This window comes from Pedobacter hiemivivus (assembly GCF_004331685.1).
GTDB lineage: Bacteria > Bacteroidota > Bacteroidia > Sphingobacteriales > Sphingobacteriaceae > Pedobacter > Pedobacter hiemivivus.
The window spans coordinates 634,386-692,056 of record NZ_SJSM01000001.1 but is presented as its reverse complement, the minus strand read 5'-3'; the positions used below and the strand labels follow the sequence as shown (position 1 = coordinate 692,056).

Sequence of the window (57,671 nt, the reverse complement as noted above, 5' to 3'; positions counted from 1 at the left end):
AACCAATTATAAATCTACAATTTCTAGGTGTACCATCTGCTAGATACCCACTATATTGAGCGTTTACTGCTAGAGCTCCACTCAAAGCTGCTACAGCTATTAGGGCGGAAAAAAATAATTTTTTCATTGTTTAAGATTTGAACTATTTTGATTTAGCACTGTAAGTAATGATAAGCTTAAAAAACTAATAGAAGTTTTATGATAATGTGTTTTGAGCAGTTATAAAATTGCCTTGTGAAATTCTTTGTTTAAATGAAACCCTTTTTTGTGGATAACAGTCCACTTGTAGCCAACAATTGAGATATTTAAGGAAACATTAAATTTTGGGTGCTGATTTTTCAGTGCCCAAAATAATTATGGTTCTACGAGATAAAAATAATCCTCATAAAGTATGTGGCTGATTTGGTTTTTTGGCTCAGTTGGAGAATCATACAAATAAATTACATCACAGCTTAAACCAATTAATGATGTACAATTATGAGGTGTACCATCAGCCAGATAACCATTGGATTGAGCGGTCACTGTTAGGGCTCCACCAAAAGCTGTTGCAGCTACTAGGGCGGAAAAAAATAGTTTTTTCATTTTTAATATTTTGAACTATTTGGGCTCAGTATTATTAATATTGATAAGCTTAAAAAATTAATAGAAGTTTTATAATAGTCTATTTTTAACTGCTATTTAATTGTCATTTAAAATTCTTTATTTAAATGATTTTTTGCGGATAACAGTCCAATTGTGGCTCGCGATTCAGATATTAAAGGGAACATTAAATTTTGGGTGCTGAAAAATCAGCACCCAAAATAATTATGGGGCTACTGGATAAAAATAATCCTCATAAACTGATTGGTTGATTGCGTTTTTTGGATCAGTTGGAGAATCATACAACTGAATTCCATCACAGCTATTGCCAATTGTTAATGTACAATTTCTAGGTGTACCATCAGCTAAGTAACCATTGTATTGTGCTTTTGCAGTAAGAGCTCCGCCTACAGCAACTACAGCTACAAGGGCGGTAAAAAATAATTTTTTCATTTTGTTTATTTTTGTGATTTAATGCCTACTCTAACGGTTACAGGTTTTCAGCGTCCCCTGATTCAATTGGCCAACGAATATTTTATATGGCTTATATAGCCTTCTTTTGCATAATTTTTGCTTGTAATAAAATTCCTGTTACTGCTATTACCACGAATGCAATGTTGAATATCAAATGTTCTGTCCATCCAAGTTTTTCTAATACACCGCCGCAGCTACAGGGAATGGAATCGGTATAGTTTAAAATCGCATAGATATAAACAGTAAACAAACACATCAACCCCAAAGCAGCATACAATCCCAGCATAAGGGTTCTTTTAAAGAGCAGCACAATAGAGATGATAATTTCCAGGGCTGGTATCATCCAGACCAATACTGGTGCGAAGTCTGTGATGATTGGCGATTTACTTATCTGAAGTTGAAATTTATCATACTCTATCAGTTTACTTGTTGCGGCATACAAAAACAGAAGTACATACAAATAGGTTATAATGTCAACAATGGTTCTTTTAGTTTTATCTGAAAACCGAATTCTCGATTGTTTATTCACTGTTGTTTCCATTTTTACAATTTTGGTCATTTATTATTTAATTTCCTTTATTTGTCCTTCCTGCAAGTAGTAAAGAGTTGAATACTCCACCATCTGCGCCGTAATACCCGCAAATTGCGTGTGATCGGGATTTGGTAAGTGGTGTTCGAAATAATCATACTCTGTACTTTCTTGCATACTTAAATAAAACATGAAATAATATCTCGTAGTTGTTATTATTTGGTTTGGTAAAAAAGACCGGGACTAATAGTCCATCAGATTAGCCCACGGCCTTTCTTAGAGTAAAAACTGTATATAATTTGGTTCATTTGTATTATATCCTTTTTTTATTGAACCGCGATTGCTGTAATTTATGTCTTTCCCAAGCCTGGCCCCACTCACCTTTTGCAATCGCCTCATTCCTTATTTTAATCGCTCTTTTCAAAGCTTGTGCTTCCGTATCTGCAAATACTTTTGAAACAAATAATCCATGATAACTTTCGGCTCCCCCGTAAAAGCAAATGTTATGTTCATCATTTCTTATCACTTCTTCATCACACTGGTATTCACACATAAAAATATCTTTCGGCGCATTACTAGTTTGTTCAAGTGTTATATAATATGGACTCTGCTGCTCATCCATCACATTACAGCTTTCTGGCTTCAAGAAATGGATTGTTTTATCAGAGTTCATAGTTTTGAGTATTAGCGTTTTGTTATACCAAATGTATGTAGTGTTTAAGTGATGTTTTGTTACATATGCAACAAACGTGTGTTACAATTGCAACAAACTTTTGTTACAATTGTAACAAAAGCCAACCGATTAGATATCGTCATCCTTATTGTGTTTATATAGCGCATAAGATCGGTTAAAGCTAGATTTTGGCATATTTAGGTATAGTGCTATAGTATCTATGCTTATTTTATTAATTAAAGTGGGATTATGTTGTAGGAATAAGCTAACTCTCTTTTTAAAATTGCTTTTTAGCATATTTTGATAAAACGTGCTGTGTTTTTCAAACGGTATTGTTAAATAAGGAAGAAGGGCGAACACCTCTGGGAATTTATCAAGTAAAACTTTTAAAGAATTATAATTTATAGAGATTAATTCACCATCTTCTAACATTTGGATATCTTCAATTCTGTCTTCACAATTTAAAAAGCTATTTGTATCAAATATGATTTCGTTAGCTTTCCAGAGGCGTGTAGCGAATCTTCTATCTGTCAGTTGATCATGATAAAAACCAAATGCTATTCCGGTGTATAGAAAATACAAATGGCCATGTATATAAGATCCATTTTTTTGTATATACTGGTCCTTAGCTACCTGCTCTAACTTGCTATTTAAGATTATATATTCAATACATTCTTCTGTTAAGTAGATATCTAGATTTTCCAGTTTAGGGACAAGCTCCTCTCTGATAAGCCACTCTAATCTTACTATGGGTTCGTTTTCTATTGCCTTCATGGTTAAATGTTTTTATGTAGCGCTGTACTAAATCTGCATCTTGACATACCCAAGTATAGTGCAATAGCATCTTTGTTTATTCTACTAATTAATGTAGGATTATGTTGTATGAATAGGCTAACTCTTTCTTCTGCGGTTAGTTTTAGAAGGTGTTGATAATATTTGCTGTGTTTTTCACGATCTATTTGTAAGTAGGGGAAAAGGGCAAATAGTTCAGGAAACTTATTGAGCAAAGACTTTAGGTGGTAATAGTTTATAGCGATTAGCTCACCATCTTCTAACATTTGGATGCTTTCTAATCTATCTTCGCTTTTGACAAAACTGTTTGTATCAAATATGATTTCATCCTTTTTCCAAAGGCGTGTAACAAAGGTTTTGTTCGTTTCCTGGTGATAGTAAAAGCTATGTGCAATTCCTCTATACAGATAACTCAGATGGCCATCTTCATAAGATCCAGATGATTGAATAAACTGATTCTTTGTAACCTGTTTTAATCTGCTGTGTGATGTAATGTGTTCAATACATTCTTCAGTTAAGGAACCAGTTAGTGCCTCTAGTCCAGGTACAATTTCCTGTCTGATGATTTCTCTTAATCTTTCCTTGTTCGATACATTGGAGGTCGTCATCATAGCGATTGATTAAAAGGGTAACAATAAAACATTGAGATTTTTGCTGCGTTATTCATTTTATTTCAATTATTGGCGTTTGATTTATTAACTGTATCGAAGTTACACAGGGTTTTTGTTAGTGAATGTCCAAAAAGGGACAAACGTATGTTACAAAAGGAACAAAAAAAGTTATTGCAGATTGCTTTGTTTTTTAGGTAAATTGGATTTTTTTATCAAAAAGTGATAATTTTTTTAATATGTTTGTCAGTAACGCTCATCTCGTGTAAGGTTGAGAATCAGTAAGTTTAACTAGAATTAGCCGATGACCAGTTATAGCAAATTTTCAGAAGAACAACTTGCCACTTTACTTAGAGAAGGGGATCATCTCGCCTTCACAGAAATCTATAACCGTTTCTTCGAGGTTTTATATATGCATGCTTTTCGTAGACTGAATGATGATGATGAAGCAAAAGATTTAGTTCAGGAAATGTTTGTTGGCTTATGGGATAAACGGAAATTGCAAGACCTGAGTAAAAATCTTTCTTCCTATCTGTATACCAGAATCCGTAGTCGTATATTGGATAAATTTAGACGTGAAAAAATATCTGGCAGGTATATGGACTTCTTAGCCAGTTATTCGAAATTGGATCATGCTTCTACTGATCATAAAGTTCGAGAGCGAGATTTAAAACAACTTATTGAAAAAGAAATATACGCATTGCCGGAACCAGTGCGAGCTATCTTTATCTTAAGTCGGAAAGAGCATCTATCTCACAAAGAGATTGCCGAAGTAATGGATATGACGGAACAAGGTGTAAAATCTCAGGTTAAAAGAGCCCTTAAAATTTTGAGAGCAAAACTTGGTTTTTATAGCTATTTACTATGTTTTTTTAATTTATTGTAAATTATTTCATTTTTCTTGCCCCCACGATACTCTTTAAACGGTTTATCCATATAGGCCCTTTCATGAGTGGCATTTAAATAATATGGATAAATATCAGGCGAAGGCATTAGTAGACAAGTATATCGAAGGTGATTGCTCAGAAGAGGAAATGGCCTTAGTGGAAAACTGGTATCTGCAGCTGCCATATCTGGCCGACGCACCGGGGACCGGACAAATTATTGCGGCCAAGAATAATGTTTGGGAGAAACTAATGAGCCGTAGGCAAAATAAGCTAAGGCTTTATTACCGGGTGGCAATGACAGCTGCAGCTGTATTGATTATTGGTTTGGGTGCCGTCTGGTTCTTTAATAAATCATTTTCTCCAGAATTACATTTAGCCTCATTACCTGCTATTGATATTGCTCCCGGCACTAACAAAGCAACCCTAACACTTGCTGATGGTAAAACTATAAGCCTAAGCGGGGAGCAAACGGGTATTAAAATAAAGGAAACAGAACTAAGATATGATGATGGGAGCAGGGTCGCTTCCAATAGCTTAGATCATGTGAAAGTGCAAATGCTGATCGCTGCAACTCCTATTGGTGGTACCTACCGGCTTGTCTTGCCAGATGGTACAGCTGTGTGGTTAAATGCTGCCACCAGCCTTAAATTCCCATCATCTTTTAAGAAACTGACTGAAGGACAAAACCGTAATGTTGAATTGACTGGCGAGGCTTATTTCGAAGTAGCCAAAGATAACTCACATCCTTTTATTGTTAAAACAAGATTGCAGGAAGTTAAAGTATTGGGCACTCATTTTAACATTAACAGTTACCCGGATGATGTTGATATTAAAACTACATTATTGGAAGGATCTGTACGTGTTTCATCATTCGGTAAAAAAGATAATGTATTCCTCAAACCTAACCAGCAATCAATCGTAACAGCAAACAGTATTCAGGTCAAAACGGTAGATCCCGCTGATGTGATCAGCTGGAAAATGGGAGAGTTCGGTTTCGGCGGCGAGCCTTTGAGGAAAATTATGAAAAAAATAGCGCGTTGGTACAATGTAGATATAGTTTATACTGATCAATCACTAGGGGATAAAATATTTAGCGGCACCATATCAAAATATGGAAGTATCACTGAGGTGTTGAGATTGTTGGAAGCAACTGGTGAAGTAAAGTTTAAAATTGACGGAAGAACTGTTACTGTAAGCAATAAATAATATGAGTATAATCGATTATAGTTTGTTACCCGACACTGAGCTTGTGATACGCTTAAAAGAAGGGGATCACGATGCATATTCCGAAATCTACCAAAGATTTTTCGGACTGCTATATGCATTTATATACAAGCGACTAAAAGATAAAGAGGAATCAAAGGATATACTGCAGAAACTTTTTTCTGACCTATGGCTAAAGAGGGAAACTTTGGATTTTCCAGTCTTGTCATCTTATTTGTATCGAGCGGTGCGTATTAAGATGATTGCTTTGATGGTTCACAAAGATGCCGAAGAAAGCTACATTCAATCATTCAATAGTTTTATGGAAGATGATACCATTATTACTGATCATTTAATAAGAGAAAGGGAATTAACCACAATGATAGAAAAGGAAGTTGACCTTCTTCCTGATAGCGTTCGTAAGGTTTTTCTAAGGAGTAAGCAAACCATTAAGCAAATATAATATGAATAATTATAATGATGTACCTGATATGCAGTTGGTTGATTTATTGAAAAACTCTGATGATGCCGCATTCATCGAGATTTTTGATCGGTACTATATCTTATTGTTTTCATTTACCATTAGGCGTTTAAATGACAAAGCAATATCAAAAGACTTGATCCATGATGCATTTGCTAGTATATGGGAAAATCGCACGACGATTAATATTGAGGGTGAGTTGATCACCTTTCTGTTTACCGCAGTGAAGAATCATATTTTAGATCACTATAAGCACAAAAAAATCACACAAGTATACGCAGAAAACTTTCAGCCATATCTTGATCAAGTACAAAATGCCACCAATCATTCGGTTCGGCCTAAGGATATAAAGACGTTAATTGAAGAGGAGATTGCTGTCTTGCCCGAAGAAATGCGAATTGCATTTGAATTGAGGAGAAAGAGTGCTATGATCGTCCTATAAACTTTTGAAAATGAATTGGAATAGGTTGCTAAGGAAACAAACATGATAACCTGTCCTAACTAGCTAAGCAAATATAAAATGAATACTTATGAATTACAAAAAACTAACTGATGTTGAACTTGTTGCTCATTTGAAAAATGGTGATCGTAATGCTTTTACCGCTATTTATGATCGGTACTGGGGAGTATTGTTCTTGCATGCCCGGAAGGTGCTTGGAAATGACGAAGATGCAAGAGAAGTTGTTCAGGAAGTTTTCACTTATTTAGGGAACAATATCAATAAGATACACATAACATCAGATTTATCTGCCTACCTATACTCATCAGCTAGACAGAATATTTTAAATATCATCAAACGAAGCAAGTTAAAGGAAAAATGCCTAGAGTCCCTTATGCGTTTTGAAGTTCAAGATTCTGATTTGAATGATGAAATAAATACGCGCGAATTGACTGTTCATATTGAAGCTAGCGTAGAGCGGCTTCCTGAAAAAATGCGGGAAGTATTTGAATCAGGTCGCAAAGTTAATCTTTCTCATAAGTCGACCTAAGAGATACACAATAGGAGTGAAAACGCCATAAAAAAAATAAAGAATAGCGCGATTAAACTTTTAAGATAGTATTAGAATAGGATGTTAAAAAACAAACATGATAAAACCTGTTCCAGCTAGCGCCTTCCAGAAGAGGTTAAATTTTGATAAAATAGAGGGGTCTCTTTTTTATTTAAAATTACTCAACTCGCTTCTTTTGGAATATGGACTTTTGTGCAAACATAATTGCATTTATTGCGGATTTTTGCGCAAAAGTTCATTGTTTTTTTGATATATTTTTTTATGAATTCCGTAGATGGTCGGGACTTTTTTGGTAATGTTTTTTAAATGCACGGCTAAAATAGCACGGATCATTATAACCCGCCAGATCAGCAATTTCATGAATAGGCTTATTTGTAGTAGTTAAAATATGTAAAGCATACTCCATTCTAACTGAGATAAGGTGCTCACGAAAGGGCTTGCCAAAGGCGACTCTTGCCAATTGTTGAAAAGTACTTTCAGATACAGCGAAATGCCTTGCCAATTCAGGAACGTTATTGAGCACCTTGTTCCTGAAATTCTCTTTTATGAAATCTTTGATGTCCATAGCCTTAATTTCATGCAAAGCATTGGTTGTATAATTATGCTCCATAAGCATATTGTGGTATTGGTCTATTAATTGAGTTAAAACACGCTTTATCGTCATATATAGATCATGTGGATTTACTTTCGCTTGTAAAAGCATTTCCTTTAGCCTATTGTTGACTTGTTTAGTTAGTCGACAATTTGGAAGGGCGAACGCTAAATCTTTTTTAGTCGTGTAATTTGTAATAAGCGTTTTAAATTGATGCAAGTTTTTAGTCTCATGTAAAAACCAGTCGGGACGCAAGTTTAAAAGCAAAAATTTATGTGTACCTGGTGGTAATTTTACATGATAATTTCCTTCGTCATGATAACCAAGATGGCAACTGCCATTCTTTGCTTTAGTAATCAAATTATCTTTTTGATCGTACAAGGCAGAATAGCCCTCAAACATGGCGAACATAAAAATACTCCTATTGGTTTGGGCAAAATTGATGGTGATTTCTTTCTCTAGTACATACTCAAACATTTCTATATGTACCAGGTAGTGGCTATGCGACTGCCTTAAAATTTGTCCTTCCGGTACAGTAATTAAATGGGCGAGTGCATATTGAATGGGCCAGCTACAAAAATGGGGCAAGTGACCTGTGCTGAGAATGTCAGTCACAGCAGTCACCATATTGAACATAAGATGTGATTGCATGGAGAGGCGTTAATGGTTTTGTATGTATGGCTATAAAATCGATTTTATTTTATAAAAATGACGCAGTTCGTTTAAAAAACTGATCTGCGCCGTTGAAGATGAATTCTAATCCAGATTCATCAGATCAGGGTCAATACCAGTGTAGTCACAGAACTCTTTTTTTGTAATAAAATGGTGGCTCTCTTTGTTGAGTGCAATTCTTATTGTACTTAATAGACGTCTGGCGTGCTGAAGGCCTTTTCCAGTCACTTTACAAACATCTTTTGGATATACACATACTCTTTCCATATCATGGCTGATTATACCGTAACAGATCAAGTGGCGCTAGCAAAAAGGCGGGAGCCTTTATGGAACCTTCCTGGCGGGTGGTTAACATTTGGTTGATTGGTCTCAATATATGTATATTTTTCTACTGTAAAGATAAGTTTGTGTGCTAAAGTTTCATTTTAGACTAAATGTATACAAATGTTACAAAATGGGTTAAAAGTGTTGTTTTCGATCAGCCACCATTTTTGCCTGCTCTATATTTATTCCATGAGCACAAAACAATTAAACGAAATGAAATTAATAGCGCTTGCCCGAGGCTTGCATAGGCCTTCGGTAAGGCTTCGGGCACGCGTTTACCTTAAAAGGTCCCATAAAGGGCTGTCAAAGGGCTTTTATTGGACCGTTAGTCCTACGAGGTGCCTACGATGTGCCTATGGTACTCCTTATTCGGTCCTAGCCCTAAACAAGGCTTCCCGAAGGAATTTGCAATTGATCAATAGACATAAAACATATTAAAAATTAAATGTTATGGCAAAATTAAAGTACGGGATTTTCGGCCCGATTTCCGGAAAAATAGGTCCAATAGTAGGGGCCACGTGGATGGGAGTCCCTTATATAAGAAAGGCTCCTGATATTAAAGCTATTCCAGATCCTAGATCCATGAAACAGATTGCCAACGAGCAGAAAATGAAATTTACAAACATCTTGTTGGTGCCTTTTCATCACTACATGAGCATTGGCTTTCAAAACCTGGCCATACGAAAAACTGCGATTAGCGCTGCTTATTCTGTTAATTTTCATCAAGCCATTACAGGTGTCCATCCAGATCTTGGGGTTGATTACAGCAAAATGGTCATGAGTGTAGGGGTTTTACCTGGGCTTATGGATCCCGTAATCACATTAATTGCGCCAGATACAATTGAGTTGACTTGGCAAAAAAATACGAATCCTAAAGCGTCACATGATGATCAGTTGATGTTGGTTTTGTATTGTCCTGAACTTAAAATTGCCGATGGTTTCTCTGGCGGTAAGCAGCGGGCACTTATGCATTGTCGCTTTCAGTTCAACCCTCATTTAAAAGGTAAAATATTAGAGGTTTATTTAGGTGTAACTTCTTTTAATAGGAAAAAAATAGCAAACAGTATTTATTTAGGACGAATTGAACCATGAGAACACATACCACTCACACCTTACGTACGCTTATTGTTAATGACATGGACATAAAAAAGTGTACGCTCAACAAACAACAAATAAATACCTGGGTTGAAACGCTGCCTGAGATTACTGCTGAAATGTATGAAACCATTTGTTTTTTTACTGGGAGCATTTTTTTGGGAAAGATGGTTGGTCGTCAGATCCGCCAGATTCATGGGGAATGCATTACGTTGTTGGATAAAATTGATAAGTATCAAAACCTGCCGCCAGAAATGGATGCATTAAAATCGGCCACTATAAAGTGCCTGGATAATGTAATGGACAAATTAGAATCTGATTGTAGTCGCTATCTTGAAAAAAAGGTGCAAATGCCTGTTATCCATTTAAGGAGGCAACAGGTTCGGATTGAATCCCAAACGTGCTTGATTACGGCCTATTTCAAAAACTTAGGCCTAGGCCTGAAATTGAATAAGCTCGTCTTGGAAAGTATGGCAGATTTGTTAAAGGCTACGCGGTGTTACTACTATCGGGTAGATTATATGAACGCATTTCAGGATGCCCTGATAGAATTGTGTAAAAAATCAGATAAATCCGATTTTGAACGGCATTTGATAGACTTACTGATAGGGATGAATTTCAATAGTGGGACATTTATCAAGTATTATCAACAAGTCATGATGGATGAGCTGGCTGCACGTATTACCGAAGAGGAACAAATGAGCTTCTTAAATCATCTGGAAAGGAGCTTTGCACGCGATTCCTATCGTAAATCAGCTTTGGGTTATGACATTGATCGAAAACGAATCAAGTGCTTGCTATCGGAATTTGTAAACGTGGAGTTGAGAATCAGAACAAAGAAAGCAGCTATGAGCCGACCTGTGAACGTACAACAACCCACCGGTCCACAAGTCAATTCTGCACCTGTAACCCACACTGGTAATTATAAAATTCGCACGCCATTGTCAGTTGATGCTTTGGCCTACTTTATTAAGCTCATGATTGCAGCAAAAGCTATCGAGCCGGGCGTAAAAACAGAATTGTTAAATTTTATCGCAAGTATTTTTCAAACACCTGGAGTAGGTAGTGCCGGTATTTCCGCAACAAGTTTTGGTGCCAAATATAAGCAGGTGGTACAAAGTACAGCGAAAACAGTTCGGGTAGTTTTGGTTCGTATGTTAAAAGTTTTGGATGACGAATTTGAATTTGGATAATTCTTTTATAAAAATTTTTATGGCTTACGTGTGGCGTTGAATAGGTTTTTGCCTGTTTTTAGGGGAGGGTTCCGGAACCCCCGGAGCTGGTAGAGCTTACCATGATTCTTTCTCTTTGTGATGTTGTTTGTGGAAAGAGGCACTGCAGGGCTTTTGGAAACGGATAACGTAATTAACAAAATTTTTAACTTTTAAAATTTAAAAAAAATGGGAATTATCACATGGGGAGTCCTTGGCGGCTTCAGAAACAAAACAGGTGCAGTTATAGGATCACGTTTCCGCAATAGAGACGTAATCAAAGGATTAACCAGGCCTAGTAATAAGCCGGCTACGCTGAAACAGTTATTCCAACGATCTAAGTTTGCTTTGGTTACGGCCTTTTTAAGTTCATTTAGCAATTTTATCGAATTGTTCTATGGTAACAGATCAGCATCAAATTCACCCATGAACGAGGCTGTTAGCTATCACTTAACGGGAGCCGTTACAACAGTAGGAACAGCGGTTGAAATGGATTACACAAAGGTGAGATTTGCTCGTGGAAAACTGCTATTACCTAGTCAGATGAATCTTGCTGCTACCGCGCCGGGTAAAGTGGATTTTGAATGGACTGATCAATTAGCTATCGCAGATCATAAGTATAAAGATGCTTCTGATATGGCTAATTTACTGGTCTACAATCCAACAAAAAAGCAGTTTGTTAGCCTAATGGGTGCTGCTCCCCGCTCTGCTGGGGTCTTTAAATTGCAGTTACCTCCGGAATTTGGTGAGGATTACGTGCATGGTTGGATGAATTTTAGTTCAGTACTGAAAGATGGACTGGTATCCGACAGCCACTATGTCGGGAAGATCATGATCGTCGCCATGAACTAAATTAATGGAGGGCCGGAAACGGCCTTCCAATTTTCTTAACAATACTTAAAAAACAAATGATGAATAGCTTAAAAATAACAAAGGGTGATGTTTCTGAGAGAAACTATACACCTTATCTATTATTTGGTTTACTCTTATTAATCTGGCCTTTTCTGCAACGTTTGGTCATAAATTCTGATGCTACTATCGGATTTATTGATCCAAACATCTGGTTACTGATCTTAATGAGTCTGATTTGCTTTTTGATAGTGACAGGCTTAAGCTGGTGGCTACTGCAAAGTTTTTGGATGAGGCTGGGCTTGCCTTTATTAACTGAGATGGTTTTATCTTTTAAAAAAATGGAATTATGGCAACAATTAGGATTTTATTGGGCTTCATTTGGCTTGCTTTTATTGGCAGCAGTTGGGGTGCTGACCGCAATCGTATAGCTGATGGAGATGCAAGAACTATCATCGAAACAGCTAAAAAGGAAATTGGCGTTCGGGAATATATGGAAAACGGTGGTCCGCGAGTGGATCAATACAATGCGTATGTTGGAGTCAAGAAAGTGGCTTGGTGTGCTTCGTTTGTCTCTTGGTGCTTTGGGGAATCTGGGTATGCTCAACCGCGTACGCCCTGGAGTCCTTCAATTTTCCCAGCTGATCGGATTGCCAAGAATCCGATGGCTGGAATGGTGTTGGGAATATACTTTGAGCATTTAAAACGGATAGGGCATTGCGGGATAGTTTTGGAGGTAAGGAATGATTGGGTTTTCAGCGTCGAAGGGAACACTAATTTAAACGGTAGTAGGGAAGGGGACGGTGTTTATCGCCGAACAAGGCACGTCCGTAGCATACATCGTTTTGCGAATTGGATCACAAAAACTCGCACTTTACCTTAGAAAACTTAGAAATGAAAGGAATATTAATTGTTATGGTAATATGTTTATTTGGTTGCGCTTTATTTAATAAAACAAGTAAAACTGCTACAACAGATAAGCAATCATCGGAAAAGCAGCTGGAATCAAGCCAGTTGCTTTTTAAAACTGCAAATAAAGAAACGCAGATCTTTACTTATTGGAATGATAGCGGATTTTATCAGGTTCAAAATATCAGGGAACAAATTGATTTGGCAAAAACTGATAAATTAAAAATAGAAGAAAAGCAAGAGGCTAAACAGGAAACAATAGTGAAAAAGACAGAGCCGCTAAAGATGTGGGATTATGGTTTGATCTGTATAAGCTTAGTCGCCAGTTATCTGGTTTTTAGAAGATTTTTTTAAAATATTGAGGAGGTTGTATCACCTCCTCAGTATTTAATTTTGTTGGGAGGTAATTATACTGCGTTTTCCACCAAATTTCAGCTAAGTAAGGTTTATCATTAATTATTTCGAGATGTTTGCTGTAATAACCTGATAAAAATATCAAAATTAATCACCTAAAACTGATAGCCAATGAAATAAAGAAACGACAATAACAGATCATACTTCTTAAATGAAGTATTAATTCAGAGTCTCCACTTATAAATTACCACAACTACGGGGAAGAGACAGTAGATTAATGCCTATAACAAATATTGTTGTACTTTCGCAGGTGCACTGTAGCGTTATAGCTTCTATTGTAAACCCGTTCCCAAGGCTGTGGTAAGCCCATAAGTGCGGTATTTAGAGCTCTCGCTATGGTGCACCTTTGGTTCATTAGATAAAAGCCAAATAGCTTTCTATAAATCCCAAGAGACTCATTTTTTGAACCTTAAAAAAATGAGCAAATGTATACACCCGACCAATTTCTACACAAAAGACCATCAGGAACCAAAGCTGAGCTTAACGCGTTCGCAAAAACTAAATTAAAAGATTTTTTTGAGACTTATTCGCTTGATGATAGTCTCGAATATCTCTGGAGAATGATCCAACAAAGTTTTTATACCAAGAGCCGCCGCATATTACCTAATGCAGAACGTGCTAATCTGATTGCTTATTACGAATATCTTCATACCCTGGTTTTGGCAGCTAGTATCGTTAATGATGAATTAAAAGGATCATCTTAATTCATAGAATAATTCCGGTTACTCGCTATAAAACATCCATTAGTAGGCTTGCAGGAACGGATTGATCTTCTTGAACGAACGCACAAAGAAATTGACGCTTTTAACAAAAAGATCCACAATTATTACGAGCTTAAACGGAAGAAAGTAAACCAGTAATAGCTAGGTGCGAGATGCATGAAACATAGTTTACTCCTTCACGCCATTGGCTTCATTTGCAATATCCAATAGCTTTTGAAGTCTCTATCGAACTGGCTCTGCTACTCTTTCGTTGCCACCATGAAGGATTGCAAAGGATTTTTCAAGAAAGCCCGGTACATTTGAAATGAATACCCCTGTATCTATCTGTGCTGTTTCTGGTAATTCAATGCCGTGGAATGCTGCTTCCCAATCTTCTGCTGTCATATCGCTCATGCGGCGAAGGTAGTAATAAAGAGGAGAGTACTTTACTGTAATATCTAAATATTCTGTAATTAACCTAATATCATTTCATTATACTTATTAGCTAATATTTAGGGGGTGTTTTATTAAAAAGAATCCTTACATTGTATGCGAAAGCGTTAGTTGAACAGCCTGAGAAACTGTTCTACAGTCCCCACATAATTAATTTATGTGGGGTTCTTTTTTACATCTGATTCCAAATGCTAAATAGTATTATAGAAATAGAATTTCGAGGAGCATCATGGAATAGGTTATAATTTATACATTAAATGTGGTTTTTTATTCCTAAAGGTTCGGCTGTGTTACTCTAATCCGCTCCTGTCTTAAATTTATTTTCGCTCTCTTTTTTTTATCCAAGCCAAGGAAAAACATATATTATAGAGAAAGAATGGAAAGGTTGTCTCAAAAAACGAAGATTAACCTGGTACCAGTGATCAGCAATAAAATGAACAGATCTTCTTTTCCCTCAGTGTAAAGAAAGTCTTAAAAAACGAAAGTTTACAGTTTTTTCATATTAGCTAAACGAATTCAAGGTTTAAATAATTTATTTTATTAAATAATCACTAATTTCATATAAAAGCTGCAACAGACAAAATTTGAAAGTGCTACTTATATGCGATCAATGACGTACCGATATTAAAATGAAGTCTTTTAAGGAAGTAAATAATTTAGAAATACTGGATTCATCAGAACGATTGAACGAGAGGCTAATATCTGATCCGAGGTTTTCACAGAATAGTTTTACTTATAATCGGCTATATATAAGTTCCATCAATCAGGCAAAAATTTCCTTCACAAACAAGTCAGGGCAAAAATTCTACCCATCCTTCACCGAGATTCTTGTAAACAGTTATATGCATGCTCAAGGTGATATGGACGGTGCAACTTTGGTGAATTATGATGATCCACTTAGCGCATCATTTTTTAATTTAAAACCCTTTCAAACCATATTTTACGGCAAGAGCCGTCAATCACAGGACTTGTGGTCGCTGGTATTAAGCTTCCTTTTACCTGATAGACTCGTTAATTCAATATCGTTAATAGAATTAGAAGATGTTCAAAGGCTAAATTCGGCAGCTGGAATGAACAGCACACCTTTAATACAACTTACGGAATACCGGATCGAAGAGAACCTTCCTAAAACTGAGCTGATTATTAACGAGAACCTTCAGACAGTAAATACTGAATATATGAAATATGCATTTTAAAACAACCTAAGAACCATGGCATTAATATCCGTTAAAGAGAGTAAACAAAGAACTAGTGAAATTACAGGAATGGCTGTTGAATCACTCACACATATTACTGAGGAATACTTAGCCTTACCAGTTTATCATCTTGTTGAACCAAATGATCAAATCGGTAAGCGTTATGGTTATAACATGGCAGTTATTTTTAGTGATGAGCTTAATGATTATGCATATATGGTTCAAAGTAGTACCGAATTTGGTGCTATAAGCCCAGAGGAAGCTTGCGGAGGACGTGTGATTAATCATTTTTCAATGCGCTTATGGGATCACTTTACAACGTCTACTTATTGCAACGTTCGAGGGCAGCCAAATGTTCATCATGTGGTGATTGGATTTGAGCTCAAATCATAATCTCACCCTGTAGAAAAATACCTTACAGTGAAATGCTTTATTAAAACTTTTCACTAATACATCAGCTTAACATCTATTCAACTATTAACTAAATAGGGATTTATATATAGAATAATGACCTATACACTGACACTTTTTTAGTTATATATATAAAACGAAGATTAGCCTGTCGTAAGTAACCGTCCTTAGCTGATCATATCCAGAAAAAGAGGAGAAATTCTCTTTCTCCTCAATACCCCGCCCTGGAACAGAGGTGGGATTTTCAGGCGTCAGGGGATTGAAAGGCTCCTGTCTCAAAAAACGAAGATTTAAATTTATTGCCTAATTTAATATAAACTTAATTTAACGACAATGAAAAAAGAACCAATAGAAATGATTAAGGACCGTTCAAGCTTGGATAAGAATTTTTATTTAAAATTAGAGGTTGAATTTGGGCCTGCGTTTTCTAAAAATAATATCACAAATGAAAAATTCTTAGAATTATTAAACGAAGAAAAAAAAACGCTCAATAATGGCTTTTTAAGCGGATTGATAAACCATATTGTTGATAAACTACAACAAAAGGTGGAGGTGGAACGAGGTGCAGATAATCTTCAAAACCAATCAGAACGGAAGTATTCAGGAATATATTATTCTTGTGATTCTTGCGGTAAAGGAAAACGAAAATATTGTTATTATGATCCTGTTCTTGGGGTTACATTTTGTCAATGCGAAGGATGTTAGTTCTCGAACTTAAAACTTAACATGTTTAAACAAAAAAGAAGGTTAGCTTGGTGCTAGTGATCACTCTCCAGATGATCACTTTTTTACATCTGATCAAATCCTACATACCAGGAAAGATAAAAAGGGAAGAAAAAGTGATGGCTCCAATCTCAAAAGATGGAATGTTTAGTCTGGTGTCGGTGACGGACTGTTGCTGCTCCTTCCCCACTTGTAGAAACTATCTTTCCCCTTATGTAATAACCCGCCCTTAAATAGAGTCGGGATTTTCAGGTGAAGGGCAGTGAACGATTCCTGTCTCAATAAACGAACAATATGACATTATACCATGTTGATAGGGGTGATTTATTAATGGGCATTCAGAAAATTGAATTAACGAAATCAGATCCGTACAACAATCCCTATTGGGAAACACCTCATTTATTTTCTGGTAATGACTTACAGGCACATTTGGAGACTATTTATCCAGACGGGCTTTCATACCATGGATGGAAATATTTAAAGGAGAGACATACAGTTGGCATTACAGGCAATTATTCACACAAAGTTTCCTATTTAACAGAAATGAATTTAGAATATGTTCGTCAAGCCTTTTACCCAAAATTACATTCCCGATATCAATCAATTTTTGCCGTTGAAAGTATAGAAGAAGCAAAAATTTTTCGAGACAAATATGGAAATCCAAAAGCTAAAATTTATGCTATTTCTACTGAGGATTTTGTAAAAGTCGATATGAATTATATTTTCTTAGGTACGCAGAATGTTGCCGGCTCATTCTTTGGCCACGCTTATTGGCAAGGTAAATCTACTAACAACCCATATTTTGAATATATAGTAAAACTTCCTGCAACAATTATACATGAAATTATTTTTTAGTCTTAAAAAACGAACATATAGTGAATACAGGGTATATTATAATAAATATTTTTGCAACCATAGGGTAACACACACCTCGCTATTGATAAAATGACATACTCTTTTGTCCTAAAGGATTTTAATTAAGAAAATACTAGTTGTGAATTCTCTAATTAATACTATTTTTGGGTTATCTCAATCTAATGAATTTAACAAAAGCTCTATGATAACTTCGCCTTTCATTTTTAAAAAGCAAGACAAATTATTTAATATATCAATACTTTCTGGATTGAGAATAATAATTTTCTTTAGTTAGTTTAAAGGAATTGGCTAAAAATCCCCTATTTGGATCTCAAAGGGAATCCGCCGGCAGTGAAACTTGGGAAAAATATCATTACCAATATCATTGGGCATTATTCACTATAATATCTCTTTATATAGAAGATAAAGAATTTGCTGTGTTCATGGAATTGCATGAAGATGTAGTATTATCTGATTCTCTTGACCAAAATGAAGCAAAATTCGATTTTAATCAGGTAAAAACATCTGATGGTGCGTTCACAGAACATGCCTTAGTGATTAAGAAAAAATCTGGGAAAACTGTTTTAGGAAAATTGCTTGGCAATGTGGCAAACAAAACATATGCCGACAAAGTAAAGTCTATAAACTTAGTAGCTACCAATAGCTTTTCACTGGATTTAAAAGATCCTGATGTCAATTTAGAAAAAATCACGCTCAACGACTTAGAAGATGGTTTAAAAAAGAGAATAACAGAGGCTCTAAAAACCGAACTTAGCATAACAGAGGTACCAGAAACAATTAGTTTCGTAATACCTGAACTTCAGGAAAAGGGCTTTCAAAACACCGTAATAGGAAAGATATCACAAATGGTGGCGGAAAAGTATCCGGGAAGCTATTGTGATGCTACACAGATTTACAGACTACTGATAGATGAGCTTGGGAGAAAAGGGATGATTACGACTGATTATATCGAGTGGGAAGATGTCCTCAAGAAAAAATCTTTGACGTCTGCAAGCTTGACTATTGCGGTCAATACTTATACAAATCTAAAGGATGATGACCAAACAAATTCAGCATTCAGTGAAATTTGTGAAGAGCTAGGTTTGAAAACCTTAAGCAAAACAGGACTGAGAAAATCATTTAACCGCTATAAGCTGCAAAAAATTGGCGCCAGGGATACTCGTCAGATAGATATTAGCAGAAATATCATAAGTGCGATCAAGTCAAACATTGGTAGTGCTGGAGATGATTTCAAAACTTTTCTTGATATTGTGGCCTCAAGTGTTGATGTTAAGATAAAGGAGATGCTAAATACTGAACTGGATCTCCATGCTGCCATAATATGCGAATACATTATAAATTCACATGAGTAGAGAAAATTTCAAACTACTAATTAGAAACTTACGACTTGGCAAACATGCAAAGCTTAAAATTCGAACGACTGCTAGTTCTATCCGATTCAAACAAGTCGGCAAATCGGTTTCAATTCTCCCCGAGACTAAATCTGATCACGGCGAAAGACAATAGCGTAGGAAAATCAACTTTGGCAAAACTACTGTTTTGGGCCTTGGGCTGCCCACCGGTGCTTGACACAAAATGGGCAGATCAGGATAGTAAAACAATTATTGACTTTAAGATTGGTGAGCAAAAGTACAGTATAAAACGGTATAAAAATTTAATGGAGCTAAAGGTTGGCAATGAGCTTCCGATTAAGTTCGATAAAATTACTGGCGAATACTCGGAGAAAATGGCAAAATTGCTTAACTTCAAAGTGCTGCTTCCAAACAAGTCTAGCAGAGTGCTCGAGGTACCTTCCCCTGCATATTATTTTCTACCATTTTACATTGATCAGAAGAAAAGTTGGTCTGAAGCTTGGAACAATTTTGAAGGATTTCAACAGTATGCGGATTGGAAGTCCACTGTAATAAAGTATCATGTTGGATTACTTACGCCAGGTTACTTTGAGCTAGAATTGGAAAAATATCAGAAGTCTAACCAGCAAAACCAGATCAATGAAGGAATTAATAAAATAAACATTGCCCTGGAAATAGTCGAAGATTACATCCCTGAGGTTAAACTTTCGACTTTCAATAACCAAAAGTTCGAGGCGATGACTCACGAAATAAGAGTTGATCTTGAAAGTCTAGAAAAAACTCAAGAATCTCTGCTTCATGAGTTTGTGCTAATTCAGGGAGAGAAATCCTATCTACAAAAGCAAAAGGAGATATCAGAAGGAATAATCTCTAATCTTCAGGATGACTATAAATTTGCTGTGGAAAATATTCTTGGCGACGAACTAGAGTGCCCGTTATGCGGAACTTTTCACACAAATACATTGGCTGATCGAGCCTCTATTATGACTGATCTAGCTCAGGCAGAGAAACAACTTTCAAATATCACATCGGATATTCAAACACTGGAACAGCGTATTGCAGCTAGCCAAGAGGACCTATCGACGGCGAGATCGCAGATTCAGAGCATAAATGAAAAATATGTAATTTCTGACGAGGGAGTTGGTGTAACTTATGGGAATATCATAAAAAGAATGGGGGCAGATTCTTTGAGAGAAAACGTCCAGGCTGACAAAGATTTAAGGTTACTGGAAGTGACGACCATTGAAGGTGAGATAAAAGATATCAAAAAAACGCAGGCTGGACTACTGACTCTGGAAGAGAAAAAAGTAATTACGGATGATTTCATTGCAATTTTCAGTAAGTTCATTGATTTGTTGGGCGCCGAGGCTGTTAATCTTTCTAAAATTAAATCGCCGCTTGACTATGCTAAAATAATAAAAGAAGGCGGTGCTGCCGAAGGGTCGAGAGCGATTCTAGCCTATTACTTAACTATTTATTCTCTTGTAAATAGACATGCAAAAGAGGTGAATGCCCCTTTAGTTATTGATACACCGAATCAACACGAACAGTCTAGCGCGAATTATGATAAAATAATCAAAATTCTTACTTCTGAACTCAACCAAAAATCTCAAATCTTTTTATGTGCTATGGATAACCCTCAGTTATCCCCATATGCTGAAAAGGCAAATGTAATAACCCTTGATAAATCTAAACTTCTTTCATTAGATCAGTACGAGGAGGTGAAGAACTTATTTGACAATTGGTATAAGGTAAATTAAAAACAAGGATAATTTAGGACTCCCACAATAACGAGTCCTTGAACATTTTGGAGACAGGAACCGCAAAGCTGAATGGCAGGTTGAATGAGGTTATGCCTGAAGATCTGCGTTCCAAGCGTTGACGGACTAGATTCAGGTAAACTGTCTCAAAAAACGAAGGTCTGCTAGTCACTATTATTTTTTAACCATTAACCTTAAATAGATAGATGCATGATTGTTGAGGCGATGACTTTACAGGAAATCCACAATGAGCTTTTCACAGATCTGCCGACATTGAATGGTAAAATGAACCATTGCAAGAAGGACTTTAGAAGAAAAGTTCTCAAAGCAAGCCGTTTTCCATACACATTTACTTACGAGCTGAATACTCCCATAAAAAAAAATCTTTTTATTGTAACCCTTACAGCCTTAACCAAAGGCAACTCTGATAAACCCTTATTAAGCGTGTACGGGATTTATGATAGACCAGAGGGGAAATATGCCGCTGCACTGTCAGTGGATTTGATAACTACATCCATTTATCCACCGCATTTTTTTAAGCGTTATAGGGAACGTATTGTTAAAGATGATAAGCTTGCAAATAAACAATTGATCCGGTTGTACTTCGCCAAAAGCTGGGGATTTTATAAAGTTGTTGCAAATAAAGGCCACGAAGCTGTATATAATAGTTTTGAAAACAGTACCAATGAAGAGATTAGTTTTATCGCTGCAACTGATGAAGGTTATTGCTTTGGATCTAGCTTTGGCAAGATTAACATCATTAAAACAATTATATCAGAGGAAAACCTTTTTGATGATCAGAAAGAGCTTTTCCATAAACTTCGAGAAGATTACAATAATGCGAACAAAGATAGATATGGTGTGGGCTTCAGATTGATTAACCCAAATTAAGATTATTTTTCAGATCTATCCCGACGGAAGTTATGTAGTCGGTTGGGGGAAATGTAAAATAACTGGCTATAACCGTACATTGCAATAGGAATTTCACCAGGTTTGTTAATCATTGGTCGAACCAAAGTTATTGAAGTTCTCTATAACTGTAAAAAATACTCTAACATTATAAAGCTCAGTATGAGGACTATCAACCACCAATTAATTAATCAACCATTCTTTGTGCCGAAATGGAAAATCAAGCATCTTTTCTTGGGTACGTTTAATCCTGAGGGAGGAGATCCCGTGCGGTACTTTTATGGAAGAAATAAAAATTTCACATGGAAGATCTTAGATGAGGTTTTTCCCAATGAGTTCATGAACTATGGCTTAAAATTGCGTGAAGACTTCTTTGAAAGGCTAATTGCCAATGGCGTAGCATGTATGGACATGATTAGTAGCATTGAGATTGCGGATGAAAAAGTGCATCTCGTAACCGGGAAAGGATACAGCGACTCAGTTATTATTAACAACCAAGTCAAGAGAATATATAATACCGACGCGATCAATACTGTCATCCGAGCGAATCCAAACCTTAAAGTGTATTCAACATGGGGAACGGGTTCTACTCTTGCAACATGGAGACGAGAGCTATCTCTAGTACGAGCTAGAATTATCTCATTAAAATCACCTAGTCCCGTTGCGAGGGTGCCATTAGGTACCGATAAATATTCATATGTACGAAATGATTGGTGGAGTAAAATCCTAGGGGAGTATCATTAAAGGTGTCAAGTTGTGTTATGGTTATTCAAACGGTTGGGGTAGGAGTATTAAGAGTACGCAACGATACCTACATCTCATTGATAAAATGAAAAAGGAAGCCGCTAATAGAATTGTGCTTAATCCTATTGCAGATGTGGATGTGTTGCCGACCGGTTTTCAGTAGATTAAGTTTAAGATTGGATAATTCGATACAATTTTGCGAAAATTGAAAGTAGATATGTTTTGTCTGAGGATGATAGTCGATTCAATGCTAAAAGCACCTAATAGTTAACTCTTGTGGATTATTTGTCCTGTCAGATAGGTATCATAAATTAGATTTCATCATAGGACCACATTGAAACTGCTCAGACGAATGCCATAAACAGTAATTACATGAATCGGCCGAACATATAACTGGCTTCTTCGACTTTATGCACAATAACAGTACCACCGTAGGAAGCAACATGTTCTTTTAATTTCTGGATTCGGCTCTGATTGATCGTTCCTTGGTAGTATGCAATAATCAACTTGTCCGGCCTTATCGCGTCAGCCATGAGTGTCAATTGTTCGAATTGTTTTGCCTTAAAATCCGAACCCGATGCCTTGGCTTCTCCAATGATCAACATGCCGTCTGCGATCATGGCTATATCTATATCTGTAGCCATCCAATGATCTCCTGACCGGACAAGGATGTCCATGCTCGGTGCCCATGCAAAACTTTCGTATGCACCCTGGCGCAATGAAAAATAACCAAGTGTAAGTAAAACAATATAATTCCCGTTAAACTGTTTAGCTCTTTTTACCGGATCGCTGGAAAGGTTGTTATAGATCACATCATTAAACCGGTAATAAAGATGGCTTTGGACGGCCGGTACAACGGATTGGAGACAGCCTTTACAACTCATTTTGTGGTTTAAGTCTGAAAGTGGGTACCACTCATTCGATCCACAGTGATGACATTTGACTTTCATGCCAATAAATAAAGCGTCCATGTTTACAAAAGTCTGCAGATCGAAATCAATACTTTCCATGAAATCTTTCTCCACTGATTTTTCTATAAACATCAATAGTTTATCGTCGTTTAATTCTACATCTGATCGTTCTAGCAATTGCCGGACACTCTGAACATTCTCTAGGTAGATAAGCCTGCGCTCTGTTTTTAAATCAAGGTAACTGAAAGTTCCGTCATTGTTATGGATGTTGCTGGCTCCCATCTTTACTGTGAATTCCTCATTGGTTTCAGCCGCTTCAGTATTGACGGTCCTATTAAAGAAGAACGTCTTCCTATTTTTACCGGTAGATATTCCTAGGATTAGGTCAACCCAAAATCGCTCTAGCAATAAGCTTTGGCAATCGCCGATACTTCCATCAAATAGTTTGATGAATGATGCTAATTTAAGACCTGCATCACTGGGGCGCAATCGCCTGACCGGTGCTTCGATTATTTCTCCGTAAGCTTCTCGTTGACCAATCCTGACATTAATGATATTTATTGCCGTAGGTACTTCAACATCTACTCCACTAATTTCTGGATTTAAGAAAAACGAGGTATGGTGAAGCTTATTCACCCTTGAATCTGCAACACCGAGTATAAAAAAAGGTGGAGTACCTTTAGGGAATTTGATGTAATTGATCTTATTTTCCAACTCTTGAAAAAATTCTACATCATAAACATAGTGCCCGGTTTGAATGGTTCGGTTAATTGTGAAAGCCGGTGCGGGCGTATTTAAAAACTCTTTCTTGCCCAAAAGGACGTTTTTCTTTTTTTTGACAAGTCTCCGGTATGGATAGAATTCGCCGTTGGAAATGCGAGGGCAGCTTAGCATAGAATGAGTAAGAAAAATAAGACTAGGATAAGTTGCATTTAGCTTTGACAGACATTCTTGAAAATGAACGTGACTTAGCGTAAAAGATTGTAAATAAATGGCTTTTCCATAAGTTAAAGAATGTAGAAGGTGGCCAAAATTCGGATCAGTGATCAGTAGTTCCAGTTGTTTTTTGCTGGCAATAAGCTGGAGGATCTCTGCTGAGGGCTTTTGCGACAAAGCACGATTCCAAAAATAAACGAGGTCGTCAGTAGCATTCTGTTCATCATAAATGATGAGTTCGAGACAGCTGAGCTCCCAGTCATTCGTGGGGCGTAACAAAGTAAAATCCGCTTCCAACTGTGAAAGCAGACAGTTGAAAAACGGGCGCTCCTTTGCAATATGGAGATTCGTCTGGGCGATATCGGTGGCATCCAAAACAGTTTTTTTGATTTCTGATATGTGTTCAGCATCCTCAATATATTCGTTTCCAATTCCAAAGCTTAGGTTGTAAAAAGATGTCTGTAAATACTCCTCATGTTGGTTAAAATATACCAGCGAGAAGGGGCGGAATAACCGTAGCGCCTGTCGCTGTGCGTTGGCTATTAAATGATGTGAATATACGCCTTGCAGATTATTCCTGCCATTTTCATCCAATTCAATAAGTTTTCTCGGATTTAAAGGAGAGCATATTTCCTTAACGCGTTCTAGGCCAATTTCTTTGCTATAATAAACCATGTCAGGATCAAAAAGAGGTAATAGATTAGTATAATAAATATTCAGCTGACCATTGTAAACTGGGATGATCGGGTTGTATCGACCTCCCCATAACTGATAATTATTAAGCATTATGCCTATCAGTAACTTCGACTCAATGTTGTGGTCAACCAAAAACAACAGGCGTAAATGGCGAATGTTAGTGTTGCAGAATGTTTTTTCTATTGATGACATATTTGGTTCCTAAGCCCCTAAATTACTAAAGTTATTTTATTGTGGTTTACAACCGATTTAATATAAGTTTGCCTTAAACATAGGATAGTAAAACTTTCAATATAAAGCCAATGCTCACACAAAAGGAAAAAGACGAACTCATTAGGATGACCCGAGAATTCGATGAAAAATATAGTACACCTATCGGAAGGCTGAAACACCGACCCCAAGATCCGGAGCAGGATTTATACATGATTCTTTCGACATTATTTGCCAATGATGGGTATATGTTGGATCTCGTTATGAGTGAACGTCATAGCAACGTGGACTATTTAGCCATGCGGAGAGGTTCACATGAACTTATTGGAGTTGAAGTCAAAGCGGATGCAAGAAAAGCAGAAGACGGCATACAGCAGTTGATCCGTGCTGCAGAAGATCATAATTTTGAAAAAGCAATTTTGATATCGCTTTCAGGTTTTTCTCCGATGTCGACATTGCAGGCAAGGAATCAGCAGCCAATAAATATTCAGCTCCTGGATATCAATGGTATTAAAACGTGGGTATCAAAAATTGAGATAGAACAGGATATCAATAAACTTAATATTGAACAAATCTTAAAATTGAGTTGTCAGCGGTTCGCTGAAGAAATTGTCAAAAACCCAGGTGAGCTCATGTCGTTGGAATGGCGTGATATAGAAAGATTGATTGCTGAGTTATTCGAAGGCTTGTCATTTAAGGTGACTTTGACACCGTCATCGAATGATGGTGGTAAGGACATCATACTGGAGTGCAACAATAAAGGTACTGATGAATCCTATATCGTGGAGATTAAACATTGGCGATCCAAGCAGCGGGTTGGTGCCACATCTATCAGGGAGTTTTTAAGCGTGATCTGCAGGGAGAAGCGGAAGTCGGGATTGTTTTTATCCACTTATGGATTTGCCGACAATGCTTTTGAGGGTTTAACAGAAATTGATAGGCAGATGATTAGGTTCGGTGATGAATTAAAGATCTTAAATATGTGTAAAAGCTATCTTAAAGTAAAATCTGGAATTTGGACTCCAATGGACAGCCTGGAAAATCTCATTACAGATGGCACGCTTTAAAAAATTAACGAACTTTGCGGTTCATTAATTTTTTAAAGCAAACAGATGCGTAGATATTTTTATTTAACCGAGAGTAATCATTGGGTAGGACCTTACAGCTTTGCTGGTATTATTGCAGAAATTGTTCGCACAAAAATCCACTTGCATACACCTGTATGGTCAAAGCATCTAAGCGATGGGGAAAGTGAGCATCCGCAGAAATGTATAAAGAGAAGGAAAGCCGCCCACGAGGTTCTACCGAGATGGTTGTTTTCTGCTAATATTAGAGAAACGCTCAGAATCTGGAAAAAAAGTATTGGGAAGCGTATTAGTAAAGATGACGGAATGGCAAAAATCCTTTCCAAGCCGCTTGAAACCGGAACGTTATTGAATAATGCGCCAGTTAAATATGTGCTTCCTTCATTAACGAGAATCAGTGATTTCAAAGCACTTAACAAGTTTGAAATAACATTGTTCTATTTCACGCGTGAGAGTCAGGTTGAATCTAGTAAACATACTGCCTATACCAAGCATACAGACGGGCAGGGCTTTTCCTTCAATATCATTATGGAGAGCATACCTGATGTGGGAGGTGTTTTGTTTAAAGAATCATACGGTTTACATAGATCCTTGTATCTCCAAAATAAAGCCTCTACCATCAAGACTGGGGAAAATTCAGTTAAAAACTTCTCTACCCGTGTGCCATACCAGCCTCAACAGCTTAAGGGCAATTTTAGTAACCTCAAGACACTGACTGCGTCAGAATATAATGCCTGTTACCAGCGGGTGATAGTACCAATACGCGATACAGAGTTTGTAGGTCCTGCAGGAAGTGTTTTATCCACGGGACGGCTAATTTGTGATAAGGAAGCGTTCAATTCACATGATTCCTTAATTGGACCAAGGTTTCGTACAGGCATATCATTCTTGGAAATGCAGATAGAAGGCTATAGCTATCAAATATATGATCTTAATGAATCTTTTATGGTTATCGATAGTCAGCAAATAATGGATCATGAAGTTTTCAGGAGGCATTCCTTGGCTATTAGGAAAGCGCTGGGTGTGGTTTCCGGTAAATACTATGCCGATGAAGCCTACTACCTGACTGCCCAGGACCAGGACTTTAAAAGTATAGAAGGTCCTTGGTTCGTCTTCGAAAACGAGACTGTGATAACCTCCAGAAGAGTAATAGACACCCAAGTTTTCGATCGTCATAAAGAAGATGTCAAGGCTGGATTGTCCGCTGGAGATCGGCTTCCAATGTCTATTCAGGTTTTTGAGGGGTTATGCAATAAAATAGTGAAAGAGGACGAAATCCTGCGCACTGTTGAACTGGTAATTAGCGCTATGGGTAATTCTGACCCTGTCCAGCAAGGGGCCATGTATTCAGTAGCGCTGGAAACATTAACTGGTCTTTTAAGTAAGATCAATGAAGATAAATTAAATCCTGTACAAGATAAGGAAGTTTTTAAGAGGTTGAAGGCAGAACTTGAAGGAGTAGTAGCCGGTTTCAGTTCAGAGATTTCTGTAGAGGGGATACAGATATTGAACAATAAAATCAGGGCTTTAAATTCGCCGACCAATCGGGATAAATTGGTTAAAACCTTTGCTTTGTATGGAATAAACCTGACGAAAGAAGAAATAAAGACAATTAATGAACGTAATACTTATCTGCATGGAAATTCTCCCTTAGATGCAAGTTTTGCGTATGAACTTGAACAGATTTCATTAAAGCTCCACAACCTTATCCTAAAGCTGCTCCTTAAATATGTTGGGTACTCCGGTCATGTTGTCAATCTAGCTGCTCTGGAATTTACAAAAGATGAAACAAGAATTAGAGAATACGCAGAGAAAGTTCAGCAATTTAGTTCGAACGGCCTTGCTGAGATTAAAAAAATTGTAGAACAGAAGGACTTTAAAAAATTGAGTGTTGCCAAAGAAAAGTGGCTCAAAGAAGTGGAGCAACATAAGCTTCCTCCAATTATTGAGATTATTTAACAAGTATTTCTGTCAATTGAACGTATCAGGTGTTTCAATTTTTAAATTCTTTTGCTGCCTTTGTCCAATTCCTCAATTGAACGGTTGATAATTTCCTGCAAAATTGGGCCTAATTTATTTAATATTTCGTCCAGTTCTTTAGCTTGTTTATATACGGCAAACCAACTGAGCTGAGTTATGGTGTCGAATTGAAGTTTTACATTTTGGTCACGATGTGCAGTAGCGACATTCCTAATTTCGTTTAAAGTTTTCTCATGGGTAGTTTTGAACTGGTTCATTTGCTGTCTGACTTCCTTTAATTGGGATTCGATGCTTTCATAATTGCTGAGTTTGCGAATGATGTGTTTGAAATCTTTTCCCATTAAAGAAAAAAGGTCTATTGTGCTCTCATAAATGAGCATACTGGCGTGCCTGGCATGAACGCGTTTTTTCCAGTTACCTTCTGAAAGCAATAGGTCTGCTACAATATGTTTAAGATCTAGAGAAACGATATTGATAAATGCTGCGGCATTCCAAATGATTTTATCATCATCAAAACCGTTTAAAGTACAATGATCAACTGAATCCATGAATATGTCCAACGTATCTTCCTGGGTCTGAAAACCTTTTTCAAAGGTATCCAAAAGTTCTGCTTTACCGTTCTGAATGACAGTTTGCATCTCATTTTCTTCGCTGCTGGTAATAAATTTCATGACGCAAAATACTAAAATCCTGTTTGTACAGGACTGTTAAATCGAACCAATGATAATCGGCTCGTGTTACTGAACCACGTTGGGAATTTATTTATACCCGTCAGCAATGCCCTTAAGGCAATACATATGGGCCTAGGTATTTCAAAGACCTTGCACGAAGATATTTATGCGGCAGTATCGGAGGCAGGTATCAAACTATATGTGATGGTTTACGATAACGACAAATACCAACGATGGAATCTCACGAAAAAGGAACAACATTGGTGGACATCCGATGAATAGGTGACCGGTAACCCATATCAAATAAAGTGTATGAGTGACATCGCTTCAATTATGTATTGAATTCAGATACAAATTGTTTCAGCTTGGATTTTAATTTATATTCGGGAAATTAACTTACTCGATTTGAAATTAAAAAAGAAAACCATTACTCGTGCTGAGGCACTGATTTTTATTGCCCAGTCATCTGTTTACGGTAACCTTGGGCTGTTCGTAGGTGCTGGATTTTCTATGGCATTAATGAATGATGAAGATAATCCTCCTGTTGCTCTGAACTGGCTTCAGTTAATCAATAAGGTTGCTAAGAAATACGAGTTTACAGTTAAGGATAAACTTGAGAAGGGAAGCTCCCTACCTGAGGTAGTCAGCCGCATTATTCTGGAAGTTTCGAATAAGGATAACCGTGATTACGATGAGGTTTCCCTTGAGTTTAAGCAGCATGTTGCGGATCTGACAGCCTATTATCCAGACGATGATATCCGTGAAACTTTTAGTCGTTACCTGTTAAAGATTGATCCTTCCTGGATTATCACGACCAATTACGATATGGTGCTCGAGTGTCTGCTTCCGGGCAAAAGCCTGACTTTGACACCTTCTGAACAGCTAATGTCTCCTAAAGGTATCATTCCGATCTATCACCTGCATGGGACTAAGAAAGTTCCTAAATCAATAGTGATCTCCCAGGAAGATTATACCACGCTTTTCCGTCCAAATGAATACCGACATACCAAATTGCCACTGACCATAAAAGAATCGACCACTTTAGTGATAGGGTATGCTCTTAATGATATTAATGTGCTCACGGCTGTGGACTGGAGTAAGAATGTATTTAAATCCACAACGATCAGCTATCCTCATGAGATCTTCCAAGTGCACTACGCCGGTAAAGGTTATAATGATCAGCCATATCGCAACAAAGATGGAATCGTTGTTGTCGAGGTGCCTTCTCTCGAAGAATTTTTTGATGAACTCCTAAAATATATTGAGATTGAGGTCAGGTCAGCAGAAAAACTGAAAAAGGATCTTGAAGAAGTCGGTGAGTTGATCCTTAACCCCAGTCCCAAACATATTGAGGACTTTATCGGCGATGAGGATTTTCGAAAGGATATCATAGATCTGTTGGTCAAACACGAATACTACTTGATCTCTGGCTTCATATCAATTTTTGAAAAAAGCCTTAAAACTTGCTGGGAGAGATCCGTTAAAAATAAAGCCTTCTATGCTTACGAACTGATCCTTAAAATCCTTTTGGATATAATTCTTAATATTCCTTTGGAACTAATGCCGCCAATTCTCGTGAAGATGATTGTCAAGGAACTAAATAGGGTTTGCGGATATATTGGAGATCGTTATGGCGAAAGTTGGGATGCTTTTGATATGTGGATAGATGCCAAGAAGGAGTTTCCATTGGATATGCTGAAGGAGCTTTATCATGTGGCTAAAAATCAAAAGTCACATAGTTTGGTAGCCTTTTTAATCAATCATTTTCCAGATGAATTGGTTCCCAAAAAAACGAAGTAATCCTTTTACGTGTTCATAAATGATAAAAATGGAGGTAGAAGAGATTATTTTCTTAATTTGTTTACACCAAACTAAACGAACCAAACCAAATGTGCTCAGCTCTTATGAAAAAAAGTCTACTATTTCTGTTAATTTTAACACTAACAGTTCCTTTATTTGCTCAAAATCTTTCAGAAGATACGCTGGAACAGTTAAGCCAAACCATTACTAAAAAGCAAGACTTTGATGGACATAAGCTGCAGCGGATCGCACGATTGGAACAGGCCTTAAACGAGCATTTAAGTCCTGCAGAAAAATATAGGCTCTTTAGTGCCCTTTATCATGAATACAAGTCCTTCAATTATGATAAGGCATTCTTTTTTTCACAAAAAATGCAGGCCACCGGTCGCTTGCTAAATGATCCGGTTAAAATTGCAGATGGTAAGATTAAGTTTGGCTTTATTCTGCTTTCTTCCGGTATGTTTAAAGAAACCTTTGACTCCTTAAATACGGTTGATGTTAAAATTTTACCCGACAGTTTGAAACAAGAGTATTATTTTCTTACTGCACGTACTTATTACGATCTGGCAGATTATGATAAGGATAATTATTATGCGCCAATTTATAATAAAAGGGCTGGCATTTACATCGATTCTGCTATAGCGCTCTCCAGTCCACAGTCTTACAGCTATACTTATAATTTAGGATTAAAATACCTAAAACTTGGCAAACGGGATCAGGCAGCTGTGTTATTAAAAAAGCTAATGAAAGACTATCCGCTTACCGATCATGAGTTGGCGGTTACCGCATCAACATTAAGTGATATATACATTCAGAACGGCGAGAATGACGAGGCCATCAAATTATTGGAAATGGCCGCCATAGCCGATATTAAATCTTCCACAAAGGAAGCTGCCGCAATGCTCAATCTGGCCCAGCTACTGCATAAAAAGGGCGATATAAAAAATGCATATGTCTATATAAACGAGGCGATGAACGATGCTAGTTATTATGGTGCAAGGCAGCGCAAAATGCAGGTTAGCCAGATTTTAATGGTTATTGCCGGAAAAAAGATCAACTCCGTAGAAGAACAGCGACGTATTTTATTTATTTATGCTTCCTTGCTGACTTTACTTGCCGCCATAGTCATTTTATTTGCCTTTATCATCTCCAGACAGTTAAAGAAACTGCGAAAAGCAGATAAAATTATTGTGAACACCAACATTTCTCTGCAACAAACCATCGATAAACTGAATGAAGCAGATAAGATTAAAGAAGAATATATCGGCTACTACTTTAACCTCATTTCAGAATACATTACCAAGCTTGACCGATTTAAGCGATCTGTAAACAATAAACTGGTCACCAAAAAGTTCGAAGATATACAGCAGCTGGTTAACAACATCAATTTGAAAAAGGAAAAGGAGGAGTTGTTTGTGAATTTCGATAAAGCCTTTCTTACCCTGTTTCCCAACTTTGTAGAAGCCTTTAATTCACTCTTTGCAGCCGAACATCAGGTGAAGCTAAATGCCGGACAATTGTTAAATACAGACCTCAGGATATTTGCACTCATTAGGCTAGGTATAAGTGATACCGAGAAGATTGCGAGTATTTTAGAATACTCTATGAATACCATTTACAATTATAAAGCAAGGATCAAGAGTAAATCTCTAATACCTAATGATGATTTTGAAGATACCATCCTGTCTATTAATACGATATAAGTGATTTGTAGCTTATATTTCGTTTATATTTTTTAATGTCGTCTTGTTTGTAACTTACTGTTGTTTAGCTTGTTGTGTGTTTTTGTGGTCTGTATCGTTTATATTCGATTTTTGAAAATTGATACTGTCCATTTTTTAGATTCACTTTGATATGTATTTGTGACGACCCATTGGCAGCACGGATAAAAACTAACCAAAATATAAATCTAATGAAAAGACAATTACTAAAATCGCTGGGTTTTTGTTGTGTACTTTCACTCGCCTCATTGTTCTCCTTTGCACAAAGGGTAACTGTAAGTGGTAGAGTAACAGATACACACGGAACTCCTTTTCCGGGAGTTAACATCCAATTAAAAGGTTCTACTATTGGTCAGGCTACAAAAGCAGACGGTACTTATAGTATTGTGGTCAACAATGCGGCCGGAGATTGGCTCGTGTTTTCCATGATTGGCTATGCCACCCAGGAGGTTGCTGTAGTCGGAAAAACCGCAATCAGTGTGCAACTACAGGAAGACAACAGACAGTTAAATGAAATTGTTGTCGTAGGTTATGGCACCCAGAGAAGGAAAGATCTTACGGGGTCCATATCATCCGTAAAGGGCGATGATTTTAAAAATCAACCCATAACCAATGCGGTAGAAGCATTGCAGGGCAGGGTTGCAGGTGTTAACATTGTAAAAAACTCTGGTGCACCTGATGCTTCCCCAACCATAATCATCAGGGGGGTATCTTCACTGAATCAGCCTAACCCACTGTACATCGTAGATGGAGTGAGGGTTGATAATGTCAGTAGTATAAACGTGCAGGACATCGAAAGCATGGACGTCCTTAAAGATGCAGCTGCAGCTTCTATATATGGCGCCGCAGCTGCAGGCGGAGTAGTGCTGATTACTACCAAAAAAGGGACATCGCCAATCCCGAAATTTAATTACAATTATCGCTATGGTGTATCTACACCCAAAGTTGGCGAACTGCTGGATAAAGAAAATTACATTAAGTTACAGAATATCATTAACCCGGGCAGGTTTACCAATGCCCCACGTTTGGATACTTTAGCCAATACCGATTGGATTGATGAGACTTTCAACAATGGCAGCGAGCAGAATCACAACTTTTCATTTAGTGGTGCGGTTCCAGTGGTAGATTACCTGGTGTCTGGTTTTTATAATAAGCAGGAGGGCGTAGCTAGAAAAAACTTTTCTAACATTGGCGGCGGCAGGATCAATACTAACTTTAAGATAGGTAACTGGCTAAAATTCGGAGAACAGTTATCTGTATCGCGCCGCAGTACTTCTAATCCGCAAAACGTAGGTATAGAGGCTCAATTGCACAATGCACCTTTCCGTACCTTGCCCATCATTCCGGTGTATAATAAGGACGGTTCTTATGGTACATTACCTACAGGGTATCCCTTACTGGCATTCTCAGGAACACATCCGGTAGGCGCTATTGATAATGCAAGCGTAGAGAATTATAAGAATAATTTTCAGGGAAATGTTTATGCAGAAATTAAGTTGCCGTTTGATCTTACTTTCAGGACCAATGTTGGCTACACTTTTTATAATGAAACACAAAACTACTACCAGAATGCCTTTTCTATAGGCGGCGTTGGGGCGGGGAAAAACTCCTTAAATAAGGTGGCTATAGAAAGCCAGTCGCTACTAACCAATTATATTCTTACCTATAACAAAACACTGGATAAACACAATATTAACGCCATAGCTGGTTTCGAACAGATCACCGGAAGGTATAACGACGCTAATGTCACCTCAACCGATATATCTGCGGAGGCTGGCAGGGACTATTCACTGGTACCTACAGCAGGCACCACTTACTTTGTTACCGGCAGGAGAGATAACAACGCGCTTGTAAAATCTTTATTTGCCCGCTTAAATTACAATTATAATAGTAAGTATTATTTATCAGCCTCTATCAGGGAAGATGCAAACTTTACCGTTTTTGGTCCCAATAAACAAAGAGGTGTATTTCCATCGGTTTCTGCCGCATGGAACATTTCTGAGGAACCCTTCTTTAAAGCAGCATTGCCTGTAGTGGATAACCTGAAACTACGTGCAAGCTATGGGGAGCTGGGAAACAGTAATATTGGTACCTATGCATTCCTTTCCCTTTACCAGCCATTTAATAGTTTAGGCAACGGAAGTGCCGGAGGGGCCAACTTTGCACCTAATGGAACCATTATACCGGGCGTAACCTATAGCGGTATACCGAATCCAAATCTGCATTGGGAAACCGTAAAAGAAACCAATATAGGTTTGGATGCTGCACTGTTAAGCAACAAACTATACTTCACACTTGAATATTATAACAAAGAGACGAGTGATATGCTGTATGCGCTGCCACTAGCACCAAGTGCCGGTATTGCAGGAAATTACCTTACCAATATTGGTAATGTGAGTAACAAGGGCTTAGAAATTATGCTAGGTTACAGATCCAAAATCAGTGATTTAGGGTTCGATATTAGTGTGACTGGGGGATGGAACAAAAATGAGGTGACCAAACTTACCTCCGAAACCACCTCAGAATTTCTAGACGGATATAATTTTTATAACAATGGGGATATAGCCTTTCAGATCATGCCCAATCAAACCATTACCACCACCAGAAAAGGTCTCCCTTTCGGATCTTTTTATGGATACAAAGTACTGGGCATATTTCAAAATGATGTAGAGGCAGCCAAACAAAAAGTACTGGGAATACCTGCAAGGGCTGGGGATCTGCAATTTCAGGACCTTACCGGCGATGGAGATATTAACGATAGGGATCGCCAGGTGATCGGAAATCCTAACCCTAAGCTGGTATACGGTGCCAATATTCGTTTAAATTTTAAAGGCTTTGATGCGGCATTTTTGTTTACTGGCGTAGCAGGGGTTGATTTATTTAATGGTGTAAAGGCTTATGAAATGCGTCCTTTTTCGGATGGCAATACCTCACCTAGAGTATGGGGAGCATCGTTCTTGAATGGGAATGGGGTAACTAATCAACCAAGATTGGGTGTCGTTCAACCAAATGGCAATTTTACCATGGATCCAAATGGGAATTACTCATCCGTAAACAGCTATTTTGTAGAAAGTGGAAATTATCTGAAGCTGAAAAATTTACAGATAGGTTATACCTTCTCTGGGGATATGTTAAAGAAGATTAAAGTGAAAAGCGCAAGAATATTTGCTATGGGAACCAATCTTTTTACCATCACTAATTACAGCGGTCTTGATCCGGAACTAGGCGCTTCATTTTCTCCTTCCGGATATGCAGGTGTAACCTCAAGAGGTATAGATGTGGTTAGCCAGTATCCGCAAACCAAAATCTACTCCTTCGGAATTGATGTCAATTTTTAACCCTATAATCTAAAAAGAGATGAACAAAATATATATCATCATTCTGGCCGTCATAGTTATGTCCGGATGTAAAAAGGACCCTGTTGTAGTTGGGCCCTCTGATAAAGTTTCAACAGGGTCGTTTCCTAAAAGCTTAAATGACCTCAATACCATTTTGAACCCTGCATACGGTAATTTAAAAAGCATAGGGCTGTATGGTTTCGAACTGATGCCTAAAGCACTCGAAAACTCTGTGCACGCAGGTGATGCCCAATATAATGGCGATGCAGCCTGGAATGAAATGACTGCAAATAACCTGAGTGTAAACAACGGTAAATCGCAAAATGCATGGGCGGCATTATACGCCGGTGCTGGAGCCTGTAATATCACCCTGGAAGCAGCAGATTTTTATGAGAAAAATTATGCTCCGGCTGGTCAGAAGGCAGATATCGATGCAGTAAGGGGACAGGCAAAATTTATGCGTGCCTTTTATTACTTTCAACTCGAAACTTTGTTTGGCGAAGCTTACATTAAAGCAGGGGGAGTTAATGAAGGTAAAATGGGTGTACCCATTTATACCGAAGTACCTAAAAATGTAGAGTCGACCCAACAAGGTAGGGCCAGCACAAAACAGGTATGGGATTTTATAAAACAGGACCTGAAAGATGCCGCGGTTTTACTGGACAATAAAGTATGGGGCGCTTCCGAAATTGGCAGAGCCACCGAATGGTCTGCAAAAGCATTATTGGGTAAAGCTTATGTGTTTACGGAAGACTGGGCCAATGCTAAAACGACCTTGCTGGATGTGATCAACAACAGCGGAAAGACATTAATGCCTTATGCAAAATATAAAGATGCCTTTAACGGCAATACTGCTAACGAATTTAATGAAGAATCTTTGTTTGAAATGAACATAGATGGCGACAATAAGGGAAATTACGGGCCATGGGGGAACAATCCCAATGCGACTACACTGAATGGGGTAATCTGGTCGCCCTATATCTTAAGTCTTACAGGCACAGAAACAGGTTCCAGACCTTTGGGCTATGGTGGTAATCTAGGTGTCCACGACAAAAATGTAACCCGTTTTGGCTATCCTTTAGGCTATTACACGCTGGTAAATAATCCTGCATTTGATAGCAGCAAACCGCCAACTCCGGCTAATCCTGCAATGATTATGGATCCCGCTTATAGGACGGCGGCAACAGCTGTAAGAACCAATAAAACTGCCGATCCGCGTTTATATGTTAACCTGGTGCAACCTTGGCTGGATGTGCTGAACATCAACTGGGAGAATGGTGCTTTTCAGAATATTCCGGTTTCCAAGCCCGATTACCTTGCTGGTGCACCAAACACTTATGGTTGGGGTTTTAGAAAATATGCCGCTATAGATTACCATCTTAACATGGTTAACTATGATAAATGGAATTGGTATTTTCTGCGTATGGCTGATGTTTACCTTCTTTATGCAGAAGCTAGTATTGGCTCTGGCGATGGAGGAACTGGTTTGGAGTACATCAACAAGGTAAGACGCAGGGCATATAGTCTGCCTATCAATTCGGCTTCGGCCAGAGATTATACTTCTCTAACCGCAGCTACTCCGGCTATCAATGATCCTGTATTGGGTACAAACCCACTTCGCTACGAGCGTTGGGCTGAGTTATTCCATGAAGGTCACTGGTGGTTTGATGTTTGCCGCTGGCGCTTAGGTCCGCAGGAAGCAGCATTTTATGGAACCGCAAGAAATTTATCAACCCCATTAACCTTTAACGAAGCAAAAAGTTACTCCTGGCCAATACCATTAACAGAGTTTAATGCCAACGCTAAAATAGCTGGTCAGCAAAATCCTAATTACTAATTATCACTCTTTATTATGGTGCTGGATATGTTCCCCGGCGCCATAATAATTTACTCTTCTTATGATGAAATTGTGCCTTACATTCTTGTTTTGTTTGCTGATCAACTGCGGCCTGCTGTTTGGGCAAGGTTCGTTAAAGAATCTCCCCGAGTACAGTCTGCCGCTTACCAATAAAAAGCTAGTCATTGCACATTGTATGACTAATATTATTCGTTTTAAAGGGCATCCGTTTGAGGACAGTTGCAATCCTGATTATTACTCCCCAAAAGGAAATGTTTCGGCCCCTTTAGGTGGGTTGACACAAGTGAAAGTGATGGCCGATAGCCTCATGGCGAATGCTTCGCTGGATGAGGCTGTGGAGTTTGAGATGCGTGCAGCAATCCGGTCGGGTATTGATGGTTTTCAATTTTATTATACCCTTGGTAGTCCCGATTGGGACAAGATTATTCTTGCTTATTTCAGGGTGGCAGAAAAGCAGCATATCAATTTCAAATTTACCTTCTGTATATCCCATCCTGGTGGCAGTACAGAATCATTAAAGATCGAACAGTTCGCAAAGCGGATCAACTACATTCTGAAAGTGACCGGTAAAGATAATCCACATTGGCTCCGCACACCCGATGGTAGACTGGTCATTTACCTTTGGGATGGGGAGCCTCTGGCGGATATTCCTGCAGATAAGAAGGGCTTGCCCGACCAATTTTACATTGCCCGTGCTTATAAACGACTTGCAGAGGCAGTTAACGAAAGGTTTGCTTGCATATTTACGATCAATAAAGAGATCAGCAAAACGGAACTGAATCACTTTTTGGATTATTTTCCGGCAGCCTGGATGTGGACACTTCCTTACGACAATAAAAACTATACAGGGCAAATGGTTGCTGCCGAATGTAAACGCAGACAACGTAATTTTACAGCTTCGGTGTTTAATGATTTCTACACTTCAAAATTGCTTAAAAAAGGTACATGGGATATGTATCATAGGGTAGAAGATGCGGTTAAGGCCGGAATTGGAAAGGTAGAGCGGAAATACATTACCACAGGCCTTTCTTATAACTTTAGAAAGTTGCTCGAGTTTGGTATACAGCAGGACGCTTCATTAATCAATGTCATAACCTGGAATGACTATCCTGAGGGGCATCACCTTGCTCCAGAAATAAACCATAACGAAGGTTTTTCTATTCTACTGAACTATTACAAAAGCATTTGGAAGGGGCAAAGTTCGCCTTATGCCGGTAGAGATGTAGCCATTGTTTTTTTTAAAAAATATTCGCGACAGCTGCAACCATTTCCTTTTAATATTCCTGTGGTTCCGTTTCAAAAAGAAACATTGCCGATAGCTTCAGAAGAGGCAATTGAAGTGGTAACCCTACTCGGTTCACCCGCCAGCTTAAGGGTAAACGGTAACATAAAGTCTGTTAAACAAGGCCTCTCTGTTTTAAAATTTCCAATGAAAGCGGGTTCTGTAAATGTTAGTATAGTCAGAAATAATAAAACTACAATTGAATTTACCACACCAGAGGGCATCACCACAAAACCCTACCGGGCGGATAGGATCACTTATAGCTTTAGCAGTGAATTCGAAAATTTTTACAAAAATCTGTATCCAGGATTTAAGCCTGGTTACTCGATTGAATATAATCCTCAATTTAAAAAATTATAAACACAGCATTGATGAAGAAATTAATAATTTGCTTTTTGAGTTTTGCCATTTGCGGACAAATACTGGCCCAGGAAACTAAAACATTTGAAGCAGGACAAGATAAGATTAAGCTTAAATTTATGCTTAATGCAGAAGGAAGACCAATCTATTCGCTGTACTTCGCTGGTAAAACCATAATTGAACCGTCGTCGCTGGGTATGGAGTTGGTAAATGACAGCTCTTTTAACCGACAATTTGAAATTATAGGTACAGAGAAAAAACTGGTTGATGAGCAATGGAACCCTATTTGGGGCGAAGTACGTTCCATAAAGAATAAATATGAACAGTTAACCGTTCAGCTGAAACAAAAAAATGTACCAAACAGATTGATGAATCTCGTTTTTAGGGTGTTCGAAGAGGGCTTAGGCTTTAGGTATGAGTTTCCGAAACAACCGGGATTAAAGTATTTTATTGTGGGAAATGAACTGACCCAATTTAACCTTACAGGTGATCATAAAGCCTTTTGGATTCCAGGGGATTACGATACCAATGAATACTCCTATACCACTTCGGCCCTAAGTAGAGTTGATGCCTGGGAAGTGCAGAAAAAAGCGACTGATATTGCAGTAAGGGTAGTGCCGGATCAGTACGCCGTACAGACTCCATTAATGCTGAAAACAGCCAATGGATTGTACATTAATATACATGAGGCGGCGCAGATCAATTATCCAGCAATGCAATTGCATGTCAACAGACAGAATTTTAGCCTTTCTGCTCATCTCGTTCCTGATGCATTGGGTAATAAAGCATATTTACATGCACCTTTTAATACGCCATGGCGTACCATATTAGCCGCAGATAATGCAAAAAGTATCCTTGAATCCAAGATGATTCTAAATTTGAATGAACCTTCAGTAATTACAAATACGGATTGGATTAAGCCCATGAAGTACGTGGGAGTATGGTGGGAAATGCAAACTGGAAAGGCCAGCTGGAGTTATGCAGATGATCCGGATCAGCTGAGTGCCGATGGGAACCTAATTCCAAGCGGGAAACATGGGGCCAATACGCAAAACGTAAAAAGATACATAGATTTTGCAGCTAAGAATGGAATAGATGGCGTATTGGTTGAAGGCTGGAATACAGGTTGGGAGGACTGGTTTGGGAACTGGAAAGAGGAGGTGTTTGATTTTGTGACGCCTTATCCCGATTTTGATTTGCAGGGGATTAGCGATTATGCAAAATCAAAAGGGGTCAAAATGATTATGCACAATGAGACTTCCGGCTCTGCGACAAATTACGAACGACAGCTGGATACGGCATTTAAGTTGATGAACACCTATGGTTATCCGGCAGTGAAAACGGGGTATGTAGGCAAGATCATTCCCCGCGGCGAGCATCATGACGGACAGTGGATGGTTAATCACTATGAAAGAGTGGCACAAAAAGCTGCTGCACATAAAATCATGGTGGATGTCCACGAGCCCAACAGGCCAACCGGTTTACATCGTACTTATCCCAATTGGATGGCTTCGGAAGCTGCAAGGGGAAATGAGTATAATGCATTTAGCGATGGTAATCATCCTGACCATGAAACCATATTGCCCTTTACACGATTAATGGGTGGACCGATGGATTATACACCAGGTATATTTAAGTTAAAAGGATATGCAAGCTATGCGCCAAACCGACAAGTACACACTACATTAGCGAAGCAATTGGCTCTGTATGTTACCCTTTACAGTCCGCTACAAATGGCTGCAGACCTGCCCGAAAATTATGAAGCGAAAATGGATGCCTTTCAGTTTATAAAGGACGTTGCCATAGATTGGGACGATACAAAAATTATTGAAGCAGAACCCGGAGATTACCTGACGATTGCCCGTAAGGCAAAAGGAACTGAAAACTGGTTTATCGGTGCAATTACAGATGAGCAGGCTAGGGTAGGCACCATTGCGCTCAATTTTCTGAAAAAAGGGACAAAATATATGGCCAAGGTATACAGGGATGCCGATGATGCGAGTTGGAAAAACAATCCTGAGGCTTATAAAATTGAGCAATATCCAGTTACATCAGCTTCTGTATTAAAACTAAAACTTGCAGAAGGGGGAGGAGCGGCGATAAGCATCATAGCAGTACAATAAGTGTTTTTATTTATTTTTTTTAAATTCTTAACATAGATCAATGGCCTGGGTTATACTTTGATCATATCTTTGTGTCAAATTAATAACCAAGAAAATGAAATTAAAAATCAACACTATTTTATTGTTAGTAGCTGTAGTTGGACTATCAGCTTTTACAAACCCTACTAAACCAGTTGCTTATACTGTAGATGCAGCAAAATCAACTATTACCTGGTTAGGTAAAAAAGTAACAGGATCTCATAACGGAACCATTACTTTAAAATCAGGATCGTTAAACGTGAACGGTAAAAATGTAACAGGTGGTACATTTGTGATTGATATGACTTCAATTAAAGATGCTGATGGTAGCGATAAGTTAGAAGGTCACTTGAAAGCTGATGATTTCTTTGGTTCAGCTAAATTCCCAACTTCAACTTTCGTAATCACTAAAGTTACTGGTTCAGGAGCTAATCTAACTGTTACAGGCAATTTAACAATCAAAGGTATCACTAAGCCTTTAAGCTTCCCTGCAACTGTAACCCCTAATGCTGATGGTACTGTTTCTGCGCTAGCTGGTAAAATCACTGTAGATAGAACTAAATATGATATCAGATACGGTTCAAAATCATTCTTCGATAGCATTGGCGACAAAGCAATTGATGATAACTTTGAAATCGGAGTAAAATTAGTAGCTAAAAAATAATTTCCCAATTAAGGAAAAGGAAGGCTTGCTCAATTTTTGAGCAAGCCTTTTTATTTAATCGGCTATTTTATCGTCAAATGATGCGCCGTAGATCACTTCTTTTTTCAAATTCATGATTCTGAAATTGTCGATGGCTCCAACGCCTTTGAATTTAATTTTAATCCCTTTAACATTACCTATTGGCTCATGGTAGCTGTTTTTGTAGATTGATACCCCATTGATAAAGACGTTAACCTGTTTTTTAATCACTTCAATACGTACTTTTTGCCACTGGGATAGATTTATACCAAAAGGTTTAAGATCATGAAAATTTCCGTTGTAATGAACTTCGCCAAAATCGAAGGAGGCAAACTGTGCACAGCCTGGTTTAACAAATTTAACTCGTCCGGTTTTAGATTCGGCTAGATATTCTATGCTGCTATCAAAACAGTCAATGCCACCACTTTTAAGATCGTTCTTTATATCCACTTCGATAATCAGATTGTCCCCATCTATATTGAAATCTTTAATGTTTCTATAGTCCGTCCAGTAGTCTTCCGACGGATCCAAACCAATACTTCGTATTTTATCCGGACGAAGAGAAAGCACCTGATTACTATTGAAAAGGCTAGTATCACCAACCAAAACCTCTTTTAGGCCTTGTTGTACCACACATTTCCATCCGTTTGATACCACCTGGATATTCTGAGCCGCTAAAACTACGCCGTCTGCCAGCAGTTTTAAACGATAATTATCTGGTAGCTTAAATACATAGGTGAATTCTCCTTTGGGCGTCAAGAGGGGACGGAAAAGTCCATAATCAAGGTCAACGGTCGCATTATTGTATTTTATTGCTTTTAAATCGTATCTGAAAGCAAAATTGTTACCAGCTACTTTTTTTATGGTCAGCTCTGCCGATGTTCGCTGTGTTTTCCACACCAGGTAGACAGCGACACACAAAAGGATGATGATTATAGGCAAGATCCAGTTCCGATAATTTACTTTCTTTTTGAAATTTACTGCAGGAGCAGGCGTAATTGTTTCTGATTTCTGATCTGGTTCTATAACATTACTTTGTTTGAAATCAGCCCAGCTGCGGAAGCCCAGATAAATAGCGAGTGCATTTTTTGTAGCCATTTGCGGCTCATAATAACCTTCAGCATCCGGAACTTGTCGTACAATTCTCTTTAATGTTCTTACGCTGATGGATACTTTTGTACTTTCGAAGATCTGATCACTAAGGTTTTTGAAGTCATAATCTACCCAGTCATGGGTTTTTCCCCAGTCTACTTTTTGCTCGATCAGTGCAATGCACCTTAAAATGTAAGATCTGTTATCCAATTTATTGATGGTTAATTAGCTCGTACAGAGGTGGTTTTTATTGTGCATGTCTATGCCTCATTTTGTCCGCCATAAACAATACCCCTGCCACGTAAATTTAAAAATTCAAAATGAAAAACAGCATCAAACTATTTCGTTAAAATTAGTTTGATGCTGTTAATCGAAAACCAAATTATAAATCTTAATGTATAAACAAGAATTTTTTAAGTTTAGGTATGGCATAAAAGCTGCTTTTTTATGTTTGTGCGTGTTCGCTTTCCATGTACAATTTTTGAAAGCACAGGAATTTACAAAGTATGTAAATCCATTTATAGGCACGGGTGGCCATGGACATACCTTTCCCGGCGCTACCCGTCCATTTGGTATGGTACAGTTAAGTCCGGATACCTTTAATGAAGGTTGGGATTGGGTTTCGGGATACCACGCATCCGATCGCTCCATTATGGGCTTTAGCCATACACACCTAAGCGGTACCGGAAGGGGCGATTTACTCGATATTTTGGTGATGCCCGGAACAGGGCCAATCCAGTTATTTCCCGGTGATAAACAAAAAACAAAGGATGGATACCGTTCCGGTTTTGATAAAAAAACGGAGAAGGCAAGTCCGGGCTATTATGCTGTTTTTTTAGAAGATTATAAGATTCTTGCAGAACTGACTACTTCAAAACGGGTCGGTTTCCATCGATATACTTTCCCCAAATCTGATCAGTCTCATGTATTATTCGATTTATTTCATGGATTTAAAAATGATTCTGTATTACTTACGGGAATTCAGCTCAAAAATAATTCACTGATTACCGGGTTCAGAAAGTCCAAAGGCTGGGCGGAAGGAAAAGAAAAGGATTTTGCCAATGAACATATCTTCTTTGCAGCACGTTTTTCCAAGCCTTTTAACAGTTCTGTAATTGCAAAAAATGGGCTTCGAATAGCAGGGAATGATGTAGTTACTGGCAAAGACCTTAAGGTGGTATTGAATTTTAATACTAAAGCGCAAGAAGCCATTCTGATTAAAGTGGGCATTTCTTATGTCAGCGAGCAGGCGGCATTGGCTAACCTTGATGCTGAAATCCATGATTGGGATTTTGATCGCGTAAAACGCGAAGCAGAAAAGGAATGGGATGATGCTTTAAAGGTAATTGAGGTGAAGGACCAGGGTGAAAGCAATAAAACAGTTTTTTATACCGCCTTGTACCATACCATGATTGCACCTTATTTGTATAGTGATGCAGATGGAAAGTACAGGGGCTTTGATGATAAAATTCATACGGCTAAAGACTTTGATCAGTACACCGTTTTTTCCCTTTGGGATACCTTCAGGGCGGCTCATCCGCTTTTTACCATCACACGACCGGAAAAAGTCAATCATTTTATTAAATCGATGCTGAGCCAGTATCAGGAGAGTGGACTGCTTCCTGTATGGCCTTTAGTAGGTAGTGAAACCAATTGTATGATTGGTTATCACGCCATTCCGGTGATTACCGATGCGTATTTTAAGGGCTTTCGTAGTTACGATGTAAACCTGGCTTATAAAGCGATCAAGGCCAGTGCTATGCAAGACCAGTTTGGGATACAATATTTGAAAAAGTTTAATTACGTACCAACAGATCTGGAAAATAAATCAGTTTCGAAAACGCTGGAATACGCTTATGATGATTGGTGTATTGCACAGCTGGCAAAAGCCTTAGGGAAAACCAGCGATTATGCCTACTTCAGTAAGCGTGCGAAGGCTTACGCTAATGTTTTTGATCCAAAAACAGGATTTATGAGGGGAAAGAAAGCTGACGGAACTTTTAATCCAGGATTTGATCCATCTTTTGCCTCATACGGCTATTCAGATTTTATTGAAGGGAACAGTTGGCAGTACTCCTGGTTTGTTCCGCATGATGTTCAAGGCTTGATCCACTTAATGGGAGGGAAGGATAAGTTTACGCAAAAGCTAGATGAACTCTTTGTTCAGAAGAGCAATTCAAATCATGATAAACCTATAGACATTACCGGTCTGATTGGGGAGTATGCCCATGGTAATGAGCCCAGTCATCATGTCGCTTACCTTTATAATGAGGTAGGGCAGCCATGGAAAACGCAGGAAAAAGTACAGGAGATCTGTAACCGGTTTTATACCAATCAGCCTGACGGATTAAGCGGTAATGAAGATTGCGGGCAAATGTCTGCATGGTATGTTTTTAGTGCCATGGGTTTTTACCCGGTTAATCCTGCTGACGGGAAGTACAGTCTGGGTGTTCCATTGTTTAAAGCACTGAATGTGAAGCTGGGGAATAAAACTTTTAAAATCAAAGCTCCAGCCCTTTCCCCTGTCAATAGATATGTGCAGGCTGTGCGCTTGAATGGAAAACTAATCGACAGGTCATGGATTAATCACCAGGAAATCAAAGATGGAGCTGAGCTGGAATTTGTGATGGGACCAGGTATAAACGCTAAATCTTTAAGATAATGACAAGAAACATATTCAGCCTTTTACTGCTCTTGTCCCTTGGTCAGCGCAGTATGGCACAAAAAAAGGAAATCGCATGGTCAGACTATGTAAATCCATTAATAGGTACGGCCATTAGTACCACAGAAAGTGCGCTGCGGCATAGTCAGGATGGATCTGAATTGAGAGGACAGACTTTTCCAGCGGTGGGTGTTCCTAATGGAATGACGAGCTGGACACCTCAAACCCGTGCTACAGAACGGAAGTGTGTGGCACCTTACTATTATGAAGATCAAAAAATACAAGGTTTTAGAGGTAGCCATTGGCTTAGCGGTTCCTGTACTCAGGACTATGGAAGTTTTACCATTATGCCTATTGCGCGGAAGCTGGAAACAGATCCCGACAAAAGAGCTTCGAGCTATACGCATTCTACAGAACAGGCCAAGCCTTATAGTTACCGTGTAAAGTTAGCCGATTATAACATCCAGACTGCAATGACCGGACTTAGCCATTCAGCTATGTTCAATTTCAGTTTTAATGATGAAAAAGATGCCTGGATTTGTATCGAACCCAATAGTGACCAAGGTAAAGGCTTTGTGCAAATTGATGTGTCAAAAAATGAAATAACGGGTTATAATCCGGTGCACCGGATTTACCAGGGACAAGGTAAACCTGCCGGTTTCAATGGATATTTTGTGATCGTATTTGATCGCAGTTTTGAATCCTATGGTACCTGGAATGGTACCCAAATAAAGCATCAATCTGTAAACGAAAAAAGTACCGGCAGTGCCGTTGGGGCATTTGTGAAATTGCCTTTAAGCAAAGGGAAGCTGATCAAGGTAAAAGTAGGCTGTTCTTTCACCAGCATAGCGCAAGCCAGAAAAAATCTGGCTGCCGAAATACAGGATTGGGATTTTAAAGCGCTGGAACAAAAAGTTGCAGCACAATGGAATGTTGAACTGGCAAAAGTACAGGTAGAGGGTACTGAAAATGAAAAGGTAAATTTTTATACCGCCCTATATCATACCAAATTGCTGCCGAGGGAGGTTAGTGATGTAGACGGGAGCTACAATGCTTTTGCTGCTAGCGGAAAGGTAGAGCAGGCAAAAGGCTTTAAATATTATGATGATTATTCATTATGGGACACCTATCGGTCCTTGCACCCGCTTCAACTGTTACTCGAGCCCTCCAAAACGGAGGACATGGTAACGTCCTTACTAAAAAAAGCGGAACAAGGGGGCTGGCTCCCTATCTTTCCATGCTGGAACAACTATACTTCGGCAATGATAGGTGACCATGCGATTGCGATGATCGGTGATGCCCTGGTCAAAGGAATAGCCAGAAAGGATGCGGAAAAGTTATATCAGGTGATGCGCAAAAATGCTTTCCAGGTAAATAACGATGCACTGAGTTACAAAGATGGCAGGGGACGCCGTGCCTTAGGCTCATACCTCAAATACGGTTACATTCCCCAGGAAGATGGAGTTCCTGATGCTTTTCATACCAAAGAACAAGTGTCCAGGACATTGGAATATGCTTATGATGATTATGTACTGGCCCAAGTGGCAAAGCTATTGGGTAAAAAAGAGGATTATCAGTTGTTAATGAAGCGCGCCGGGAATTATAAAAATGTTTTTGATACGAGCACAGGGTATGTAAGAGGGCGTTATGCTGATGGCAAATGGGTCGTTCCTTTTGACCCTTTTGCCATTCGATCCAGCTTTATTACTGAGGGATCGGCTTTCCAGTACAGCTGGTATGTGCCTCATGATGTTCCGGGCTTAATGGCGCTGATGGGGGGTGAAAAGCGGGTTGTCAAACAGCTCGATCTCTTGTTTGATAAAAGACATTACTGGCATGGCAATGAACCCGGACATCAGAGTGCTTACTTGTATGCCTATGCCGGAATGCCCTGGAAAACCCAGCGCCAGGTTAAAAATATCATTAAAGAGGAATACAGTATGGCACCTGGAGGTTTGAGTGGAAATGAGGATGCAGGTCAGATGTCGGCCTGGCTGGTTTTCGGAATGATGGGCTTTTATCCAGTTTGTCCCGGTACCCCAGATTACATCATCGGTACCCCTTCATTTTCTAAAGTAAGTCTTTCCCTTGCCAATGGTAAAACATTTACGATTACCGCCCCCGGACTGTCCGACTCTAATTTTTACATTCAAAAAGCAGTGCTAAACGGCCAGGTAATGAATCAGGCTAAACTAACTTATAAAGACCTGCAGCGTGGAGGAGCGCTGGTGTTGTTTATGGGAAATACCCCTAATCAGCAATGGGGGAACTAAGACGCGTGTATTTGCCCGTCTTTGTCCGGTATATTTTTTAAATATGTAACTAATTTAGTTTTCGGTAGCTACACCATAAATATCGTTTTCTGGAAAAGGTATTTTAGCGAACCACAACTAATTCCAAACCAAATAACTGTATGATAAATAAAATTTACTTTATGTTCTTTTTTCTCATTTTGCTGGGCTTTAATGTCAAGGCCCAGCAGCAACCAGCGCGATTAAAAATCACGGGGAATGTGAAAGATAAAACCGGCATAGCCATGCCAAGTGTGAGCGTCTTAGTCCAGGGAACTAAACTGGGCGTATCTACCGATTCAAAAGGAAACTATACCATCCAGGTAGCCGACGAAAAATCTGTACTGGTGTTTTCTTATACTGGATTTGTTAGCCAGAATAGAACCGTAGGGAAAAACTGGATTATTGATATCGTACTCGCAGAAGATCAGAGGGGGCTGAATGAAGTTGTTGTGATCGGTTATGGCACCCAAAAGCGGGGAGATGTGATCTCTGCGATTACTTCTGTGAAAGGGAATGAATTACAGAATATTCCTGTTACTAACCTGGACGCTATGATGCAGGGTAAGGCTGCGGGTGTCCAGGTAGTGCAGAATTCGGGTGCACCCGGTGATGAGGCCTATCTGCGAATTCGTGGAAGTGGGTCTTTGTTTGGTGAGAACAGACCCTTGTATGTAATTGATGGGGTGCCTATGAACAATCTTTCTGCTGGTCCCGGACCTCAGAGTACCGATGGACAAAGGGTATCTGCACAAAATGACATCAATCCAAATGATATAGAATCTGTCGAGATCTTAAAGGATGCGGCAGCAGCAGCTATATACGGCTCCCGAGGTGGTAATGGCGTAATCTTGATTACCACTAAAAAAGGAGCTTTGGGCAAAGCGAAATTTAATTTTAGCATGTACACTGGCGCTGCTGAAGTGACCAAAAGATTGGATTTGCTGAATGGTGAGGAGTATGTGAAACTCATTAAAGAAGGTCAGGCAAACGGTGCTCAGCCAGTAGATAATGCCATTGTCAACACAGGGGTAAATACCAATTGGCAGAACGAAGTTTTTCGCTCGGCACCAGTTTCAAATTATGCTTTATCTGTCTCAGGTGGAACGGATAAAGCTACTTATTATGTGTCAGGTAGTTATTTTGATCAGAAAGGAACTATCATTGGACAGAAATTTAAAAGACTGAATGGGCGCGTAAACTTTGATGCAAAGGCAACCGATAACCTGAAAATCGGTGCCAATATAAATGGTAGTCACTCGGTAAATAACCGCAGGGATGGTGGTTTCTCTAACCAGTCTATACTAACACTGGCGCTGGTACAGAACCCAAATAATCCGGTGTATAATCCCGATGGTACGTATTACAAGGATTCCAAAGGAAGACTGAATCCGGTATTGGTTGGGAATGAACTTCGGTTTATTGCCGAAACTGACCGTTATGTTGGAAATGCTTATGGTAACTATACCCTTGCCAAAGGTCTGCAGTTCAAATCAAGTATAGGCTTTGATCATTTAGGGATTACCGATGACCGTTACCTGTCTAGACTCGTAAATAGTGGCGGTAATGCAAGTGGCTCTTTAAGTGTTTATTCAGTTATGTTATGGGTAAATGAGAATACACTTTCCTATAATAAAACCTTTAATAAAAATCATAAACTGACCGCTCTGCTTGGCCAAAGTTATCAGGAATCTGCTACCCGCAGAATTGGCGCTGCAGGCAATACCAATTCAACAGATATCATCGAAGCGATAACTGGTTTTACGAACAGAACTGAAGCTTCAGATTATCGTTCCAGATGGGCCATAGTTTCTTATTTTGGTCGCGCTGGATATGCTTATAAAGATCGCTTTTTGTTTGAAGGCGCGTTGAGGATTGATGGTTCTTCCAGGTTTGGTCTGAATAAGCAATTCGGCTATTTCCCTTCTGTGTCTGGAGGATGGAAAGTGAGTAATGAGGCTTTCATGAAAAAACAACATACCATCAGTAACCTTAAATTACGTGCAAGTGTTGGCGTAACTGGTAACAATGAAGGTTTAGGTAATGATTTCCCTTCACTGGCTACTTATAACGTAGGTGCTAATTATGGCACATTGGCGGGGATCGCACCGAGTAGTTTATCAAATATTGATCTGAGCTGGGAGTCTACTACTCAAACCAATTTGGGTTTGGATTTTGGGCTCTTCAAAGACCGTATCAATGTAGTAGTAGATGCTTATAGAAAAGTAACTAACGATCTGATTTTTAAACTGGAACTACCTTTTACCTCTGGTTTTAGCCGCACATTTGGCGCCAATATAGGCCAGATGAAGAATGAGGGATTAGAATTCCAGTTAAACAGCCGAAATTTGGTAGGCAAATTCACATGGACTACTGATTTTAACATCTCCTTTAACCGTAATAAAATTACCGATCTTCCTTTAACAGTAGAAGGAGATCCCAAGAGTGCCGATTTCTCCGAAGGGCTTCCAAATAGTTTCAATACCACTAGTCCAACCAGTATTTTTAGAGTGGGTGAATCAGTAGGATCTTTCTTTGGTTACCGTAATTTGGGGGTAGACCCAGCAACGGGTGATTTTATCTATGAGGACATTACAGGTGATGGCGTAGTTACCACAGCCGACAGACAAATTGTAGGTAATGCCTTACCGATTCATACAGGCGGTATTACGAATACATTTGGTTATAAAGGGTTTGACCTAAGTGTATTCTTTTATTGGTCTTACGGCAATGATGTTTATAACCAGACCAGGAATGTACTGGAAAGAATGAGCAGTTTAAACAATGGAAATAAGAACGTATTGCGCAGATGGACACCACAAAATACAATTACAGATGTACCCAAAGCAATTTGGGGAGATCCTGCTGGTGCAGATGGTTTAACCAATGCTGAGGTATCCCAGCGTTTTATTGAAGATGGATCATTCTTGAGGTTAAAAAATGTAACGCTGGGGTATGTGCTACCTGCTGCTTTTCAAAAACGGATGAGAATCAGCAATGCCCGGTTTTATGTAAGCGGCCAAAACCTGTTTACCGTAACTAATTATTCCGGCTATGATCCGGAAGTTCAAAATCAACAGTTTAAGAATTCGCAATTGGGAATTGACTGGGCCTCACAGCCTCAGCCTCGAACACTGATGTTTGGTTTTAGTCTTGGATTTTAATAATAAAAACATGAAAATAGTAAGATATATATTCCTTTTTGCTGCAATAAACTTCATCCAGGGATGTAGTGTAAATGGTCTGAGTCCAGAGGACCGTATTGTGGATGTTAACTTCTGGAAGACTGGCGCGGATGCAGAAGCCGCTGTAATTGGTATTTATGATAAAGTGCAGTCACAGGCAAAGCAGGATCCTGTTGCTTTCGATGTTGGTGCAGATGCATTAGGCGTTTTACAGGTAACAGATGATTACCTGCCAATAGATCAGCACAACATTACGGTTGATAATCCTCGAGTAAGAGACTATTGGGAAAATAATTATGCAGGCATTCACCGTACCAATGATGTGATCAAGCGCATTCCTGGAATTAATGATGCGTCTTTTACGGTTTTGCAACGGGATAATCTTTTAGGAGAGGCTTATTTTTTAAGGGCATACTTTTATTTCAATCTCTTAAGGGCTTATGGTGGTGTGCCGATTATCACTGTGCCCTATGAATCCTTTAATGCTGACTTTACAATTCCACGTGCTACTGTGGATGAAGTTTATGCCTTGATCATTAGTGATCTGCAGATCGCTGAAACCAAATTGCTATTGAAGTTTGGTGACGAGATGCAAACCAGGGGAAGAGCAACCAAGGGCGCTGCAAATGCCTTGCTCGCCAAAGTATTTTTAACTAAAAAAGATTATCCAAATGCGGTAATTCAGGCAACTAAGGTTATCGAAAACCCGAATTATGCGCTAACAATAGGCAGAACCAATTACATTAACATGTTTACGCCAAATGGCCGTAATACCCGGGAGTCAATTTTTGAAATTCAGTTCATCAGCTCTGCTATTGAAGGTCATGGACTTCACCGTTATTATATGCCGCTTGCCAATGCAAACCAGATAGGTGGCGAGTATATTATGGCGCCAACTGCAAAAATTATCAGTGCTTATGAGACTGGAGATTTCAGAAAAGATGCATCACTGGCTTTAACTACCAATCCACCTTTTAGGACTGTAGGACAACCTTATGTAACCAAATATGTAAGAACACTCGCCAATCTGGATGCTAACATCATCGCGATTCGCCTGGCTGATGTGATGCTGATGAAGGCTGAGGCTTTGATGAGGGATGGGAAAACAGCGGATGCGACAGGTATGTTGAACACGATCAGGAGAAGGGCTTTTGGATTGGATCTGAATACCGTTTCTGTACGTGATTTTCCGAGCGCATCGGATATAACTAAAGGCTATACACTTGAATTGGCCATAGAAAATGAACGCTTTCTGGAATTGGCATTTGAGGGACATCGCTGGCATGATTTGGTGAGAACGGGTAGAGCCACTACCGTGCTTGGCATCGTTGCTGAAAAATGTCTATGGCCAATACCTCAGCGTGAACGGGATAGAAATCCTAGGTTGGATCAGAACCTTGGTTATAATTAAGTATACAGTCGAATTTAATTTAACAACATATCAGATATGATGAGATTTAATCGCGTGATCATGGTGTTCAGCTTAGTGCTGATCACCATGATTTTAAAGGCCCAGGACAGAAATATTGGAGTCAATGAAGTTTATCCGCCAGCAATGTTTAAAGAAAATGGTGGCCGTTTTATTAATGTTAAAAAGCTAGTAGAAAGCGGTGTTTATACCGTTAATGCAGCCGGTGATGGTGTTACAGATGACAGCGATGCCATTATTGCCGCAATGGATTGGGTAATGAACCGCTTAAGAGCTTCGGGTCAGCCATGCGGTTGGCGTGAAAGCTGGTACATCTATTTTCCAAACGGCACCTATAGGGTATCCAAACCATTAGTTTATTCGGGTGATCAGGTTCCGGATTGTGTACCTGCACAGGCTTCAGCTACCCGAGAAGGTACAGCAGGGTTAAAATTGGTAGGGCAAAATCGGGATTCTGTAATTATTAAGCTGAACGACAATGCTACCGGCTTTGGAACCGGAATGAAGAAACCGGTTGTTTCTTTTTCTAAATTCGATAAGGGCACTATTTTTAACAATGCACCTGCAGGTTTTCATTTCAGGAACATTACCATTCATACAGGTAGCGGAAATCCAGGTGCTATTGGTCTTGATTTTTACGGGGCTAATACAGCGCGGCTGGATAACGTGAAAATCGTAGGTGCTGGAGAAATTGGGCTGCATGTTAGAATTGGTTCGGCACATGGTTATTACAGCAACCTGGTGATCGATGGCTTTAAATATGGAATATATCTGGATGGAGATGCAGAATCACATCCCGCCATTGAATATGTAAGTTTGAGCAACCATAGCGGAAGTGGAATCCTGCTTTCGGGCATTTCCACTTCCTTACGTAAAGTCTACAGCACAAATGCGATTACTGGGCTTATTTTACAGAAGAAAGGTACCCGTTTCCCACATGCAGTTATTGTAGACAGTAAGTTTGAAAACGGCACTTCCTTAAATACTGGAATTCGCATTACCGATGGATTTCTGTTTGCCAGGAATGTGGAATTGTTGGGCTATGGTACCGGGATTAAAAAATTAGACACTACTGTTGCTGCAAGTGGTACTACTGCTGAATATTCGAGTGGATCTTTTAAAGCTTTTAGCGAAACGAGGGTAAGGAGCGGAGTTGTGAAATCGATGAACCTGGCCGTGCTGGATTATCCTTTGATCGCCTGGGAAGGCAATTTCAATGACTGGGCGAATGTGGATGATTACGGAGCAGTTGGCGATGGGGTAACTGATGATATGGCAGCCATTCAGCTGGCCATGAATGCAGGTAAAAAAGTGGTTTACTTTCCTAAAAATAAGTATAAGATTAGTGGTACGGTGAGCATTCCTGCAGCTGTAAAACAGGTACAGGGAGCTGGGGTCTGGATTGAGGCGGGAGGGGTCAAATTTGATGTGAATGCATTATCTGCCGACACGCTATTGTTAAGAGACATTGAACTGGCATCAGGTTCCATAAAGCATACTGCCAAACGTCAGTTGTTTTTAGAAAGTACTTCCTCTGCAGGGAATGTATACACCAGCTTTCTGACGGATTCCGGAACAAAAGTATTTGCCAATAATACCCATGGTTTTGCCCGCTTAGATGGAACGATTAAGTATGTGAAAGCTTATGTCCGATTTGTAAATAATGAGAAAGTAGACCATTTTCAGATCAATGCTGGTATAAGCAGTACGCTTTGGATATTTGGATTTAAGACAGAAAAAACCTATTCGGTGATGAAGGCCAGGGACGGTGCAAAAATGGAAGTACTGGGTGGATTGTTAAACCGCTACGGTACGGATGTTGATCCGGATCCGGTTGGTATACTGAATGACAATTCAGATATTTCTGTAATTGCAGCTACCAATGGGCCTGACCGATATTGGAATCCCATGATTAAAGATATTCAAGGGATTGTAACTAAAAACTGGTTGATGAATGAGTTCCCTTTTCGTGGTTTTGGGACAAATATTGTGATCCCACTGTACGTCAGTTATGGGTTTTAAATTTACTATTCCCATAGTAGATTTTACCTGGGGGTAATTCTTCGGTTGTGAGGGAGGATTTATTTTATAGCTTTGCTGTGTGGTAATTTTTTTGCCCAAAAAATCCCTATTCTCGAGTAAATAATGACCGATTAATTCATTAATTTGAAGCGTAAACGGCTGTTTTTTCTTTATTCGAAAATGTGTGTGCTTTTTGTGGTAATTAGAGTTTATACCTAAATTTTTGTGCAGCACCTCTTTTTTCAAACATGACCCGAATTACCCCTAATTATATAGTAACATTTTTGTTATTTTTTGCTCTTTTTTTTGCGCTCGATTCTCAAGCTCAAAGGTATTATGTCAAAGCTAATGCAACCGGTACCGGTACCGGTACTAGCTGGCAGGATGCTTTTACAACCCTAACTGCAGCCATCACCAAAGCGGTTAGTGGAAATGAAATTTGGGTAGCTAAGGGAACATACGTTTCAGCTGCTACAACAGGGGGGACCTTTACTCTTAAAACAGGTGTTCCGATTTATGGTGGTTTTGCTGGGACTGAAACCTTACTAAGTCAACGTGTAGCTGCGGCAAATGGTCTTTTTACGGTTAATGAAAGTATATTACACGGACAAGATATTAACTATCATGTGGTTAGCTCTGCAAATAACAATACCACTTTGCTGGATGGTTTTACCATTACCCGTGGTTTAACTTCCCGAGGTTCAACTTCTCCTTCTGGGATTTATGCTGGGGCGGGGATTTATGTAGGCAGTGGGGCTGCAATATTTCAAAATTTATGGATTAAGGAAAATAATGCTGCCGGAGCGGGTGGTGGAATTTTTAATGCCGGGACATCCGCGTCTTTTAAAAATCTGGTCGTAGAGAATAACAATCTTCAGCTAGTAACTACCGGAGCAGGGATTTATAATACAGGAGCATCCGCAACTTTTGAGAAAATTATTTTTAAAAATAATACAGGTGCTAGCACTGGTGGTGGATTTAACAACGTTGCAGCCGGTGTTACTATGACAGATGTTAGTTTTGAAAATCATAGTGTAACCACCAATGGAGGCGGACTATTCAACACCGGGAATAATCTAACTGTTAATAGAGCCTCTTTTATTGGGAACTCTGCAGGCCAGCGAGGTGCTGGATTGTATACTGCAGCTACCGGAACAGGTTTTGTGTTGAGCAATGCTGTATTTAGTACAAATGTAGTGACTGGAGCAAATGTGGCCTATCTGGGAGCCGGCTTGCATTACGCGGCAGGATCAGGAGCCGGAAACATCTACAACTGTAGTTTTAGTAATAACACAATTGGCTATGCTGTTGATAATGTAAATACCTATGGAGCAGCATTGTATTCGGGAGTTGTCGCGTTAAATATTTACAATAGTGTTTTTTGGAACAATAAACGTGGGGGAGATGTACTTGATCAGCTCAATACTACTTTTAAGTTCGGTCTTAACTATAACCTCATTCAGGGTGGATTAATTAATTCGGTAAATACGATTATCGGAAATCCAGAGTTTGAAAATGCAACGACTCATGACCTAAGATTGAAGAATGGATCAATAGCCATCAATGCGGGAGTAAATTCCCAGGTCGTAGGTGGTACGGATCTAGCAGGAAATACAAGGATTGTCAATGCTGCGGTTGATCTTGGCGCTTATGAACATCCAATAGGTGCTCCGTCATCCATTGTACTTCAGCCTTCGGCTATTGGTAATGTTACCCGCGGGATTCCCTATCAGTTACAGCTGACAACAACAGGAGCCTCGGCTGCAAGTTTTCAGGTAACCTATGGAAGCCTGCCTCCGGGCATTAAACTGAATGCGCAGGGGCTGTTGAGTGGAGTCGCAATGGTGAATGACGATTACACTTTTGTTGTGAGAGCCAGTATGGGGGGACAAACAACCAGTAGGCAGTATACCATCAATGTGAATGCTGCTCCTGCCAGGTTGCATGTTCGGGCAGCATCAACTTCGGGAGCAAACTCAGGATCGAATTGGGCTGATGCTTATGTTAGACTGCAGACCGCGATCGAGATGGCAAAAAGTGGTGATGAGATTTGGGTAGCTAAAGGAACTTATTCGCCGGTGCAGCATATGGATTCTACTTTCAATATGGTTTCTGGTGTCAAAATTTACGGTGGTTTTGCCGGAACGGAGACAGTGCTGAGCGAGCGAGTGGCGGATGCAAAAGGAAAATACACGACTAACGAGTCTATACTGAGTGGGAATTATGTGAACGTCCATGTGCTGAGCAGCATCCTCGCCTTAACACCGGAGTCTACACTGGATGGTTTCACGATTACCGCCGGTAACGCTGTGCAAGCGGGCGTGAAAAGTTACGGTGGAGGTATCTATATTAATAATATTCCAGTAAATGGAACCTATAGCAATCTGATCATCAAAAATAACAATGCCAATATCTATGGAGCGGGAATGTACAACGGTTCAACAGCGATCCGTCTGAAGAACGTTTCATTTGAAAACAATGTGTTGGCGACAGGTTCTACCAGGAACGGAGGGGGACTCTACAATACTGGGGCTAATCTGCAACTGAATGAGGTAACCTTTAAAGGAAACCAGGCGATAAACGGTGGAGGGATGTGGAGCAACATTGCAGGGGTTACCCTAACCAAAGTAACATTCGAGGAAAACGTTGCAACAAATGGAGCTGGACTTTACGCGACTATTGGTCCAATGAACATTAATCAAGCAGCTTTCTTAAAAAATACGAGTACGGGCAATGGTGCTGGACTATGGGGTTCGGGTACTATTGTGGTAAACAACTCGATATTTAGTGCAAACAGCATAACAGGAGCAACAGCAGCTACCGTTACAAACGGGGCAGGGATGTATTTCAGTGGTACTGCGACGGTTACCAATTGTACTTTCAGTAATAACA

The 57,671-nt window shown here is 39.0% G+C and carries 48 protein-coding genes (2 of these 48 cut by a window edge); 36 read left to right on the top strand and 12 right to left on the bottom strand.

Annotation, left to right across the window (positions count from 1 at the left end):
• From EZ444_RS02500 to EZ444_RS02470, 7 genes are all read right to left on the bottom strand, one after another.
• Positions 1-127, bottom strand: partial view of a hypothetical protein gene (locus EZ444_RS02500; RefSeq protein WP_131606895.1) — the 5' portion only. 101 nt of this gene lie to the left of the window's left edge; the window shows 127 of its 228 coding nt (coding positions 1-127); its start codon is at positions 125-127; its stop codon lies off the left edge, out of view.
• 227 nt (positions 128-354) lie between these two features.
• Positions 355-582 carry a hypothetical protein gene (locus EZ444_RS02495; RefSeq protein WP_131606893.1) on the bottom strand — a complete coding sequence of 76 codons (228 nt, stop codon included), beginning with the start codon at positions 580-582 and terminating at the stop codon, positions 355-357.
• A 222-nt stretch (positions 583-804) separates the two neighbouring features.
• Positions 805-1,032: a hypothetical protein gene (locus EZ444_RS02490; protein WP_131606891.1), complete on the bottom strand. Its 228-nt coding sequence runs from the start codon at positions 1,030-1,032 to the stop codon at positions 805-807.
• Between the two features lie 91 nt (positions 1,033-1,123).
• On the bottom strand, positions 1,124-1,594 hold the full coding sequence (locus tag EZ444_RS02485) for a MauE/DoxX family redox-associated membrane protein (protein ID WP_225874607.1): 471 nt from the start codon (positions 1,592-1,594) through the stop codon (positions 1,124-1,126).
• Positions 1,595-1,895: 301 nt separating this feature from the next.
• Positions 1,896-2,255, bottom strand: a complete 360-nt coding sequence (locus tag EZ444_RS02480; protein WP_131606887.1) for a hypothetical protein — start codon at positions 2,253-2,255, stop codon at positions 1,896-1,898.
• Between the two features lie 129 nt (positions 2,256-2,384).
• Positions 2,385-3,029 carry a cyclic nucleotide-binding domain-containing protein gene (locus EZ444_RS02475; RefSeq protein WP_131606885.1) on the bottom strand — a complete coding sequence of 215 codons (645 nt, stop codon included), beginning with the start codon at positions 3,027-3,029 and terminating at the stop codon, positions 2,385-2,387.
• A 2-nt stretch (positions 3,030-3,031) separates the two neighbouring features.
• Positions 3,032-3,658, bottom strand: a complete 627-nt coding sequence (locus tag EZ444_RS02470; RefSeq protein ID WP_131606883.1) for a Crp/Fnr family transcriptional regulator — start codon at positions 3,656-3,658, stop codon at positions 3,032-3,034.
• Between the two features lie 301 nt (positions 3,659-3,959).
• On the opposite strand from EZ444_RS02470, the gene EZ444_RS02465 reads away from it, so the two are divergent.
• From EZ444_RS02465 to EZ444_RS02445, 5 genes are all read left to right on the top strand, one after another.
• Positions 3,960-4,541, top strand: a complete 582-nt coding sequence (locus EZ444_RS02465; RefSeq protein ID WP_131606881.1) for an RNA polymerase sigma factor — start codon at positions 3,960-3,962, stop codon at positions 4,539-4,541.
• An 82-nt stretch (positions 4,542-4,623) separates the two neighbouring features.
• Positions 4,624-5,748 carry a FecR family protein gene (locus tag EZ444_RS02460; RefSeq protein ID WP_131606879.1) on the top strand — a complete coding sequence of 375 codons (1,125 nt, stop codon included), beginning with the start codon at positions 4,624-4,626 and terminating at the stop codon, positions 5,746-5,748.
• Between the two features lies 1 nt (position 5,749).
• The gene (locus EZ444_RS02455) at positions 5,750-6,208 is read left to right on the top strand and encodes an RNA polymerase sigma factor (protein ID WP_131606877.1); all 459 of its coding nucleotides are present in this window, start codon (positions 5,750-5,752) and stop codon (positions 6,206-6,208) included.
• 1 nt (position 6,209) lies between these two features.
• Positions 6,210-6,668, top strand: coding sequence for an RNA polymerase sigma factor (locus tag EZ444_RS02450; RefSeq protein WP_131606875.1), 459 nt, complete (start codon positions 6,210-6,212; stop codon positions 6,666-6,668).
• Positions 6,669-6,756: 88 nt separating this feature from the next.
• Entirely contained in the window at positions 6,757-7,215 is a 459-nt protein-coding gene (locus EZ444_RS02445) for a sigma-70 family RNA polymerase sigma factor (RefSeq protein ID WP_131606873.1), read from the top strand.
• Between the two features lie 280 nt (positions 7,216-7,495).
• Here the strand turns inward: EZ444_RS02445 and EZ444_RS02440 are convergent, their stop codons facing one another.
• Positions 7,496-8,479: a helix-turn-helix transcriptional regulator gene (locus EZ444_RS02440; protein WP_131606871.1), complete on the bottom strand. Its 984-nt coding sequence runs from the start codon at positions 8,477-8,479 to the stop codon at positions 7,496-7,498.
• 795 nt (positions 8,480-9,274) lie between these two features.
• On the opposite strand from EZ444_RS02440, the gene EZ444_RS02430 reads away from it, so the two are divergent.
• From EZ444_RS02430 to EZ444_RS02400, 7 genes are all read left to right on the top strand, one after another.
• On the top strand, positions 9,275-9,916 hold the full coding sequence (locus EZ444_RS02430; RefSeq protein WP_131606867.1) for a DUF6266 family protein: 642 nt from the start codon (positions 9,275-9,277) through the stop codon (positions 9,914-9,916).
• A complete protein-coding gene (locus tag EZ444_RS02425) occupies positions 9,913-11,112 on the top strand; it encodes a hypothetical protein (protein WP_131606865.1) in 1,200 nt (399 codons plus the stop codon). The genes EZ444_RS02430 and EZ444_RS02425 overlap by 4 nt, the downstream gene beginning before the upstream one ends.
• A gap of 207 nt (positions 11,113-11,319) precedes the next feature.
• Positions 11,320-11,982: a DUF6266 family protein gene (locus EZ444_RS02420; RefSeq protein WP_131606863.1), complete on the top strand. Its 663-nt coding sequence runs from the start codon at positions 11,320-11,322 to the stop codon at positions 11,980-11,982.
• A 59-nt stretch (positions 11,983-12,041) separates the two neighbouring features.
• Positions 12,042-12,410 (top strand): hypothetical protein, encoded by a 369-nt coding sequence (locus EZ444_RS02415; RefSeq protein WP_131607226.1) that lies wholly within the window; start codon positions 12,042-12,044, stop codon positions 12,408-12,410.
• Positions 12,329-12,862, top strand: a complete 534-nt coding sequence (locus EZ444_RS02410; protein ID WP_225874606.1) for a C40 family peptidase — start codon at positions 12,329-12,331, stop codon at positions 12,860-12,862. Before EZ444_RS02415 ends, EZ444_RS02410 begins: the two co-directional genes overlap by 82 nt.
• Positions 12,863-12,873: 11 nt before the next feature.
• The gene (locus EZ444_RS02405) at positions 12,874-13,242 is read left to right on the top strand and encodes a hypothetical protein (RefSeq protein WP_131606861.1); all 369 of its coding nucleotides are present in this window, start codon (positions 12,874-12,876) and stop codon (positions 13,240-13,242) included.
• 485 nt (positions 13,243-13,727) lie between these two features.
• Entirely contained in the window at positions 13,728-14,006 is a 279-nt protein-coding gene (locus EZ444_RS02400) for a hypothetical protein (RefSeq protein ID WP_131606859.1), read from the top strand.
• Positions 14,007-14,246: 240 nt separating this feature from the next.
• On the opposite strand, the gene EZ444_RS27110 is transcribed toward EZ444_RS02400, so the two are convergent.
• A complete protein-coding gene (locus EZ444_RS27110) occupies positions 14,247-14,417 on the bottom strand; it encodes a DUF6965 family protein (protein WP_165503501.1) in 171 nt (56 codons plus the stop codon).
• A 668-nt stretch (positions 14,418-15,085) separates the two neighbouring features.
• Here EZ444_RS27110 and EZ444_RS02395 point away from each other — a divergent pair.
• The 8 genes from EZ444_RS02395 (at position 15,086) to EZ444_RS02360 (ending at position 22,427) form a co-directional block, all read left to right on the top strand.
• The gene (locus EZ444_RS02395; RefSeq protein ID WP_131606857.1) at positions 15,086-15,652 is read left to right on the top strand and encodes a hypothetical protein; all 567 of its coding nucleotides are present in this window, start codon (positions 15,086-15,088) and stop codon (positions 15,650-15,652) included.
• A gap of 15 nt (positions 15,653-15,667) precedes the next feature.
• Positions 15,668-16,045 (top strand): hypothetical protein, encoded by a 378-nt coding sequence (locus EZ444_RS02390; protein WP_131606855.1) that lies wholly within the window; start codon positions 15,668-15,670, stop codon positions 16,043-16,045.
• Positions 16,046-16,396: 351 nt separating this feature from the next.
• Positions 16,397-16,768: a hypothetical protein gene (locus EZ444_RS02385; RefSeq protein ID WP_131606853.1), complete on the top strand. Its 372-nt coding sequence runs from the start codon at positions 16,397-16,399 to the stop codon at positions 16,766-16,768.
• 312 nt (positions 16,769-17,080) lie between these two features.
• A complete protein-coding gene (locus tag EZ444_RS02380) occupies positions 17,081-17,641 on the top strand; it encodes a hypothetical protein (RefSeq protein ID WP_131606851.1) in 561 nt (186 codons plus the stop codon).
• Positions 17,642-17,946: 305 nt separating this feature from the next.
• On the top strand, positions 17,947-19,014 hold the full coding sequence (locus tag EZ444_RS02375) for a DUF4297 domain-containing protein (protein WP_131606849.1): 1,068 nt from the start codon (positions 17,947-17,949) through the stop codon (positions 19,012-19,014).
• Positions 19,015-19,058: 44 nt separating this feature from the next.
• On the top strand, positions 19,059-20,774 hold the full coding sequence (locus tag EZ444_RS02370; protein WP_131606847.1) for a coiled-coil domain-containing protein: 1,716 nt from the start codon (positions 19,059-19,061) through the stop codon (positions 20,772-20,774).
• Positions 20,775-20,984: 210 nt separating this feature from the next.
• Positions 20,985-21,665 (top strand): hypothetical protein, encoded by a 681-nt coding sequence (locus tag EZ444_RS02365; RefSeq protein WP_131606845.1) that lies wholly within the window; start codon positions 20,985-20,987, stop codon positions 21,663-21,665.
• A gap of 180 nt (positions 21,666-21,845) precedes the next feature.
• A complete protein-coding gene (locus tag EZ444_RS02360; RefSeq protein ID WP_131606843.1) occupies positions 21,846-22,427 on the top strand; it encodes a uracil-DNA glycosylase family protein in 582 nt (193 codons plus the stop codon).
• A gap of 368 nt (positions 22,428-22,795) precedes the next feature.
• Here the strand turns inward: EZ444_RS02360 and EZ444_RS02355 are convergent, their stop codons facing one another.
• Positions 22,796-25,162 carry a hypothetical protein gene (locus EZ444_RS02355; RefSeq protein ID WP_131606841.1) on the bottom strand — a complete coding sequence of 789 codons (2,367 nt, stop codon included), beginning with the start codon at positions 25,160-25,162 and terminating at the stop codon, positions 22,796-22,798.
• Positions 25,163-25,272: 110 nt separating this feature from the next.
• On the opposite strand from EZ444_RS02355, the gene EZ444_RS02350 reads away from it, so the two are divergent.
• Both EZ444_RS02350 and EZ444_RS02345 read left to right on the top strand, forming a co-directional pair.
• Positions 25,273-26,247, top strand: coding sequence for a restriction endonuclease (locus tag EZ444_RS02350; RefSeq protein ID WP_131606839.1), 975 nt, complete (start codon positions 25,273-25,275; stop codon positions 26,245-26,247).
• Between the two features lie 45 nt (positions 26,248-26,292).
• Positions 26,293-28,224 (top strand): hypothetical protein, encoded by a 1,932-nt coding sequence (locus EZ444_RS02345; RefSeq protein ID WP_131606837.1) that lies wholly within the window; start codon positions 26,293-26,295, stop codon positions 28,222-28,224.
• Between the two features lie 41 nt (positions 28,225-28,265).
• Here EZ444_RS02345 and EZ444_RS02340 read toward each other — a convergent pair whose 3' ends face one another.
• A complete protein-coding gene (locus tag EZ444_RS02340; RefSeq protein ID WP_131606835.1) occupies positions 28,266-28,916 on the bottom strand; it encodes a hypothetical protein in 651 nt (216 codons plus the stop codon).
• A gap of 126 nt (positions 28,917-29,042) precedes the next feature.
• Here EZ444_RS02340 and EZ444_RS27105 point away from each other — a divergent pair, with 126 nt between their 5' ends.
• The 8 genes from EZ444_RS27105 (at position 29,043) to EZ444_RS02305 (ending at position 42,080) form a co-directional block, all read left to right on the top strand.
• Positions 29,043-29,198 carry a hypothetical protein gene (locus tag EZ444_RS27105; protein ID WP_165503500.1) on the top strand — a complete coding sequence of 52 codons (156 nt, stop codon included), beginning with the start codon at positions 29,043-29,045 and terminating at the stop codon, positions 29,196-29,198.
• A gap of 123 nt (positions 29,199-29,321) precedes the next feature.
• On the top strand, positions 29,322-30,716 hold the full coding sequence (locus EZ444_RS02335) for an SIR2 family protein (RefSeq protein ID WP_131606833.1): 1,395 nt from the start codon (positions 29,322-29,324) through the stop codon (positions 30,714-30,716).
• Positions 30,717-30,820: 104 nt separating this feature from the next.
• Positions 30,821-32,419 (top strand): DUF6377 domain-containing protein, encoded by a 1,599-nt coding sequence (locus tag EZ444_RS02330; RefSeq protein WP_225874605.1) that lies wholly within the window; start codon positions 30,821-30,823, stop codon positions 32,417-32,419.
• Between the two features lie 209 nt (positions 32,420-32,628).
• Entirely contained in the window at positions 32,629-35,775 is a 3,147-nt protein-coding gene (locus EZ444_RS02325; RefSeq protein WP_131606831.1) for a SusC/RagA family TonB-linked outer membrane protein, read from the top strand.
• A 19-nt stretch (positions 35,776-35,794) separates the two neighbouring features.
• Positions 35,795-37,612 (top strand): RagB/SusD family nutrient uptake outer membrane protein, encoded by a 1,818-nt coding sequence (locus EZ444_RS02320; protein ID WP_131606829.1) that lies wholly within the window; start codon positions 35,795-35,797, stop codon positions 37,610-37,612.
• 61 nt (positions 37,613-37,673) lie between these two features.
• Positions 37,674-39,275, top strand: a complete 1,602-nt coding sequence (locus tag EZ444_RS02315) for an endo-1,3-alpha-glucanase family glycosylhydrolase (RefSeq protein ID WP_131606827.1) — start codon at positions 37,674-37,676, stop codon at positions 39,273-39,275.
• Between the two features lie 11 nt (positions 39,276-39,286).
• The gene (locus EZ444_RS02310) at positions 39,287-41,398 is read left to right on the top strand and encodes a glycoside hydrolase family 97 protein (protein WP_131606825.1); all 2,112 of its coding nucleotides are present in this window, start codon (positions 39,287-39,289) and stop codon (positions 41,396-41,398) included.
• A gap of 94 nt (positions 41,399-41,492) precedes the next feature.
• Complete coding sequence (locus EZ444_RS02305; RefSeq protein WP_131606823.1) at positions 41,493-42,080, top strand: YceI family protein; 588 nt, start codon at positions 41,493-41,495, stop codon at positions 42,078-42,080.
• Positions 42,081-42,134: 54 nt separating this feature from the next.
• Here EZ444_RS02305 and EZ444_RS02300 read toward each other — a convergent pair whose 3' ends face one another.
• Positions 42,135-43,400, bottom strand: a complete 1,266-nt coding sequence (locus EZ444_RS02300) for a hypothetical protein (protein ID WP_131606821.1) — start codon at positions 43,398-43,400, stop codon at positions 42,135-42,137.
• A gap of 184 nt (positions 43,401-43,584) precedes the next feature.
• On the opposite strand from EZ444_RS02300, the gene EZ444_RS02295 reads away from it, so the two are divergent.
• From EZ444_RS02295 to EZ444_RS02270, 6 genes are all read left to right on the top strand, one after another.
• A complete protein-coding gene (locus EZ444_RS02295) occupies positions 43,585-45,852 on the top strand; it encodes a GH92 family glycosyl hydrolase (RefSeq protein WP_131606819.1) in 2,268 nt (755 codons plus the stop codon).
• The gene (locus tag EZ444_RS02290) at positions 45,852-48,125 is read left to right on the top strand and encodes a GH92 family glycosyl hydrolase (RefSeq protein WP_131606817.1); all 2,274 of its coding nucleotides are present in this window, start codon (positions 45,852-45,854) and stop codon (positions 48,123-48,125) included. The genes EZ444_RS02295 and EZ444_RS02290 overlap by 1 nt, the downstream gene beginning before the upstream one ends.
• Positions 48,126-48,265: 140 nt before the next feature.
• Positions 48,266-51,307 carry a SusC/RagA family TonB-linked outer membrane protein gene (locus tag EZ444_RS02285; protein WP_131606815.1) on the top strand — a complete coding sequence of 1,014 codons (3,042 nt, stop codon included), beginning with the start codon at positions 48,266-48,268 and terminating at the stop codon, positions 51,305-51,307.
• A gap of 10 nt (positions 51,308-51,317) precedes the next feature.
• Positions 51,318-52,739 (top strand): RagB/SusD family nutrient uptake outer membrane protein, encoded by a 1,422-nt coding sequence (locus EZ444_RS02280; RefSeq protein WP_131606813.1) that lies wholly within the window; start codon positions 51,318-51,320, stop codon positions 52,737-52,739.
• Between the two features lie 36 nt (positions 52,740-52,775).
• Positions 52,776-54,779, top strand: coding sequence for a glycosyl hydrolase family 28-related protein (locus tag EZ444_RS02275; RefSeq protein WP_131606811.1), 2,004 nt, complete (start codon positions 52,776-52,778; stop codon positions 54,777-54,779).
• A gap of 248 nt (positions 54,780-55,027) precedes the next feature.
• Positions 55,028-57,671, top strand: partial view of a choice-of-anchor Q domain-containing protein gene (locus EZ444_RS02270; RefSeq protein ID WP_131606809.1) — the start only. Its footprint extends 20,927 nt past the window's final position; only the first 2,644 of its 23,571 coding nucleotides appear in the window; the start codon lies at positions 55,028-55,030; its stop codon lies off the right edge, out of view.

Coding starts and splice junctions, on each gene's coding strand:
- EZ444_RS02495 (WP_131606893.1), bottom strand. CDS start 582: ATGAAAAAACTATTTTTTTCCGCCCTAGTAGCTGCAACAGCTTTTGGT.
- EZ444_RS02490 (WP_131606891.1), bottom strand. CDS start 1,032: ATGAAAAAATTATTTTTTACCGCCCTTGTAGCTGTAGTTGCTGTAGGC.
- EZ444_RS02485 (WP_225874607.1), bottom strand. CDS start 1,594: ATGGAAACAACAGTGAATAAACAATCGAGAATTCGGTTTTCAGATAAA.
- EZ444_RS02480 (WP_131606887.1), bottom strand. CDS start 2,255: ATGAACTCTGATAAAACAATCCATTTCTTGAAGCCAGAAAGCTGTAAT.
- EZ444_RS02475 (WP_131606885.1), bottom strand. CDS start 3,029: ATGAAGGCAATAGAAAACGAACCCATAGTAAGATTAGAGTGGCTTATC.
- EZ444_RS02470 (WP_131606883.1), bottom strand. CDS start 3,658: ATGATGACGACCTCCAATGTATCGAACAAGGAAAGATTAAGAGAAATC.
- EZ444_RS02465 (WP_131606881.1), top strand. CDS start 3,960: ATGACCAGTTATAGCAAATTTTCAGAAGAACAACTTGCCACTTTACTT.
- EZ444_RS02460 (WP_131606879.1), top strand. CDS start 4,624: ATGGATAAATATCAGGCGAAGGCATTAGTAGACAAGTATATCGAAGGT.
- EZ444_RS02455 (WP_131606877.1), top strand. CDS start 5,750: ATGAGTATAATCGATTATAGTTTGTTACCCGACACTGAGCTTGTGATA.
- EZ444_RS02450 (WP_131606875.1), top strand. CDS start 6,210: ATGAATAATTATAATGATGTACCTGATATGCAGTTGGTTGATTTATTG.
- EZ444_RS02445 (WP_131606873.1), top strand. CDS start 6,757: ATGAATTACAAAAAACTAACTGATGTTGAACTTGTTGCTCATTTGAAA.
- EZ444_RS02440 (WP_131606871.1), bottom strand. CDS start 8,479: ATGCAATCACATCTTATGTTCAATATGGTGACTGCTGTGACTGACATT.
- EZ444_RS02430 (WP_131606867.1), top strand. CDS start 9,275: ATGGCAAAATTAAAGTACGGGATTTTCGGCCCGATTTCCGGAAAAATA.
- EZ444_RS02425 (WP_131606865.1), top strand. CDS start 9,913: ATGAGAACACATACCACTCACACCTTACGTACGCTTATTGTTAATGAC.
- EZ444_RS02420 (WP_131606863.1), top strand. CDS start 11,320: ATGGGAATTATCACATGGGGAGTCCTTGGCGGCTTCAGAAACAAAACA.
- EZ444_RS02415 (WP_131607226.1), top strand. CDS start 12,042: ATGAATAGCTTAAAAATAACAAAGGGTGATGTTTCTGAGAGAAACTAT.
- EZ444_RS02410 (WP_225874606.1), top strand. CDS start 12,329: ATGGCAACAATTAGGATTTTATTGGGCTTCATTTGGCTTGCTTTTATT.
- EZ444_RS02405 (WP_131606861.1), top strand. CDS start 12,874: ATGAAAGGAATATTAATTGTTATGGTAATATGTTTATTTGGTTGCGCT.
- EZ444_RS02400 (WP_131606859.1), top strand. CDS start 13,728: ATGTATACACCCGACCAATTTCTACACAAAAGACCATCAGGAACCAAA.
- EZ444_RS27110 (WP_165503501.1), bottom strand. CDS start 14,417: ATGAGCGATATGACAGCAGAAGATTGGGAAGCAGCATTCCACGGCATT.
- EZ444_RS02395 (WP_131606857.1), top strand. CDS start 15,086: ATGAAGTCTTTTAAGGAAGTAAATAATTTAGAAATACTGGATTCATCA.
- EZ444_RS02390 (WP_131606855.1), top strand. CDS start 15,668: ATGGCATTAATATCCGTTAAAGAGAGTAAACAAAGAACTAGTGAAATT.
- EZ444_RS02385 (WP_131606853.1), top strand. CDS start 16,397: ATGAAAAAAGAACCAATAGAAATGATTAAGGACCGTTCAAGCTTGGAT.
- EZ444_RS02380 (WP_131606851.1), top strand. CDS start 17,081: ATGACATTATACCATGTTGATAGGGGTGATTTATTAATGGGCATTCAG.
- EZ444_RS02370 (WP_131606847.1), top strand. CDS start 19,059: ATGCAAAGCTTAAAATTCGAACGACTGCTAGTTCTATCCGATTCAAAC.
- EZ444_RS02365 (WP_131606845.1), top strand. CDS start 20,985: ATGATTGTTGAGGCGATGACTTTACAGGAAATCCACAATGAGCTTTTC.
- EZ444_RS02360 (WP_131606843.1), top strand. CDS start 21,846: ATGAGGACTATCAACCACCAATTAATTAATCAACCATTCTTTGTGCCG.
- EZ444_RS02355 (WP_131606841.1), bottom strand. CDS start 25,162: ATGTCATCAATAGAAAAAACATTCTGCAACACTAACATTCGCCATTTA.
- EZ444_RS02350 (WP_131606839.1), top strand. CDS start 25,273: ATGCTCACACAAAAGGAAAAAGACGAACTCATTAGGATGACCCGAGAA.
- EZ444_RS02345 (WP_131606837.1), top strand. CDS start 26,293: ATGCGTAGATATTTTTATTTAACCGAGAGTAATCATTGGGTAGGACCT.
- EZ444_RS02340 (WP_131606835.1), bottom strand. CDS start 28,916: ATGAAATTTATTACCAGCAGCGAAGAAAATGAGATGCAAACTGTCATT.
- EZ444_RS27105 (WP_165503500.1), top strand. CDS start 29,043: ATGGGCCTAGGTATTTCAAAGACCTTGCACGAAGATATTTATGCGGCA.
- EZ444_RS02330 (WP_225874605.1), top strand. CDS start 30,821: ATGAAAAAAAGTCTACTATTTCTGTTAATTTTAACACTAACAGTTCCT.
- EZ444_RS02325 (WP_131606831.1), top strand. CDS start 32,629: ATGAAAAGACAATTACTAAAATCGCTGGGTTTTTGTTGTGTACTTTCA.
- EZ444_RS02320 (WP_131606829.1), top strand. CDS start 35,795: ATGAACAAAATATATATCATCATTCTGGCCGTCATAGTTATGTCCGGA.
- EZ444_RS02315 (WP_131606827.1), top strand. CDS start 37,674: ATGATGAAATTGTGCCTTACATTCTTGTTTTGTTTGCTGATCAACTGC.
- EZ444_RS02310 (WP_131606825.1), top strand. CDS start 39,287: ATGAAGAAATTAATAATTTGCTTTTTGAGTTTTGCCATTTGCGGACAA.
- EZ444_RS02305 (WP_131606823.1), top strand. CDS start 41,493: ATGAAATTAAAAATCAACACTATTTTATTGTTAGTAGCTGTAGTTGGA.
- EZ444_RS02295 (WP_131606819.1), top strand. CDS start 43,585: ATGTATAAACAAGAATTTTTTAAGTTTAGGTATGGCATAAAAGCTGCT.
- EZ444_RS02290 (WP_131606817.1), top strand. CDS start 45,852: ATGACAAGAAACATATTCAGCCTTTTACTGCTCTTGTCCCTTGGTCAG.
- EZ444_RS02285 (WP_131606815.1), top strand. CDS start 48,266: ATGATAAATAAAATTTACTTTATGTTCTTTTTTCTCATTTTGCTGGGC.
- EZ444_RS02280 (WP_131606813.1), top strand. CDS start 51,318: ATGAAAATAGTAAGATATATATTCCTTTTTGCTGCAATAAACTTCATC.
- EZ444_RS02275 (WP_131606811.1), top strand. CDS start 52,776: ATGATGAGATTTAATCGCGTGATCATGGTGTTCAGCTTAGTGCTGATC.